Raw genomic sequence first — 47,853 nt, forward strand, 5'->3', positions numbered from 1 at the left:
CGTTCGGCGAAACTCGGTAGCAGTGGGGGGGCTTCCGTCGGGTGCTCCGGGTGCCGAGCCCGAGGGGGACGGGGTGGGCCTCTCGGCCTTGCTCCCCGCACCCGTCAGGGCTTCACGCCTTCGGGACAGGCCGCCGTGATGGCGTCGAGGACCGTGTCGATCCCGGCGTCCTTGTGCAGGACCGTGGCGGCCCCGGCGTCGAGCGCCGCCCGTTCCAGCCGGCCGCCGACCGCGGAGGTCAGCACCACGACCCGGGTTCCCGGACGGAGTGTCAGCAGCCGTCCGGTCGCCTCGGCGCCGTTCAGCACGGGCATGACCAGGTCCATGAGGACCACGTCCGGCAGCAGCCGCAGCGCCGCTTCGACCGCCTCCGCGCCGTCGCACGCCACTCCCACCACGTCCACGAGCGCGCTGCGGTCGAGCGCGGCGGACAGGGTGTCCCGCACGAGCGGGTGGTCGTCGACGACGAGCAGGCGAATCGGCATGGTCCAACGGTGCCCGTTTCCACGCGTATCAGCCATCCCCAAACCAGAGGGGTCGACCGTGCGTGCGGGCACATTTCCTTCACAACCAGCACTTTCCCTCGATCGCGCCCTGACTGCATGACAGTTGCTTTTCGGCCATGGCGACTCGCGGAGGCGGAGAGAACGCTCCGAAGCGGGAGGTTTCGTCGGCGGCGTGGGCGCTGATCAAGGACACAATTCCTTCACAAGCAGTGGTTTCCCCCGGCCGTGCCGTGGTTCCATGGCGTATGCGATCCGGCCACAGTGGCGGAGCGCCGAGGTAGGGGGAACATGCCGGAACAAGAAGGTTCGCCGACGACCCGGGTACTGATCGTCGACGACCATCGGACCTTCGCGGAACTGCTGGCGTTCGCGCTGGGATCCCAGCCGGACTTCGACTGCGCCGGCTGGGCGGGCACCGGCGCGACGGCCGTCGAACTGGCCGCCAGGGAGCGGCCGGACATGGTCGTGATGGACATCTCGCTCGGCGCGGAGAGCGGACTCGAGGTCACCCGGCGGATCCGGGAGGCGACGCCCGACGCGACCGTCGTGGTCGTCTCCGCGCACCGCGATCCCGACTGGGTGGTACGCGCCGCGCAGGCGGGCGCGAGCGCGTTCGTGCCGAAGACCGGTTCGCTGGAGGAGATGCTGAGCGTCCTGCGCTCCGTGCGGCAGGGATCGATGCTGGTGTCGGCGTCCATGTTCGGTGAACCGCCGCCCCGGCCGCGGGTCACGGACGACCCCGCGCCGGTCGACCTGACCGCCCGTGAGTCCGAGGTGCTCACGCTGATGGGCAAGGGGCTGGCCCCGGCGGAGATCGCCAGACTGCTGGGCATCAGCATCAACACCTGCCGCGGCTATGTGAAGTCGATCCACCTCAAGCTCGGGGTGCGCTCACAGCTGCAGGCCGTGGTGAAGGCACAACAGCTCGGTCTCGTCGAGGCGCACAGCGATGGCTGACCGCGAGGGCACGGTCCCGGCGCCGGAACAGGGCGGCAGCAGAACGGTCCGGCACGCGGTGATCGCGATGATCGTGATCGGGCTGGGCGCCTTCACGGTCGTCGGCGCCGGCACCGTGCTCGCCGCCGAGTCGATCGCCAAACGGACCGCGCTCGCGGAGGCCGCGCGGTCCGCGCAGCTGATGGGCAACGTGATCTTCAAGCCGGCCATGCCCGGGGTGATGCGCGGGGACAGCGTCGCACGGGCGCGGCTTGACGAGGCGGTTCGGGCCCGGGAGAGCGAGGGCGGCGTAGTGCGCGTGAAGGTGTGGAACCGGCAGGGCGAGGTGCTGTACTCCAACGAGCACCGTGCCATCGGGATGTCCTTCCCCCTCAACGACGACGTGCGCAAGACCATCGACCAGCAGGCCAGCTGGGCGGACCTCTCCGACCTGTCCGACGAGGAGAACATCACCGAACCCCACGGCGACAGCCGACTGGTTGAGGTCTACGTCCCCCTGGACCTAGCGTCCGGCGAACGGCTGGCCCTGGAGGTGTACTCCACCGACGACAGGGTGGCCACCGCGCGCAGCGAGCTGATGCGGACCCTCGTACCGTTCTCGGTCCTGGCCCTGCTGCTTCTGCTGGTCACCCAGCTCCCGGTCTCGGTGCAACTCCTGCGCCGGGTCAGCCAGGCCGACGCGGAGCGCAGCCGGCTGCTGCGCAACGCCCTCACCGCGTCCGAGCGCGAACGGCGCGCGATCGCCCGCGACCTGCACGACGGAGTCGTCCAGGACCTCGCCGGTGCCGGGTACGCGCTGGCGGCCGTCCGGGCCGACCTGCCGCCCGGCACCCCGGAACCGGCCGGCGGCATGCTCGACCGGGTCTCCGAGGTGCTGCGCGGAGCCGTCGGCTCGCTGCGCACGCTGATGGTGGACATCTACCCGCCGGACCTGACCGAGGACGGTCTGCCGCAGGCGGTCGAGCTGCTCACCGAGCGCCTGCGCCGGGAGGGCCTCGCCGTCACCACGACCGTCGACGTGCGGGCCGCGCTGGGGCCGGACCTGACGGCCGCCGCCTACCGCTGCACACGGGAGTGCGTGACCAACATCGTCAAGCACGCCGAGGCGGAGCACGCGTGGATCGACGTCACCGGAGGCCCGGACCGGCTGCTGGTCGTGGTGGCGGACGACGGCAAGGGACCGGGCACCGCCCTCGGTACGACCGGGCATCTCGGGCTCCAGCTCATCCGGGACACGGCGAGCGAACTGGGCGGCGAAGTCACCGTCGCCGAGCGCGCCGGCGGCGGCACCGAGGTGCGTGCCGTGCTGCCGGTACGGCCCTGACCCCCTCGTTTTGAGGGGGTCCCACCCCCCAAGGGCGAGGCTGCCGGTGACCGCGGCGGGGCGCCACCCTGGAGACACCGTCCGACCAGTGCACCCGGGGGAAACAGCGGATGCGCCGCATCGTCACCATGCTCTGCCTCGTACTCTGCGCCCTGTGCCTGCAGACCGTGGTCGCGGGCCCCGCCGCCGCGCACACCGGCCTGCTGTCGAGCGAGCCCGCGGCCGGGCAGGTCCTGCCGCACCTGCCCGCCCAGGTCGCGCTGACGTTCCGCCAGCCGGTGACCGCGGGCGTCGACGCGGTGCGCGTGTTCGACGACCACATGCGCCGGATGGACCTCGGCGGCCACCCCGACGACCGGCGGCACCGGACCCTGCGCACGGCCCTGCCCGGAAGCCTGCGTGCGGGCACCTACACCGTGGCCTGGCAGGTGACGTCGGCCGACGGGCACCCCGTGGCGGGTACCTACCGGTTCTCCATCGGTACGACCACACACGTCGTGGGCGTGGTACCCCCGCTCGCCGGTGCGAACGCCGCCTGGGCCGGACGGCTCCTCGGGGTGGCCCGGGGGATCGGCTACGCCGGACTCGCCCTGGGCCCCGGCGTGCTGCTGGTCGCGCTGTGGCTGTGGCCCGCCGGGCTGCGCCTGCGCAGGACCCGCGCCCTGGTGTGGGGCGGCCTCGGTCTGCTGGCGGCCGGCACGCTGGCGGTCCTGACCGTGCACACCGTCTGGGCCGACGGCCGGCCGCTGGCCGAGGCCTGGTCCGGCGCGCACGCCCATCAGCACGCGGCGACGGCCGACCTGGCCTACGCCGTGCGCTTCTACGCCCTGCTGGCGCTGGGCGCCGCGACCGCGGCGGCCACCGCGTCGGCCGGGCGCGACAGGCCCGCCAGGGCCTGTCCGGCGGATCAAGTCGCGGGTGTGCGTGCCAGACCCCGCGTCTGCGGCATGATCCGCCGGACAGGCCCTGGGCCGCTGGGCCTGGCGACGACGGCCGCGGTCGTCGTGCTCTGGGCCACCTGGCCGCTGACCGGGCACGCCGTCGACGGCAGCTACGCACCGCTCGCGATGGCCGCCGATCTCGTCCACCTGGCCGCCATGACGCTCTGGCTGGGCGGACTCGCACTGGTCACGGCCGTCCTGGCGCGCCCCGCCCACCTCGGCGACCTGGCCGTCGTACTGCCTCGGTTCTCGCGGCTGGCGTTCACGGCGGTCGTCGCCCTCGTCGTCACCGGGACGTGCCAGGCCTGGCGGGAGGTGGGATCCGCCGGGCATCTCCTCGACACCGGGTACGGCCGACTGCTGCTGGTGAAGTCGGCCGGGGTCGCGGCGCTCGTCGGGCTCGGCGGCGTGGCCCGCCGCTGGGTCCACCGTCACACCGGCCGCCCGGCACCCCTTCCGGCGCCGACGGCCCGGGCGGCGGGCACCACGCTCACCCTCACCGCACCGGCCCCGCCCGCGCCGCCGGACGCCGCTGTCGTACGCACCCTCAGGCGCGGTCTGCTGGCCGAACTGCTCGTCGCGGTCGCCGTGCTGGGCGTCACCGCCGCGCTGGTCACGGCCGCTCCGCCCGTGTGACCACCCGCCCCGCCAACCGCCCGCACCCGTCCCCCGCGGCTCCGAAGCCGTACCGGCCCGCCCCGCGCCCGTCCCGTACCCACCCCGGCCGGGACCTCCGAGAGGAAACGACCCATGAAGCTGCTTCACCCGGCCCGCACCGCCGCGGCCCTGGTCGCCACGGGACTGCTGCTGGCGACGGCGACCCCCGCCTGGGCCCATGTGCACGTGCACGCCGACCAGGCGGTGGCCCCGGGCGCGACCGACGTACGCATGACGTTCCACGTGCCCAACGAGAAGGCGTCCGCGCGGACCGTCGGCGTACGGATCGAGGCACCGGAGGGGGTGCGCGGGGTGCGCGCGGAGCAGGTGACGGGCTGGACCGCCGAGCCGGCCGCCGCTGGCGGCGCGGGCCGCACCGTCGGCTGGTCCGGCGGGGCGATCAGCGGTGAGGACGGAGTCGACTTCGTCGTCCACGTCGACCGCGTACCCACCGGGGTCTCGGAGCTGGCCTTCGTGGCGCGGCAGCAGTACGACGACGGCGAGGTCGTCACCTGGGACCAGAAGACGGTGGCGGGACAGCCCGAACCGGAGCACCCCGCGCCGGTGCTGAGCCTTGCCGGGGCTCCTGCCGCCGACGCCGCGGCCGACCCCTCGACCGGCCCGGACACCGCGTGGACGGCGGCCGTCGTCTGCGGCGTACTGCTGCTCCTGGCCGCCGTGGGGCTTCCGGTGGCGCGGTCCGCGGCACGGCGCCGCAGCGCCACGACAAGCTGAACCGCCCACGGATGCGCCGGGCCGGGGCCGTCACCGAGCGGGGCGGTCGCCGCCCTCCGGGAGGTCCAGCTGGGAGGCCAGGACCGCGGCCTGCACCCGGCGCTGGACACCGAGCTTGGCCAGCAGCCTGGAGATGTGGTTCTTGACCGTCTTCTCCGACAGATAGAGCCGCGTGCCGATCTCGCGGTTGGTCAGACCGTCCCCGATCAGGGCCAGGATGTCCCGCTCGCGGGGGGACAGACCGGCCAGTTCGGGTGCGACGGAGGGGGTCTCGGCGGGGTCGGCGCGCAGGGAACGCATCAGGCGGGCCGTGGTCGCCGGGTCCAGCATCGACTGGCCGGAGGCGACCGTGCGGACGGCGGAGACCAGGTCGGAGCCCCTGATCTGCTTCAGGACGTAGCCCGAGGCCCCGGCCATGATGGCGTCGAGCAGCGCGTCCTCGTCGTCGAACGACGTCAGCATCAGACAGGCCAGCTCCGGCATCCGGCTGCGCAGCTCCCGGCAGACCGTGATGCCGTCGCCGTCCGGGAGACGTATGTCGAGGACGGCGACGTGCGGGCGCAGTGCCGGGCCGCGGACCAGGGCCTGTTCGACGGTGTCCGCGTCACCGACCACCGAGATGTCCGGTTCGGCGCCGAGGAGGTCGCTGATGCCACGCCGGACGACCTCGTGGTCGTCGAGCAGGAAGACGCGGATCGGATCCTGCTCCGTGAAGGTGCGTGTCTCGGTCATGGCGACCCCCTCTTCCCTGTTCCCCGGTTGCGGACGGACCGCGGATGTCCGTGACGCCGATCATGCCCCGGCGGTTCCGGGTGCACCAGGGCCGACCGGCCCCACTCGGCCACGGGACGCTACCCCATCGGCCCCAGGTCACGGCCTCGGGGACCGTCCCGCCGGATGATCCGCACGGCCGGACGGGGGCCGGCGGACGGCGGTCAGTCGCCGCTGCCCGCGCCGGACGGGGCGTACAGGTCGAGCAGGCACGTCCGGGCCGAGCGCAGGCGGTGGGCGAGCACGTCCCCGACCCAGGGCGTGACGGTGTTGCCCAGGGCCGGATCGTCCTGACACATCGGACGTACGGCCGTGGCGTCGAACTCGTACGCCCGGACCGGAGTCGTCGCCACGGCGCCCAGATGCCAGACATGCGGGCTGAACAGCCAGGACCAGCCGACGAGTTCATTGTGCCGAAGGGTCTCGACGACGGCCGCGCGACGGCCGGGCACCCGCATGTCGAGCTCGACCGCGCCGCTGCGGACGATCCAGAACCGGTCGGCCCGGCTGCCCTCCTCGAACAGCCGCGCCCCCTGCGGGAACGACACCTCGCGGGCGACCCGCATGAGCCGCTGCCGGTGCTCGGCCGGCAGGGCGCGCAGCATGGTGGGCGCAGGGACGGTGATCACGGCGTGCCTCCCCGGTGGGTGGTGGGAACTGCCACGGCCAGTGTGGGTCCGGTGCTCCCGGGTGGGCCATGGGCCGATCGGCCCGTCGGCCGGGCCACCCGGGGCAGGAGGGCACCCTGCCGGGCCCCTGCCCGACAGCAGGACGCCGGCGGCCGGGCATGCACCCCAACAGCCTCTGGAAACAGGGCCGTTCAGCCCCATCCTGACGGACCTTCGGCATCCGGCGGTCACCCGCCCCGCGGGCCGAGAGTGGGGGTGTCAGACAGCGAAAGGACCCCACCGCCCCTCCCCGAAGGGACCAACACCATGGCCGTGCACGAGCACCCTCACCGGAGCCCGGGCTTCCACCTCCCCTTCCGAAGGATGCGGACCGCCTCCGAGACCGCCCCCTCCGAGACCGCCGCCTCCGAGACCGCCGTGCCGGCCCACGTCGGCACGCCCACCGCGCAGGCCTACGCCTTCGCCTCGCTGCGTCTGCTCACCGGGTTCGTCTTCCTGTGGGCCTTCCTCGACAAGACCTTCGGCCTCGGCTACGCCACCCCCTCCGACAGGAGCTGGCTCGACGGCGGCTCGCCCACCAAGGGCTTTCTCGGCTCGGTGGCCGCCGGGCCGATGCGGTCCACCTTCCACTCCTGGGCCGGGGCCGCCTGGGCCGACTGGCTGTTCATGCTCGGGCTGCTCGGCATCGGCGTCGCGCTCCTCGCCGGTGTGGCGCTGCGCCTGGCGGCCGCCGCGGGCACGCTGATGACGGCCCTGATGTGGATGGCCGAGTGGCCGCCCGCCAAGCACCTCGCGGACGGCTCGGCGAGCATGTCGACGAACCCCTTCGCCGACTACCACCTCGTCTACGCCGTCGCCCTGATCGCCCTGGCCGCCGCATCCGCAGGCGACGCCCTCGGACTCGGCAGGATCTGGGCCCGGCTCCCGCTCGTCCGCCGCAGCCGCTGGCTGCGGTGACCCGCACGAGACACGGCGGGGCCGCCGTCCCGAGGACGAGCCCCGCCGGTCGAACCACGAAGCCCGCAATGCGCAGAAGCCCGCAATGCGAAGACGAATCCCGTAGTCGGACGACGAACAGTGGACCGGAGCCCCGGTCCAGGAGGTGGAGATCATGACCCGTCCCGTCACCGTCGGTCTCGACGGTTCCCCCGAGAGCCGCGCGGCCGCCGAGTGGGCGGCCGGCGAGGCAGGGCGGCTCGGCCTGCCGCTGAAGCTCGTCCAGGTCTGGGAGCCGGTACCGGATCCCATGGTGCAGGCGCCGATGCTGGGCACCGAGGTCCACCAGCACTGGAGCGAGCGGATCCTGCGCGAGGTGGCCGAAGGTGTCCGGGAGCGCCACCCCGGGCTCGACGTGAGCACCGAGCAGCTGTCGGGCCGGCCCGCCGACGTCCTGGTGAGCGCGGCGGAGGACGCCGAACTGCTGGCCCTCGGCTCCCGCGGACCGAGCGGCATCCGCGGGTTCGTGATCGGCTCCGTCGGCCTGTCCGTCGTGGCGCACGCCGGGCGGCCGGTCGTCCTGGTCCGCGCCGGAGCACAGGCCGCCGACCACGGGACGGACCCGGCCGGTGTGCCGTCCACCGCGAAGGGGGCGCGGCCCGTCGTCCTCGGCCTCGACACCGACGGCCCGGACGACCGGCTCATCGAGTTCGCCTTCGCGGCGGCCGCCCGCCGGGGTACGTCCCTGCGGGTCGTGCACGGCTGGAACCCGCCGCCGTACTACGCATACGGTCTCGCCGTGGACCCCGCACTCCAGGCCGACCTGGCGCGTGGCGCGAGCGCCCGGCTGACCGAGATCCTGAACCCGTGGCGCACGAAGTTCCCGGAGGTCCGCGTCACCGAGGAGTCCCGGTACGGCAACCCCGGCACCCACCTCGTCGACGCCTCCGGCGAAGCGTGCCTGCTGGTCGTCGGCCGACGCGTCCGGCGCAGCCCGCTCGGCGCCCGCATCGGCTCGGTCGCCCATGCCGTCCTGCACCACTCCACCGCCCCCGTCGCCGTCGTACCGCACGACTGACCCGCCCCCGAGGGAGCAGAGACCATGCATGACCGGAACGGGACGGTGGGAACGACGGACCAGCCGGTCGTGGCCGGCGTCGACGGCTCCGCACCCAGTCTGCGGGCCGTCGACCGCGCGGCCGAGGAGGCCGCACTGCGCGGTCTGCCGCTGCGCCTGGTGTACGCCTCGCTCCGGGAGCAGTACGAGGGCGCCCGCCCCGCCGGGGACCCGGACCGGCCGTCCGAGGAGGTGCCGGCCGAGGACATCGTGACCCGTGCCGCCCGGCGCGCCCACGACCGCCGACCCGACGTGAAGGTCACCACCGCGGTACTGCCCGAGGAGCCCGAGTACGCGCTGCTGCGCGAGAGCCGGACCGCCTCCCTGCTGGTGCTGGGGAGCCGCGGCCGCGGCTCCCGCGCCGCGGCGCTGCTCGGCTCGGTGAGCCTGACCGTGGCCGGGCACACGCACTGTCCGCTGATCGTCGTGCGCGACACCCACGACGCCCCGGCCCCGGCCGGTACCCGCGGCCGCGTCGTCGTGGGTGTCGGCGAGGAGCCCGCGGGTTCGGCGGCGGTGCGCTTCGCCGTCGAGGAGGCGCGGCGACGAGGGGTGCCGGTCGAGGCCGTACGTGCCTGGCGCAGTCCCGCGCACGGGAGCACCGGTCATCCGCTGGTCGCCGGAGAGCCCGCCCACTTGCACCGGCAGCAGGCCGTGGAGGCGCTCGAAGCGGCGCTGCGCGACCTCCCGGCCGATGTGGAACTCCACGGCCGTACGGTCGAGGGTCACGCCGGGACCGTCCTGGTGGACGCCTCGCGCGACGCCGGCCTCCTGGTCGTCGGGGCCACGCCCCGGCACGGGCACCACGGGCTCCGGCTGGGCCGGGTGGCTCACGGTGTGCTGCACCACGCCACCTGCCCGGTCGCCGTCGTGCCCGAGCGCAGGTGACTGCGACGAGGACAGCGAACGCCACGGCCTCGGCCCCGGATCTCCGGGCGCCGAGGCCGTCGGGTCTCTCAGAGCTCGACCGGGTCTCCGTCCACGGTGAGCAGGACACCGGTGACCAGGTCGGGGTGGATACGGATCGCCTGGTCCATGGTCTGCTCCACCCACGGGTGCAACAGCGCGTGATAGCGGGCCAGTTCACCGGGATCGGTGACCAGACGGGCGTACCCCGTCACCACCACGCTCCAGCCCAGGTGCGTGTCGGGGTCGATGGCGTCGGCCTCGTAGGCGACGACCACACCGGGACCGTGGTTCTGGCGGGCGTACGAGGTCAGGGCGGCGGCCTCATGGGTGCGGATGACGACGGCGCCGTCGTCCAGCACGTGGTTGACCGGGCGGACGGTCGGCAGGGCGTGCCGGGTGAAGACGATCCTCCCCAGGGACACACTGCCCAGCAGGCGCAGCGCCTCGGCGCTGTCGAGTTCGACACGGCGGCGAGGTGCCGCGATGACGTGCCGGTGGCTGTCGTGAACCATGGCGGGCTTCCGTTGGTGTGTGTGCGGGATGGTGCCCGGGCGCGGTCGGCAGGGCCGGAGCGGAGCGGCACCGCGGGGGATCGGCGCCGCTCCTGATCCCACTGTCCCCGCGATCGCGACGCGTTCCTAGGGCCGATGGTCCCCGACGCGGGTCCGTACGGCTCACCCCGCCGCGGCACCCCTGCGCGCCGGCTTCCCGCGCGGCTGCGACGGGGCGGCCGCAGGGCCCGTGTCCGTACCGTGCGGTTCCCCGGCCCGGTACCGTGACCCCTGACTGGAGCGGCCGGTGTCAGCCCGCCCGAGGAGCCGGAGGAGACGCAGGTGGGAAGCCCCGAGGAGCCCCAGGCGGCTCGTGTGCGGTTGCCGCAGCTCAGGCTGGACGAGCTGCTGGAGGAGTTGCAGGCCCGGCTGGACGCGGCCCGCGGCACCCGGGACCGGGTGCACAGCCTGCTGGAGGCGGTTCTCTCGGTCGGCCGGGAACTGGACCTGGAGCAGGCGTTGCACAGCATCGTGGAAGCGGCGGCCGTCCTGGTCGACGCCGAGTACGCGGCGCTGGGCGTGATCGGACCGGACGGCACGCGGCTGTCGGCCTTCCACACCGTCGGGGTCACCCGGCAGGAGATCAGCCGGATCGGTCCCTTCCCGCAGGGCCACGGCATCCTCGGAGAGCTGATCCACCACCCCGAGCCGCTGCGCCTCGCGAAGATCTCCGCGCACCCGGCCTCGTACGGCCTCCCGCCCCACCACCCGCCGATGAACACCTTCCTGGGCGTGCCCATCCGGGTGCGCGACCAGGTCTTCGGGAACCTGTACCTCACCGAGAAGCGCGGCGGGGCGCAGTTCGACGAGGAGGACGAGTCGGTCCTGGCGACCCTGGCCGTGGCCGCAGGCGTCGCGATCGACAACGCCCGCCTGTACGAGGAGACCCGGCTGCGGGAACGCTGGCTGCGGGCGAACGCGGAGATCACCCACAGCCTCATGTCCGGCGGCGGGCGCACCGACGTACTCGCCCTGATCGCCGAGCGGGCCGGAGAGATCACCGGATCGGCGCTGGCCGCGGTCGCGCTGCCGATGGAGGACACCGGGTCGCTGGCCGTGGAGATAGCCGTCGGACTGGACGCGGAGGCGCACCAGGGGCTCGTCCTGCCCGTCGGAAGGACCTTGATGGGGCTGGCGTTCTCCACCGCGGCACCGGTCGTCAGCGCGGACGTCGCCCACGACGAGCGGGTCCCGCCGGGGCTGCAGCGCTTCGAGGGGCTGGGCACCGCGGTGGCCGTGCCCATCGGCACCGTCGAGGGCGGTGTCCGGGGTGTGCTCCTGCTGGCGCGCGAGAGCGGACGGCAGCCGTTCTCGGCGACGGAGACCGAGACCCTGCTCGCCTTCGCCGCGCAGGCCGCCGTCGCGATGGAGCTGGCGCAGCGGCGGCAGGACGCCGAGGAGGTCGCGGTGCTCAAGGACCGCGACCGCATCGCCCGCGACCTGCACGACCTGGCGATCCAGCGGCTGTTCGCCACGGGGATGACCTTGCAGAGCGCGGGGCGGTTCATCGAGCACCCGGAAGCCTCGGAGCGCGTCGCGCGGGCGGTGGACGACCTGGACGAGACCATCAAGATCATCAGGTCGACGATCTTCGGGCTGCGCGCGCGTGAGGGCGTCGAGGGGGCCGGTCTGCGAGCGCGCGCGGTGCGGATCGTGAGCGAGGCGACGCCGGTGCTGGGCTTCGCGCCCAGTATGCGGATGGAGGGGCTGGTGGACACCGGCGTGCCGCGCGAGATCGCCGACCACGTGGTGGCCGTACTCTCCGAGGCGCTCACCAACATCGCCCGGCACGCCCACGCCCGGCGCGCCGACATCGTCCTGGCGGCGGACTCCGGCCGGCTGCGCCTCACGGTCACGGACAACGGCGGTGGCATCGCGCCCGGCGGCCGTCGCAGCGGTCTGCGCAACATGGCCGAACGTGCCGAGCAGCTCGGCGGGAAAATGGAGTTGAACATCCCCGACGATGGCGGCACCGCTCTGGTCTGGTGGGTCCCGATACCGGCCGAGTAGAGCCGCACCGGCCACGGCGGGGATGCGTCCGCGTCCCGACGACGCCTTCAACCTCCTATATCGCCGTCAATGATGACGATTGTGTATGAACAGCGCATACGGGAACCCGAGGGGTGGACATCCCTACTTCCTGAGGAGTGTGCGGCTATGCCGACAGGAACACTTCTGGCGATCATCATCGCGATCGTGGTGGTGGTCGTCCTGGCTGCCATGACGGTCTCTCTCATGCAGCGCCGTCGTCACCTCCGTGAACAGTTCGGCCCCGAATACGACAGGACGGTCGAAGGATCCGACAGCCGGCGCGCGGCCGAGCACGAGCTCCAGGACCGCGAGAAGCGGCACGACTCGCTGGAGATCACGCCGCTCGCTCCCGGATCACGGGACCGCTACACGCGCGAGTGGAGCACGGTCCAGGGGGAGTTCGTGGACCGGCCGGTGGACGCGGTGCACGACGCGGACCGGCTGGTGACCTCCCTGATGCGTGAGCGCGGGTATCCGACCGAGGGGTTCGAGCAGCAGATGAAGGACCTCTCGGTGGAACACGGCCGCACACTGGACCACTATCGCGCCGCGCACGACGTGGAGAACCTCAGCAACGGGAGCCAGGCGACGACCGAGCAACTGAGGGGCGCCATGGTCCACTACCGCGCCCTGTTCGAGGAGTTGCTCTCCGACGGTGGCCGGGCGCAGTCCGTTCCGTCCTGACCTCACGACCACAACCCCACGATGCGCATGGAGGAAGCCATGCAAGGCAACGAGGAGACGAATCGCACGACCGGCGGGCTGACCACCGACGACCTGGCAAGACCGTCCCGCGCCGACACCACAGCGCCGCAGGGAACAGGGGAGACCGCCCCGACGGCCCCGATCTACCCGGGTGAGAGCACCGGGTCGGACGATGCGGGGCGGCCGGGTACCGAGGCCGCTCCCGGTTCTTCGGACGCCGCAGGCACGGGCGCGGATACACGTACGGGTCCGGGTACGGCGGGTACGGAGCGTGCCGCCGAGGGTGCCCCGGACACCGGGGCTGCTGTGGGCGAGAGCGCGGCGAGGGCTCCGGAGGACGAGGTGCCGCAGTTGCTGACGGAGGACGAGGAACGCGGCTACCGCGACCGCTGGCAGCGGATCCAGAGCAGGTTCGTGGACGACCCCCGCGACGCAGTACACGACGCCGACGCACCCGTGGCGGACGTCATGCAGACTCTGGCCGCCACCTTCGCACGGCACAAGAGGGACCTGGAAGGTCAGTGGGGCCAGGGTGAACGGGTGAGCACCGAGGAACTGCGCGGCGCGCTGCGTCGTTACCGCTCCTTCTTCAACCGGCTGCTCCTCGGTACGTGAGAGTGACTCGCCCGGGAGCCTCCCGATGCAGGTGACTCGGTTGCGCGGGGTTGGGCAGACAGCCCCAGAGCGGGGCTCCGGGCCGACAGACGGCGCGGGGCCCTTGCTCTGCGTCCGCATGCGCAGCCCGTGCTCTGTGTCCGCGTGAGTCTTCGTGAGTCGGTTTTCGTGAGCCCTGCCGCGCGTCTGCGCGGCCGGCCGTGGTTCCCCGCAACCACGGCCGGCCGCGCAGACGCGCGGTGGGTCACCAGTAGTGGCGACGGCCGGCGACGCTGTGGCCCACTGCCCCGAGGATCCAGAGGATCACGCCGACGACCAGCAGGATGATCCCGATGGTCCACAGGATGGCGATCCCGGTGAGGAAGCCGATGACGAGCAGAATGACGCCCAGGATGATCATGATCTCTCCCTAGGGAGCTGATGCGGGTTCGAGGGACTCGGTGATGTCGGTCGCCTCCTCACTGCGCGCGGAGCGGTCTCCGGTGGGCGATTCTGCGGGCGGACCCGGTGAATGCGGCAAGCCGGCGGCGATGCCTCCGGACGCGATCCGGACGCCAACCGGGTACCCCCGTCACGGCGTCACGCAACAGAGCCACGGCGAGCGGACGGCCGACCTCGCCGGACCGGGACGCCTTCCGTCACCGGGTGCCGCGGTCCCCGGCGCACAGGGCGTGGTCGACCAGGGCGCTGCCCGCGTTCTCCTGTTCCCGGATGTGCTCCAGGGTGTCGCCGCGGGCCTCGGACATGGAGACCACGACGCTTCGGCTGCCGTCCTCGGTGACGCCGTTGAGGGTGATGTACCCGCCGTCTCCTCCCTCGTGGCTCCAGTAGGATCCTCCGCAGCTCAGGGGACGTTCGACCAGGCCGAGTCCGTACCGGCCGCCGGGCCACAGCCGCTGGACCTCCGCGCTCACGGGGACGGTCCGCTTCATTTGCGTCAACTGCCGGGCCGGCAGCAGGCGGCCCGCGAGCAGAGCGCGCAGGAACTCGTTCTCGTCCCGCGTGGTCGTGACGAACGACAGGATCGTGTGGTCCACCGGTGTCTGGTCGGTGACGTCCACCCGGGAACCGGGACCGAAGAACTGATAGGCATGCGCGTGCGGCCGGGGCAGCGTGGGGGAGGTGCCCAGCCATCGGGTCCGGTCGAGGCCGAGCGGGCGCAGGACGCGGTCCTCGATCTCCTCGTGGGCGGCCCGGCCGGTGACCTTCTCGATGATCATGCCCAGTACGACGTAGCCGGTGTTGGAGTACCCCCAGCCCTTGCCGGGCGGGAAGTCCGGCGCGTGGGCCATGGCGCGGGCCACCAGTTGCCCGGGGCTGTAGACGTCGTGGCGCTGCCGGTAGTACTCCTCCGGCGTGGTGTATCCGGGTACGTCGTCGTGGATGCCGCTGGTGTGCTGGAGCAGCTGCCGGACGGTGATCCGCCTGCCGTCGTTGCCGTTGCCCCGGATCAGCCCGGGCAGCCAGTGGTCGGCCGAGTCGTTCAGTGAGAGCCTGCCCTCGGCCTCCAGTTGGAGCACCACGGTGGCGACCAGCGTCTTGGCCGTGCTGGCCATCCGGAAGTAGCCGTCGGCGGGGACCGGTCGGCCGGTGTCCAGGTCGGCGGTGCCGCTGGTGGCGGTCGACTGCCGACCGTCGGGCGCGATCACCCGGGCCTGCACACCGCTGATCCCGAGGGCGTGGATCGCCCGGGTGTCGTGGCGTAACTGGTCCAGCGGGGTCGGACCGGCGGGCCGGGCGACGGCGGTGGTCGTCTGGGCGGCGAGCAGCGTGGCGACACCGAGCGCCGTCATGGCGAGGTGCTTTCGCAGGGTTGAAGGCATGGCTGCACGCTAATTTCGCCCTTCGCCGGGCGCGATCCGGCGCACCCCCGGGGCGGAATGGGGATATCCCCCGAGCTCTAAGGGTGCTCGTAGAGCTGGAGGACGCCTGCGAGGGAGAAGCTCAGGGCACCGGTGAGGGTTCCCCAGTTGGCGATCCCGGCGTTCACCGGTGCGCCACCGGCGGGCCGGGTGAAGGCGGCGATCGCGGAGATCATGAACAGGACGGAGCCGAGCTGGTTCACCGCGACGATCCACCAGCCGAGGCTGCGCCGGCGGAGGCAGAACCGGCCGTGGCAGATCTCGACGAAGCCCAGATGCCCGGAGACCAGGAACAGTACGCAGCCGACCACGTCGGGCGCCCAGACCAGCCGGTTGACCTGTCGGACGGTCAGACCCCGCAGGAAGGAGTCCAGCAGGGAGACGGCGAAGACGAGGGTGCCCGTGAACAGGACGAAGGAGCAGAGCCAGTCCACCCGCATGGGCTCGTAGCTCCACCACCGCCAGCGTGGCGTGATCAGCCGCCCCTCGCCGCCGGTGTGACGGGGTGCGTTGATCACCTGCAGCAGCGAGACGTATCCGCCGGTGTTGAAGAACAGGCCGCCCACGAAGTAGATCGATGCGCACAGGGTGGCGTCACCTGAGCCGAACTGGGCGACGGCGGCCCCGGCGGCGAACAGCGCCCCGCCGACGACGAAGGCGACCGCGGAGACGATGTTGAGCCGGCGCAGCCTGCCGATGCCGACGTCGTCCGCACGGGTCGCCCGTCCGGCCTTCGCGCCGGGCGGCCGCACGGCGAGCGTGCCGCGTCGCCGCGCGATCCGCGACTCCCACACCGTGGTCGGGCCGCCGGGAACCTGCCAGGTGAGCCTGGTGGTGAAAGGTCCCGCGCCCTCGGCGCGCCGCTCCGGTTGCCCCACGGGCCGAGCGTAGACGGCGGACGCGGACGGGAAGCGTGCGAAACGCCCTCGCCCGCCGGGCCGCCGGGCCGCGGAGCCGCCGGGCCGCCGGGCCGCCGGGCCGCCGGGCCGCCGGGCCGCCGGGTCGCCGGGCCGGGCTGCTCAGGCGCCGGGCCGGACCGTCTCCTCGACGCCGTCCCCCTCGGTACCGCGCCGGACCGCTCCCGCGGCCCGCTCCACGTCGGGGTGCAGCCGGCGCTCGCGCAGGTCCGCGACCGCCAGCAGCAGCGCGATCAGGCTGAATCCGACGGCGGTGAGCAGCCCGAGCTGGATGGCCGTGACGGAGGGCCCATGGGCGGCCTCGTGCGCGAAGTACACCGCGCCCACCACGGCGATCCCGGCCGCCGAGCCGATGCGCTGTCCCGTCTGCAGCACCCCGCCGGCCGCCCCGGCGCGCTGCACGGGGACGCGGGTGAGGGTGAGCGTCGTATTGGGGGAGACCGTGAGCCCGGAGCCGATGCCGCCGACGACCATGGGCACGGCCGTGGCCCACCCGACCATCTCCAGGGGCACCAGCTGCACCGCCACGATCACCCCGAGCAGCCCCACCGCCACCCCCGTCAGGCCGAGGACGACCAGCTTGCGTCCGTGGCGGGTCACCAGCCGGCCTCCGACGGCGGCGCCGACCGCGGAAGCCGCCGCGAAGGGCAGCACCGAGACTCCGGCCGCCAGCGCGCTGTAGCCGACCGTGTTCTGAAGGAACAGGGAGTAGACGAAGAACACCGTGGTGAAGCCCGCGAAGTAGGTCAGACTGATCAGGGACCCGAAGGTGAAGGAGCGCAGGGAGAACAGCTCCAGATCGACCAGGGGAGCCCGCCCGCGCCGTCCCTGCCGTCGCTCCCACGTCCAGAACCAGGCCAGCAGCAGCGCGCCCACCGGCAGCAGCGCCCACTTCAGCCGTCCGGTCCACTGCTGCTCCTGCACCAGCGGCAGCATGAGCGCGAGCACGGCGGAACCGAGGAGCAGCACACCGAACAGGTCGAACTCCTTCCGCTTGCCCGTCGATGCAGGGAACCGGGGCAGCAGCCGCAGTCCCGCGCCCAACGCGGCCACCCCGATGGGCAGGTTGACGAAGAACACCCAGCGCCAGCCGTCGTCGGTGCCGACGGCGTCGATCAGCAGGCCGCCCGCCAGTGGGCCCGCCGCCGTGGAGATCCCGATGACGCTGCCGAGCAGACCGAAGGCCTTGGCCCGCTCGGCGCCCTGGAACATCTGCTGGATCAGCCCCGAGGTCTGCGGGGCGACCATGCCCGCCGCCGCGCCCTGGACCAGCCGGAACACCACCAGCCAGGAGGCGCTGGGAGCGAGCCCGCAGGCCGCCGAGGCCAGCGTGAACACGGCCAGCCCCGCCAGGAACGCCCGGCGCCGCCCGTGCATGTCGCCCAGTCGGCCCGCGGGCACGAGGACCAGCCCGAAGGCCAGCGCGTACCCGGAGACCACCCAGGACTGGGCGGCCTCCGAGGCGGCGAGCCCGTGTTCCATCGAGGGCAGCGCCACGTTCACGATCGAGGTGTCGAGCAGCGAGATGAAGCCCGCCGTCAGACAGACCGCGAGTGCCTTCCACCGTCGGTTGTCGGGGACGGGCCGGGCCTGGACTGTCGTCATGGGGCCACGCTAAGCAGCAACCCCACCCAACCTGTGGAAGAAGCCCTTCCGCGCGCGTCGTGGTCGTCGACCGCGGGCGATAGGTTCGGCCCGTGAACGTGGACGTGGACGCGGACGGGTGGGAGTCGGGGCACCGGGCGGCGTACGGCTGCGGATCGTGGGAGCGGGCCCGTGACCAGGGACGGCTTCTGGTCGCCTGGCACGAGGAGCAGGACCTCGGACTCGGGGTCCCGGCGCCGGGGCGCCTCGCCGCGGGTTCCGGTCCGCGGGTGAAGTGGCCGTGGGGGAGCGGCCCGCACACCGTGGGCCTGCTGTTGTGGCGAGCCGCCTACGATGCCAGGAGTCTGGTCGACCGGGTGCCGCTGGCCGACGCGCTGCGCCACTGCGACCCCGCGGCCGTCCCGTTGTCGGCCGGGCCCCTGCCCGAGGCCGCCCGCAGCGGCGGGATCGGAGTCGGCAGCGCCGCAGCGGTGGCCGGGGCCGGACCGGTACTGCGGGCCCACCTGGAGGCCGATGTCCCGCACTCCCGCCCTGACGGAGTGCGGCTGACGGTCGGTTATCGGGTACGCGAGGTGCGGGCGGCGCCCGAACGGGACAACGGTGACTGGCCGACGGCCATCGCCCTGTGCCGCGAGGCGATGCGGCGGGCGGACGGCCTGCGGGCGCGGCGGAGCTGGCAGCCGACCGCTCAGGAGCGGTCCCTGTGCGGGCGGATGGGACTGGACCGGGAACCGGCAGGCCGACTCGCCGTGCCGGGGGGCCGGACGCCGGAGTGGTTGGCACAGGCCTCGCATCTGGTCGATCTCGCCACCACCCTGTCGGCCGCCGCCGACGCGCTGCCCTGTGACGGCGGGGGGAACCAGGTTCCGCCGGCGCAGGTCCTCGGTGCCACGGCCCGCGCGTGCGCGCAGCTGCGGACCAGCACAGAGGAGGTCGGCAGCCTGTGGGCGGCCGAGCCACGGCAGCCGGCCGACCCGGCCGCCTGGGAGCTGACGCACGTACCTGGCGCGCTGCGGGTCCAGACGGAGGAGACGGCACACCTGGTGCGGGCGGTCGCCGTCTTCCTGTGGATGGTGGCGTGCGACTGACCGCGGGGCGGGTGCCGACGGGCCGCTCAGGTCCGTGGCCGCCGCGATGCACGGGTCGGGGCCGTGCCGACCATCCGCTCTCGCAGTTCTCTGCCGCCGCGGGCTCAGTAGAAGTCGTCGCGGCGCTGCGCGCGGTTGACGGCGTCGCGCCGCTGCTGGAGCAGCCGGGCCGCGTCGTTCGCGGATATCTCCCGCAGGTGCGCCTGGCTCTGGAGGGTCATCATCGACCCCAGCGCGTGGCGCTGGGTCATCGGGTTGTCCACGCAGGCCCGATACAGCGCGGCGGCGCTCTCGCTGTCCTGATAGAGAGTGCGGTAGAGCTCGGCGGCACGGTACTGGGCGTAGGGGTGGTTGCGTGCGGCGGCCGCCAGAAAGTGCTCCAGAGCGTGCTCCGCGGGGGTTCGGGTCAGGGGGAGCAGCCGCTCCAGGTACAGGTCGCCGAGGGCGAGCATCGCTTCGGGTTCGCCCAGTTCCGCAGCGATGCGGTACCAGTGGGCCGCTTCACCGAAGGACTGCGTGATCTGCGCCTCGGGACAGCCGAGGTGAGACAGCGAAGCGAGGTAGTAGGCCGCCCGCGGCGAACCGGTGCTCTGTCGCAGTCGCGGCACCGCACGCGCATAGTGCCCCTGCACGTAGTCGATGTGCCCCAGAAGCTCGACGGCGGCGCTGTGGCCGGTGGCCGCCGCGGCGTCGAGGAAGTAGCCGGACGCGCCGCGGTGCTGCACGCTGTTCCAGCAGTGCAGGCCGATGCGGTAGTAGTCCTCGGCACTGGTCGGTTCGCGACCGTCCACGGTGAAGTCTGTCCCCTGCCACTGCACCATGTCGCCGCCCCTCATACCCCTGGCCTGCCCCGGCGGGCGCTCGGGTGTCATTGTGCCGCAAGGCTCGTGCCCCGGTCCCCGGGGTGAAGCTCCGGGGACCGGGGCACGAGCCTTGCGCGGGTGCCGTGGTGACCGAAGAGGGCCGGACGGCGGCGGACGTCAGGCCGCGGGCAGGCCCCATTTCTGCGCCGCGGTCCCGTTGCAGGTGTAGATCTGGAGCCGGGTGCCCTCCGTGGTGGAGGAGTTCGGGTCGTCCAGGCACAGACCCGAATTCGTGTTCTTCAGGGAGCCGTCGGATCCGACGGTCCACTTCTGGGCGCCGGTGCCGTTGCAGGTGTAGAGCTGTACGAGGGTGCCGTTGGTCGTTCCGCTGCTGGTCACGTCGAGGCACTTGCCGAGGGTGCGCAGGGTGCCGTCGGCCGCGATGTTCCAGTCCTGGGCGTAGGTGCCGTTGCAGGTCCACAGCCGGATCGCGGTGGAGTCGGCGGTGCCGGAGTTCGCGTCGTCGATGCACTGGGTCGCGGTGACCCCGGAGGTGATGGCACCGACGCGGGGCTTGGCCGGGGCGGTCGTGTCACCGGGGTAGGAAGGGGGCGCGGCGGACGCGGAGGCCGCCCAGGCGGTGTTCGGCGCGGTGCCGAGCGTGAAGGAGAGGGTGCCGCCCGAGGTGATCGCGGACGTGGGGGCGTAGGCGTTGTTCCAGGCTGCCCCGTTGAACGTCGCGGACTGCACGTACGGTGCGTTGTCCGCGGCGCCGTTGCCGTTGACCGTCAGGGTCGCGCCGGACGGCAGCGTGATCACGGCCTGGGAGAAGACCGGCGAACCGAGCGCGAGGTCGGCGGTGCCCGGGGTCATGGGGAACATGCCCAGCGCGGACCACACGTACCAGGCACTCATGGCGCCCAGGTCGTCGTTCCCGTCGGCCAGACCGGCCGGGCTGTTCGACCAGATCTGCTGCTGGACGGAGCGCACGGTCGCCTGGGTCTTGTACGGGGCGCCGATGTAGTCGTACTCCCACGGCAGTTCGATGCTGGGCTCGTTGCCGACCCAGGCGTAGCCGTTGGCGCCGGTGTAGCTGCGCAGCACGGTGTCGAGGTAGTGGCTCATCGCCGTGTTGCCGCCCTTGGCGGTGGCGAGCCCGGCCACGTTGAAGGGCACCATGCCGGTGTAGATCCAGGAGTCCGCCTCGACCATGTCCGTGCCGCTGGTGGGGTCGAAGCCCGAGGTCCAGGAGCCGTTGGCATTGCGGGGCTGGACGAAGCCGGAGGCCGGGTTGAGTGTGTTGCGCCAGTCCTGCGCGCGATGGGCGTACTTCTGCCGGCTCGCGGTGTCGCCGAGGGCGCCGGCGAACGCGGAGAGCGCGAAGTCGGCGGTGTCGTACTCCAGGGTCGTGGCGACGGGGCCGTAGAAGTTGCAGCAGCCGTAGCTGCCGTCGTGGGGTTCGTATCCGGGGCTGTCGAGGTAGTTCAGGCCAGGTCGGTCGTTGTTGGCTGTGCTCGCCTGCTTCAGCAGACCGGCCAGCGCCGTGGCGGTGTCGAAGTCCCGGGCGCCGAAGGCGTGGTAGTCGGCGATGATCGCGGCTGCCGGGTCACCGACCATGACGTAGGACTCGCCGTTGTTCTCCGACCACTTGGGGAAGATCCCGGTCTGGGTGTAGTCGTCGGTCATCGACTGGGCGGTGTCCGAGGCGACCTGCGGGCTGACCAGCGCCTCCAGTTGGGCCTGGGAGCGGTAGATGTCCCATCCGGAGTAGTTGGCGTAGGCGGCGCGATGTCCGGCGTCCACGGTGTGCGTCTTGCCGTCGAACCCGTAGTACTGGCCGTTGGTGTCGCTGATGACGTTCGGGTGCAGCAGCGAGTGGTAGAGCGCCGTGTAGAAGATCCGCTGCTGGTCGTCGGTGCCGCCGGCGATCTGGATCTTGCCGAGCGCGGCGTCCCAGGCGGAGTGGGCGGCGCTGCGCACGCTGTCGAAGTTCCAGCCGGCGTTCTCGGCGGTGCGGTTGGCGACGGCGTTCGCGACGGACACGTAGGAGACGCCGACCTTGGCCTGGACGACCTGGTTCGTGCTGGTGTCGAACGTGACGTGCCCGTTGGACGCGGCCGCCTGAGCCTGGTCCGAGGCGTCCGGCGCCTTGGCGGCGGCGGATTTCGGCAGCGCGCCGTGCAGGGTCGGCCGGTTCGGCTGTTCGGGGGCGTTCTGCCCGGCCCGGGAGGCGGCGGGCGCGGCGGTCTTCGCCGACGGCGCGAGCGCGCTGCCGCTGGAGCCGAACGGCCGGTCGAAGACCATGTCGAAGTAGACCGTGTAGGTGTTCCCGGCCCCGCAGAACCTCCCGCTCGTGACCTGGCCGCTGACCTCGGTACTGGAGACCACGTTGAACTGGGCCGAGGTGCCGCCGTTCTGGCTGCCGGTCAGTTTGAAGAGCAGGTTGGCCTGGGTGGTCGCGGGGAAGGTGAAGCGCGCCATGCCGCTGCGGGTGGTGGTGGTGAGTTCCGTGGTCACCTTGTTGTCGAGGGAGACCTTGTAGGACCCGGCCGACGCGGACTCGTTGGCGTGGGAGAAGGAGTCCGAGGCGTTGTTGACGACGGCACCCACCGTGGGCAGCACGGGTAAGTCGCCGGCCGCACCGCACCCCGGGCCCGCGATGTGGGTGAGACTGAACCCGGTGATCGAGGAGTCCTTGTACTCGTAGCCGCCGCCCGGGGGCCGTGACGAGGTGTCGGGACTCCACTGCACCATCCCGAACGGGACGTCCGCGCCCGGGAAGTCGTTGGCGTCGTTGGACGTGCCGATGAACGGGTTGACCAGGTCGGCCGGCGCCGTCACGAGCTCGGCCCGCTGCGGTGGCGCCGCCCAGGCGGCGGGGGCGGGCAGGACGTACCCGCCCAGGAGCGCGGCGGCGAAGGCGGCGCCCATGGCCGGACCGAGCCTTCGGCCACGAGCGGGGCGTCTGCTGTCGGCGGGCCGGCGGACACCGGCCGGAGTGGGGGACATCGCGATCTGCCTCCTGAGGAGATGCGGCGGGGGAGCAGGGTGACAACGTTGTCTGTCGAGCTGCCGTCTCTCGTACGGGAGGCAGGCGGGAGGCGGGCCCCGGTCGCCCTGTCGCGACAACGTTGTCTTACTGCGCCTGGAAGGCTTACGGCCTGAAAGTCGGTGCAGGGGTTCGAACCTGTTGCCGCACCGGAGGGTCGTTGCTCGACCCGCTCCGGAGCACTTCGCAAAGTAGTCAGAGGTCGTGTGCACGTCAATAGAACGGGCGCGGTTCCGTGTTGCGGTACGCCGGCTGCCGTCGCCGTGCCGGGAGCGGCCCTGTTGGTTGCTGTGGGTTCCTGGGCGGTACGGCGGACGCGGGCTCGGAGGGCCGCGTCCGGGCCCGCGTGGCGACCGACCCGTCGCTGTCGGCGGCGGGCGCGGCGGCCTCGGTGTGGTGAGCGCTTTCTGGTGGTGCTGCCGCCTGCCCGGTATCCCCATCGCGGCAGGTCGGCGCGCCGAGTGTGCATGTCGCTGGGTGCGCGTGAGTGCCGGTGGAGCCGTGCGGCGATGTGCGGCCACGGGAACGAACATGTACCGACAGCCAGCAAAGTACGTACCAAAGCGATGCCACAAATATTGACGTCTTCAAACAGGCTGCGTAGGTTCCGACCCGGTCGACGCGCGGCCCGTCCGTGCCGGCGCGCGCGGCCCGTCCGTGCAGGCGTACGTCCGGTCAAGGCTCGTCCTCGGAGGAGATGTGTCATGCCTATAACAAGATTCTCTTGGGCTGGGGCAGCGTTACGCAGGGCTGCCGCCCCCGGTCGCCGAGCGGCGAGGGCGGTGGCGGTCGCGGTGTCGGCTCTCGGACTGGCCCTCGGCGCCCTGATCGGCTTCCCCGGCGCGTCGCAGGCGGCCGGTTCCCTTCCCTGCGACATCTACGGCGGCGCCGGCACGGCCTGCGTGGCCGCGCACAGCACGGTGCGCGCCCTGTACTCCTCGTACAACGGACCGCTCTACCAGGTCACCCGCGCCTCGGACGGCGCGAGGAGCGACATCGGTCTGCTGGCCGCGGGCGGTTACGCGAACGCGGCGCAGCAGGACACGTTCTGCGCGAACACGACCTGCCGCATCACGAAGGTCTACGACCAGAGTCCGCGGCACAACGACCTCACGCCGGGGCCCGCGGGCACCGCCGGGGGCGTCGACCGAGGGGCCGACGCGAGCGAGATCGCCGTGACCGCGGGCGGTCACAAGGCGTACGGCATCTGGGTCTCGCCCGGCGTCGGGTACCGCTACACGGGCGTGGCGTCGGGCGTCGCGGTCAACGGGCAGCCCGAGGGCGTCTACATGGTGGCCAGCGGCACGCACGTCGGCTCCGACTGCTGCTTCGACTACGGCAACGCCGAGAGCACCCCGGCCGACACCGGCAACGGGCACATGGACGCCGTCAGCATCGCGACCACGTGCTACTTCGCGCCGTGCACCGGCTCGGGGCCGTGGGTCGAGGCCGACCTGGAGAACGGCATGTTCCAGGGCGACAACGGCTCCAACACCGCCAACCGAGGCAACAACAGCGCGTTCGTCACGGCCGTGCTGAAGAACGACGGACAGACGAAATACGCCCTCAAAGGCGGCAACTCCCAGTCGGGGGCCCTGACGACGTGGTGGGACGGAGGTCTGCCCACCCGCGGCGGCTACCGGCCGATGCAGCAGGAGGGCGGCATCATCCTCGGCATCGGCGGGGACAACAGCAACCGCAACCGCGGCACGTTCTTCGAGGGCGTCATGGTGGCCGGCTACCCGACCGACGCCGCGGAGAACGCGGTCCAGGCGAACATCGTCTCCGTCGGGTACTCCGGCCGGACCGACGTGCCCAACGGCCCGCAGGGGACGATCACCGGCCCCGGCGGCAAGTGCGTCGACGTCGCCGCTGACGACACCGGCACCAACGGCGCGGCCGTCCAGCTGTGGGACTGCCAGACCTATGCCGAGGACCAGCACTGGTCCCACCAGGCGGACGGCTCGCTGTCGACGATCGGGCGGTGTCTGGACATCGTCGGCAACGGCACCGCGAACGGCGCCAAGGCCGAGCTGTGGGACTGCAACGGGGTGGGCGGCCAGAAGTGGGTGCAGCAGGCCGACGGCTCGCTGCTCAACCCGCAGTCGGGCCGGTGCCTCGACTCGCCCAGCGGCGCCACCGGGAACGGGACGGTGCTCCAGATCTGGGACTGCAACGGCTCCGCGGCCCAGAAGTTCGCCGTGAACGGCGGAGCCGCGGTCACCGGCCCCGGTGGCAAGTGCGTCGACGTCGCCGCTGACGACACCGGCACCAACGGTACGGCCGTCCAGCTGTGGGACTGCCAGGCCTGGGCGGTGGACCAGCACTGGGCGCGCCGCACGGACACCTCGCTGGCCACGCTCGGGCGGTGCCTGGACATCAACGGCAACGGCACCGCGAACGGCACCGAGGTCGAGCTGTGGGACTGCAACGGGGTGGGCGGCCAGAAGTGGGTGCAGCAGGCCGACGGCTCGCTGCTCAACCCGCAGTCGGGCCGTTGCCTCGACTCGCCCGACGGTGCGACGGCGAACGGCACCCGCCTGCGGATCTGGGACTGCAACGGCTCCGCGGCCCAGAAGTTCGCGCTGCACTGACGTTGCCGCGCGGTCCGTCCGGGCAGCGGCCGGGTGCCCGGACGGCTCCGCCCCGGCAGACGTGACGCAGGTCACCCGATGGTCGCCCGGATCTTGGAATGTGTGGGTTTCCGCCACTGTTGGCTTGAAGGGGGCCTAGGGCCTGTCTTTCGGATCAGCTCGGTCTGATCCGAAAGACAGGCCCTAGGCCTGTTCCGAGGGTGTGCTGCGCGAGGACGCTCAGTGCGACGGGTCACGGGAGCTGGAGACGATCCAGGCCTTTTTCCTGCCCCTCGTTCCTGGATCGCTGTCTTCGAAGGGTTTCTCTGCGCCATGCCACTTGCCTTGCTGGCCCTGGCTGTCGTCGCGTTCGGCATCGGAACGACCGAATTCGCCACGATGGGGCTGCTGCCCCAGATCGCCGACGGCATCGGCGTGTCCGTGCCCCACGCGGGCAACCTCGTGTCGGCCTACGCGCTCGGCGTGGTCGTCGGCGCCCCCCTGCTGACGGGCATCTGTGCGCGGGTTCCCCACAAGCGCTTGCTGCTGCTCCTGTCCGGCCTGTTCGTGATCGGCAACGTCGCGTCCGCGCTCGCGCCGGGCTTCGGCCTCCTGTTCGCCGCGCGTTTCCTGGCGGGGCTGCCGCACGGGGCGCTGTTCGGTGTGGGCGCTGTCGTGGCCTCCCGACTGGTCGCTCCCGAACGGGCCGCGCGCGCGGTGTCGAAGATGTTCCTGGGGCTCACCATCGCGAACATCGTCGGTGTCCCGGCCGGCACGGCCCTCGGGCAGCACTTCGGCTGGCGGGCCGCCTACGCCGCGGTCGGCGTCATCGGCGTCATCGCGCTCGTCGCGCTGGCGCTGTTCGTCCCCGACCAGCCGCGCGGTGCGCAGTCCGGCATCCGGCACGAACTGCGCGCCATGGGCAACAGGCAGGTGGTGATCGGCCTGGCGACCGCGGTCGTGGGCTTCGGCGGGTTCTTCGCCGTCTACAGCTACCTGGTGCCGATGCTGACGAACCTGACGGGCATATCCGACTCCTCGACCACCTTGGTCCTCGCGCTCTACGGCGTCGGGATGACCCTCGGCACGCTGGTCGCGGGCCCGCTCACGGACCGAGCCCTGCGTCCCACCCTGTACGCGGGGCTCGCGCTGCTCGCCGCGGCGCTCGTGACGTTCTACTTCACGGTCCACAGCACGGTGCCCGCCCTGCTGACGATCACCTTCATCGGCGCCATGGGCTCCCTGATCACCACGCCCGTCCAGATGCTGCTCATGGCCAAGGCGAAGGACGCCCCCACGATGGCGGCCGCGTCCAACCACTCCGCCTTCAACCTGGCCAACGCGGGCGGTGCCTGGCTGGGCGGCCTGGCCATCTCGGCGGGCTGGGGCTGGGGCTCGCCCAACCTGGTCGGCGCGGCACTCGCGGTGGCGGGCCTGGGCCTGGCCGTCGTCGGCGGGCTCGTCGACCGCGGCGACGCCGGCTCCGTCGTGGTCACCTCGTCCGGTACGGAAGCCGCGACGGCCGCCGGTCAGGTCACGGCAGCCCAGGGCCGCGACTGACCGCCCACTCCCTCTCGGCACTCGGCCCCCGGCGACCGCCGGGGGTCGAGGCGTATCAGGACCCCCCAGCCCTTAAGCGGAGTGGTCCGTCTTAATTGCAGCTTAAACGGGTCTTAAGCTGTGTTGGGTCAGGCCTGCCTCTTCAACTAACCGCAGGTCAGGGCGATTTGGGGATTCGCGTTCCGGTTGGCGGTGGTGGCGATCGTGCGTATCGTCTGGTCCACCGACGACGCGTGCCGCGTATGAGAGAGCGCTCTCAGCAGCTCGCCCGCCCGCGCGTCCGGTGTGCACCGACCGGTGTCCGATCCGGAAGTTCCCCACAGACAAGGTGTGTTCCGCCATGGCCGCTCACCGCGCCCGCCGATGGTCGTTGGGAGGGCTGGCGTGTCTCGCAGCCGCCGCCCTCACCACCGCCATCCTCTTCAACACGTCAGGTCCCGCCGCGAACCGTGCCGGCGCGGCCACGGTGCAGACCTGGTCCGACGACTTCGACGGCGCCGCGGGCAGCGCGCCCAACTCCTCGAAGTGGACCCTGGAGACGGGCGGCGGCGGCAACGGCAACCACGAGTTGCAGTACTACACGAACAGCACCAGCAACGCCGCGCTCGACGGCAACGGCAACCTGGTCATCACCGCCCGCAAGAACAGCGACACCGGACTCCAGTGCTGGTACGGCACCTGCCAGTACACGTCGGCGCGGCTGAACACGGCGAAGACGTTCACCCAGGCGTACGGCCACTTCGAGGCCCGTATCAAGGTCCCGCGCGGCCAGGGCGTCTGGCCGGCCTTCTGGATGCTGGGCGACAACCTCGGCAGCGCGGGATGGCCGAACAGCGGTGAGATCGACATCATGGAGAACATCGGCAAGGAGCCCGGGGCGGTGCACGGCACCATCCACGGCCCCGGCTACTCCGGCGCCGGTGGCATCGGCGCCGCGTACACCCTGCCCAACGGCAAGGCGTTCGCGGACGACTTCCACGTCTTCGCCGTCGGCTGGAGCCCCACCGCGATCACCTGGTCGGTGGACGGACAGAACTACGAGACCCGCACCCCGGCCGACGTGAACGGCAACAGGTGGGTCTACGACCACCCGTTCTTCATCATCCTGAACTTCGCGGTCGGCGGTGACTGGCCGGGCAGCCCCGACGCCGGCACCTCCTTCCCGCAGACCATGACCGTCGACTACGTCCACGTCACCGCCTCGGGCACCGGTTCCGGCTCCGGCTCCGGTGGCACGAGCCGCACCGGCGCCATCAAGGGCATCGGCGACATGTGCGTGGACGTCGCGGGCGCCTCCAGCGCCGACGAGACCCCGATCCAGCTGCACAACTGCAACGGTGCCGACGCCCAGAAGTGGACGCTGGGCAGCGACGGGACCGTACGGGCCCTGGGCAAGTGCCTCGACGTCAAGGCCGCTTCGCACGACGACGGTGCCGCCGTCCAGCTCTACACCTGCAACGGGACCAAGGCCCAGCAGTGGACGTACACCGCCGCCCGCGACCTGACCAACACCGGCGCGGACAAGTGCCTCGACGCCAAGGGCGGTTCCTCCGCCGACGGCACCCGACTGCAGATCTGGACGTGCTCCGGCAACGCCAACCAGAAGTGGACCGTCGGCTGAGCCGTCCGGCCCGGACCTCGCCTCCCCCCACCCTTTCCCCGAGCGCCCCGGCCTCGGCCGGGGCCGCCCCGTAAGGAGCTCCCCCCATGGCACCCCGTCACCAGCGCAACCTGACCCGCCGCAAGATGATGTTCGCCCTCGGCGGCGCCGCCGTGGGCATCCCGGCGATCGCCGCCATCGCCCCGTACGCGCTCGCCGACCAGTCCGGCGCAGGCACCACCGCGGCGACCGGCTCGCTCCCGATGACCATCTTCAACAGGAGCGGCTCGTTCGACAACGCCTCCGTGCATCTCTACGTCGTCGGCAACCTGGACGGAAAGCAGGTCCGGCTCACCCCGGACGGCACGGTCACCCCGATCGCCCTCTCCGACAACGGTGCCGACGGCTTCACCGACTACGCCATCCCGCTCGCGGGCAGCGGCGACACCAAGCTGTCCCTGCCGTTCATGTCCGGCCGCATCTACGTCGCACTCGGCCAGAAGCTCAAGTTCAAGGTGGTGACCGACGGCAACGGCAACGCGGCGCTCCAGTACCCGGCCGGATGGGTCACCTCGGACCCCAACTACGGGGTGCTGCACGACTGCGCCGAGTTCACGCACAACGCGGCCGGCATGTTCTGCAACACCACCATGGTCGACATGTTCAGCATCCCGATGGCCATCCGCCTCACCGGGGACAAGGACCAGACGACGGGCACCCTCCGCGACGGCGGACGCGCCGCCGCCTTCGCCGCCGTCAAGAAGGTCGAGGAGTTCGCGCCGCTCGTCGTGGACGACACCCGCATCATCGCCCCCGGCCACGGCCTGGACGCGGGCATCTTCAAGAAGGACTACTTCGCCCCGTACATCGACACGGTGTGGAGCACTTACACCGGCAAGGACCTCAAGGTCACCACCAACGCCGGCACGTTCACCGGCCGGGTGCGCGCCGACCGGTTCACCTTCGACGGACCGGCCTCCGTGTCCTTCGCCAAGCCGTCGACCCGGGACGTCCTCTTCTGCGACGGCAACCTCGCCGCGCCCAACGACGGCACCACCGGCCCCGTCGCCGCGGTCCTGGGCGCGGGCTTCAACCGTTCCACGCTGCTGGCCGACATCGCCCAGCCCGCCACCGACCCGGCCGCCTTCTACCAGGGCAGCCTGACCAACCACTACGCGAAGGCGATCCACGCGGCGACCGTGGACGGCAAGGCGTACGGATTCGCCTTCGACGACGTCGCGGACTTCGCCTCCTACGTCCAGGACACCAGCCCGACCGGCTTCACCCTCACGCTGTCGGCGTTCTGACGCCCGACACTGCGACACTGCGACGCTCGGCGGCTCGGCGGCTCGGCGGCCGTCGAGCGGTCAGCGTTTGCCGGCTGCCCGGTCGCTGGGCTCCTCCTCGTCCTCCCACTCCTCGTCGTCCTCCAACTCCTCTTCCCCGTCGGGCTCTTCCCCGTCCTCCGGCTCTTCCTCTTCCTCTTCGTCTTCCTCCGGCTCTTCCTCGTCCTCGGGCTCTTCTGCGTCCTCCTCGTATTCGTCCTCGGCGTATTCGTCCTCCTCGTCCTCGGGAGGCGTCTCTTCGCCTTCCTCCGACTCGTACGCGGCTTCCTCCTCCTCTTCCTCCATCGCCTCCTCGTGGGTGCGGACCACCTCGCCGTCGCGGATCTCCCCGCGCCAGCCTTCGGGCTCCTGGCTGGTGAGGCTCACGAACCGCTGGAAGTGCTTGGCGTCCAGCCGCAGCCGACGGCCCTGGGCACGCCAGATGTTGCCGGTCTTCTCGAACAGACCGGAGGGGTAGTACTCGACGACCAGAACGATGTGCGTGAGCGTGGGCGTCACTTCATGGAAGCTGACACAGCCCCGGGTGCTGCCCTTCGCACCCTCGGAGGTCCACACGATCCGTTCGTCCGGGATCTGCTCCTGGATCGTCGCCTTCCAGGAACGGGTGGAGGGCCCGACCTTCACCTTCCAGTCGCTGGTGGTGTCGTCGTTCCGGGACGCGCTGCGCACCCCCTTGGTGAAGTCGCTGAATTTCTCGAACTGGGTCCAGTGGTCGTAGGCGAAGCGCACCGGGACGCCGACGTCGAGGTGTTCGACGATGTTCATCACCTTGGTGGTGCCGGACTTGCGTCCCTTTCCCTTGCCGCCGAACAGGTTCTTGGCCTTCTCGGTCAGGTTGCTCTTGATGCTCTTGGCCTTCTCGCCGATCAGGGCCTTGACGGGTGAATCGCCCTGGAGAACGCGGGCACCGACCTTGGGAAGAATGCCGCCGTTCTCGGACACCTCCGTCAACTGGTCGGTGAGGCCACCCAGTTTGTCCCCCGCCTTCTCCGCCAGGTTCTCCACCTGGGCGCCCATGTATTCGACGAGTTCGTCACGCAGCTGGTCGAAGCCGGAAGTCTGGTGTTGCCCGGAGTCCTGTGCCGTCCTGGCCATGACCTACCTCCGCCGTGCCGAGGCCTTCTTGGCCGTCGTCTTCTTCTGGGCAGTCTTCCTGGTCGCGGCCTTTCGGGCCGGTGCCGCCGTCTTCTTGGCGGTCTTCTTCGCCGGTGGCGCCGCCTTCGCCGCCGTCTTCCTGGCGGTCTTCTTCGCGGGGGCGGCCCTCTTCCCGGCGGACTTCTTGGCCGGTGTCGCGGACTTCTTGGCGGTCTTCTTCGCCGGCGGCGCGGACTTCTTCGCCGTCCTCTTGGCTGTCTTCTTCGCCGGCGCCTGCCTGGTCGTGGGGGCGGTGCGGTGCCGATGCCTGGCCGCGGGCCCGGTCCGCTCCTCCTCGGGTTCCTCCTCCTCGTCCTCTTCTTCCTCCTCTCCCTCTTCGTCCTCCGGCTCCTCTTCGTCCTCCGGTTCGTATTCCTCCTCCTCTTCGGGTTCTTCGGCCTCCTCCGCCTCGTACTCCCCGTTCTCCTCCGGCTCTTCCTCTTCCTCCTCCGTGCCGATGCGGGCGGTGCGCTGGTGCAGCGCTTCCGCGAGGTCCGCGAACTTGCGGTCGGCCGCGGCCATGAGCGCCTTGCGTCCCGCGTCCTTGAGCTCGCCGCGCACCTGCTCGTTGAGTTCGGCGAACTGCGGCAGTTCCTGGACCCTGCGCAGCCCCTCGGTGAGCAACTGCTGTGGTTCCAGGCCGAATCGGCGCCCGGCGAGGTAGGTGGCCACTCCGAAGGCCATCCGCCCCTTCTTCGCGCGACCGAGGACGTAGCCGCCGGCGAGCGCGGCGGCAACAGCGATCTTGGTCGAATCGTTCATCAGTCGTTCCCTCCGGAGAGCTGCTGTCTCCCCGCTGGTGCGCCGCGGTCAGGGGCTCATCGCGGCCAACCTTTACGGGCGTATATGCTTAAATGGTACGTTTCCATGTCAGGGTGATGCCGCTCCAGTCACGGGACGAAGCACATGGCCGCGTCAGAGAAGGACGGCAGCGGGAGCAGGAAGCGCCCCTCCCGCGCGGAAGGTGCTGCAGCACGCTCGGGCAGCCGGGCGGCCGGGCGGTCGGGCAAACGCTCGGCGGCATGGGCCATGCGGTCGGCGGCCGGACAGCTGGCGGAACTCCTCGGACGGGCCCCCGAGTCGGTGTCGGCCGTCAAGCGCACCGACGACGGTTGGGAAGCCGACGTCGAGGTACTTGAGCTGGAGCGCATCCCCGAAACCACCAGCGTCATGGGGACCTATCACGTGACGCTGGACGAGGACGGCGACCTGCTGGCGTACGAGCGGACCCGCCGCTACACGCGGGGGCAGATCGACCGGCGCGGCTGACATTCCAGGGGCGGTGAAGGGAGACGCCATGACCATGGTGCCGCAGGGCGGAGGCGGCGTTGCCAGAGGAAGTACAGGGACGTTGTACGACGTCCTGGATCTGATCCTCGACCGCGGCCTCGTCATCGATGTCTTCGTCCGGGTCTCTCTCGTGGGCATCGAGATCCTCAAGATCGACGCCCGCATCGTCGTCGCCAGCGTGGACACCTACCTCCGCTTCGCCGAGGCCTGCAACCGCCTGGACCTCGAGTCCGGCAGCAAGCAGCCCACCCAGCTCACCGACCTCGTCGGCGAGATCACCGAGGGCGGGGCAAGAGGCAAGTCCAAGGGCGCGCTCAGCGGTGCGGTCGAGGCGGTCAAGGATGCCCTGCCCAGCGGTCGTGAGGACGAGGAGGACGAGGACGAGTACGAGGCGGACGGAGAAGGCGAGGAAGCGGAAGTCGAGTACGAGGAGGAGCCGAGGGCGGCCCGGCGGTCGGCCAGACGGGCTTCCCGGCGGGACAGGGAGTGACCATGACCGTCTACGTCTACTCCATCGTCTCGAAGGACCATCCGGTACGTCTGGACGACGTCCACGGCGTCGGCGAACCTCCCGGCTCGCTGCGCACGGTGACGGCCGGCGTGCTGTGCGCGGTCGTCAGTGACGCGCCCGAGGATCTGCGCCCCAGACGCCGCGACGTCCTTGCCCACCAGCAGGTCCAGGAGCACCTCATGGCCGACGGGGCGGTGCTGCCGCTGCGCTTCGGGCTGACGACCGACGACGACGACTCCGTCAGAAGGGCCCTGGAGGACCGGGCCGGGGAATACCAGGAACGGCTGGAGACCCTGGAAGGCTGCGTCGAATACCACCTGCGGGCCACCTGGGAGGAGGACGCGCTGCTGCGACGGATCCTGCTGGAGTCGCCGGAGGCCCGCGAACTCAACGCGCAGATCCGCGCCGGTGCGGGTACCCCCGACATGTCGATCGCGCTCGGCGAACTGGTCGCGCAGGAGGTCCAGGCCCGGCAGCAGGCGCTCGGCGCGGGCATCATCGAGGCGCTGCGCCCCTACGCGACGGAGGAGAGCGTCACCGCCGCCGGAAGCCAGGACTTCGTGAACGCCTCCTTCCTCGTCGACTCGTCCCAGGAGGAGATGTTCCTGGCCACCGAGATCAGCGTCGCCAACCAACTGGGCGAGGAGTGCGAGCTCCGGCTGCGCGGCCCCCTGCCTCCGTACAGCTTCGTCTGAGAGGTACTGCTCATGGGCCTGATCGGTCAGATCCTCACGCTTCCGCTGGCGCCCGTGCGGGGCGTGGGCTGGGTCGTGGACCGGGTGGTGGAGGCCGCCGAGCAGGAGTACTACGACCCCGAACCGGTGGAACGTGAACTCGCCGCGCTGGAGAAGGAACTGCTCGCGGGCCGCATCGACCAGGCGACCTTCGACGCACGCGAGGACGAACTGCTCGACCGGCTGGAAGAGATCGCCGCCTACCGTCGGGGCGACACCGCGAACTGAGCGGAAATCGAGGTGGCCGCGTGACCGATCGCCCTGTCGACCGGCTGAGTTCGTACCCTTCCCGGGCCGTGTCGCCGTACTCCCAGGGTCAGGGTTCCTCCGCGAACCTGGCCGACATTCTCGAACGCGTCCTCGACAAGGGGATCGTCATCGCCGGGGACATCCGGATCAACCTGCTGGACATCGAACTCCTCACCATCAAGCTCCGCTTGATCGTCGCCTCCGTCGACAAGGCCAAGGAGATGGGAATCGACTGGTGGGAGCACGACCCGTCGCTGTCCTCCCGAGCCCACGGCGAAAGCGCGCTGTCCATGGAGAACAGGCGCCTGCGTGCCGAGATCGAGGCACTGAAGGAGGAGCGGGAGCTGCCGCCCGGCGAGGAGGAGAAGGCCGTACGGCCGTCCGGCGAGAAGGAGAAGCCCGTACGGCCGTCCGGCGAGAAGGAGAAGCCCGTACGGCGGCGCAGCGCCCCGCGATCGTCCAAGAGCCGACGCAGCCGCGAGGCGCAGGATGAGTGACCGGGATGACTGACGCCGTCACCTACGCCTACGCCGTGGTCCGCCACGACGCCGCGGGCCTCGACGCGGCCCTGGCCGGTGTCGTCGGTGTGGCCGGGAAGCCGGTCCACCTCGTGCCGCAGGGCACCGGGAGCGATCTCGCGGCCGTCGTGAGCACGGTGCCCGCGCAGGACTTCCAGGAGAGCGCCCTGCGTCGGCATCTGGAGGACCTGGACTGGCTGGAGACGGTGGCCCGCGCCCACCACACCGTGATCGAGATCCTGTCCGCGCACACCACCGTGCTGCCGCTGCGACTGGCCACCGTGTACCTCGACGAGGACCGGGTGCGCGGGGCCCTCCGTGACGACGCGGAGATGTTCACGCGGGCGCTGGACCGGCTGGCCGGGCACATCGAGTGGGGGGTCAAGATCTATGTCGAACCGCGGGCGGAGACGGCCGGCCCCGCCGATCCCGCCGCGGACGACGGCCTCGGCGCCGGGCGGGCCTATCTGCGCGCCCGCCGGGCCCAGCGGCACTCGCGCGACGAGGCCCACCGCGCCGCGAGCCAGGCCGCCGAACGCGTCGAGGAGATAGGTGAGGCGGTGGCCGCCGGACGCGCCCGCCACCGCGTGCAACAGGGAGAACTCGCCTCCGGCGCCGGGGAGAACGTCGTCAACGACGCCTATCTCGTGGCACGGGAGCAGGCGGAGACCTTCCGCACCGAGATCCTGCGGGCCGCCGAGGGCCTGCCCGGCATCCGCGTCGACGTCACCGGGCCCTGGGCCCCGTACTCCTTCGCCGCCCAGCCCGGTACGGAGCCCCGTGCACCGGAGGCACCGGACAAGGCGCCATGAGCGCGGCCGACGGACCGTCGGGGAGCGAGCCCCTCGCACAGCGGCAGGTGGCCCTCATCGATCTGCTCGACCGGCTGCTCAGCGGCGGGGCCGTCCTGACCGGCGATGTCGTGCTGTCGATCGCGGACATCGACCTCGTGCGCATCTCCCTGCGAGCCTTGATCGTTTCAGTGAGCGCGCAGACCCCGTCGCCGTGGCAGAGGCCCACAGGGCCCGGGCCCGAGGACGCGCCGTGAGCGGCCCGGGCGACCGTCCGGCCGATCGCCTCGGCGAGATCGCCGACGCCGCCACGCGGGCGTTCCGGCTGCTGCCCGCCGTACCGGACGACATCACGCCCACGCGAGGCGGCTCCCCGCCGCGTCCCGCCCGCCGTATCACCACCGATCCCGACACCGTGGAACGCGATCTGGTCAGGCTCGTCCTCACCCTGGTGGAACTGCTGCGCCAGCTCATGGAGCGGCAGGCGCTGCACCGCGTCGACCAGGGCGACCTCACCGAGGAGGAGGAAGAGCGGCTGGGAATGACCTTGATGATCCTGCACGACCGCATGACCGAACTCTGCGCCCGCTACGGACTGACCATGGCGGATCTCAACCTCGACCTCGGCCCGCTGGGCACGCTGCTCCCACCCGACCCGTCCGGCTGAACCCACGAGGGTTTCGACTGCCCGCAGCACGGGCACGCGGCGACTGGAACTCGACGGACGTACCGGCGACTGGAACTCGACGGAGGTACTGAGATGGGTGCCGGCGAGAAGGCCAAGGCGAAGGCCGAGCAGGTCGTGGGAAAGGCCGTCCGAAAGGTGGCTCACGCGGTACACAACGACACCGTCGCGGCCAAGGGCGCCGCCCTCCAGACCAGGGGCGCGATGCGGGGCGCGAAGGAGAGGACCAAGGACTCCTTCAAGCACTGACCCGGCCCGCGGCAGGCGTCACCGAAGTGCGGCACCGACGGCCCGCTCCTAGGGTGGACCGCGGGCACGCCGTGCCGTGTCATCGCCGCACCTGCCGCGGTTGCGCACTGTCGGTCGCAATCACCTGCGGGTCGACTGCTGTTGATCCCCGACGAGACGTTCCGCCGATCCCCGACGGGACGATCCGCGCCGGCCCTCACTGCCGCTGGAGAGACCCGACATGCTCTCGAACACCGCCAGGCCCGTCGTCACCGCGACGCTTCCGGTCGTCGCCCAGCACATCGGGGACATCACCCAACGCTTCTACAAGCACATGTTCGCCGAGCACCCCGAACTGCTGGACGGCGTGTTCAACCGGGGCAATCAGGCCCACGGCTCCCAGCAGCAGGCGCTCGCCGGTTCGGTCGCGGCCTTCGCCGGCGGGCTGGTGAAGACACCGGAGCAGTCGCCGGACCACCTGCTCAACCGGATCGCGCACAAGCACGCGTCCCTCGGGATCCGTCCCGACCAGTACCGGATCGTCCACGACAACCTGATGTGGGCCATCGTCGACGTCCTCGGCGACGCGGTCACCCCGGAGGTCGCCGCGGCCTGGGACGAGGTCTACTGGCTGATGGCCAACGCCCTGATCAACCAGGAGCGCGGCCTCTACAGCGCGCGGGGCGTCACGCCGGAGACGGTGTGGCGGAAGTGGGAGGTCGAGAAGAAGATCAAGGAGACGGCCGATGTCGTCACCTTCGTGCTCAAGCGGGTCGACGACCGGCTGGTGACGACCTCGCTCCCGGGCCAGTACGTCACCGTGCTGATGACCATGCCCGACGGGGTGCGCCAGCCGCGCCAGTACAGCCTGACCCGGGCCGACGACGGTGAGCACCGCCAGTTCTCGGTCAAGCGCGTCCACGGCGGCGGCGAACCCGACGGCGAGATGTCCAATTTCCTGCACGACTCGGTCGAGGTGGGCGACGTCCTCACGGTGTCGCTTCCCTACGGCGACGTCGTGCTCGACGACTCGGGACGGCCGGTGGTGTTCGCCACGGCGGGCATCGGGATCAGCCCGATGGCAGGGATGCTCTCGCACCTCGTCCAGGCCGAGTCCCGGCTGCCGATCACCATGCTCCACGCCGACGCCGACGAAGCGTCCTTCGCGCTGCGCCGCCAGGTGGTCAGCGACGTCCTGGAGCTGCCCAGCGCGGAACTGTACGTGTGGTACGACAGCGGAGCGGTCACCAACGAGCCGGTGACCGGGGTGTTCCCGGGACTGATGGACATCGACCAGGTCGAACTCCCCGACGACGCGGTGTACTACATGTGCGGCCCGCTGGCCTTCATGCAGCCCCTGCGCAGCAGGCTCCTCGAACGCGGCGTCCCGCCCCAGGACATCCAGTACGAGGTGTTCGGCCCCGACCTGTGGCAGGCGGACGTCGACTGAGCGTCCGCCGCCGGACCGGCCCTACCAGTCGGTCAGGTCGACCAGGAGGTCGCAGTGCGGGTCGTCCGGTGCGGGCCGCCGGTACTGCTGCTCCCCGACGAGGCCGGCCATCGAGGAGATCAGCGCGGTGGCGGGAGCCTCGGCCAGACGGATGTCGACGCCGATCACGCCGGGCCGGTCCGGACGCTGCACGTACAGACGCAACGCGCCCTCGCCGTGCATCAGGAAACCGATCAGGAAGGGGTTTTCGTCGTCGCCGGGGCCCGACAGGGCGCGTACGACCGTGAGCGCCCTGCCCGCTTCGGGCTCCGGGTCCGGGACGATCTCCTGCGGGCGCAGCCGGATGAGGGTCATGCCCATGACCTCGCCGATGTCACTGCTGCTGTAGAGCTGGAGACCGCTCAGGACGGTACGTAGGAGTCCGGGGACGTAGTACGGGGTCACCGTGTCGTGGGGGATCTCGTACAGCAGGTCCATGCTGTGCCCCTCGTCCCCGGCGCGGACGGCGATGCGCACGGCGCCGGGTGCGGGCAGCACGCCACGCAGACGGCAGTGCTCGGCGACCGGCGCGTTGAGGTAGTCCAGCATCCGCCGGGTGATGTCCGCCTGCTGCTCACGGTCTTCAGGATCTGTCACGGCTGCATCCCTGTGGGGCACTTGTCGTTTGCGGGTCGGGTACATCGACCACTCTGCACGTCTTCGTGCCGGCCGTCGCCCGGTGTCCACGGGCTCGATCGGCCGAGCTCATTCTCGAGGGCGACCAACGGCAACCGTCGACGTCCCTGCTAGACCCAGGTGTCGAGCCACATCCTCGACCGCCAGAAGTCGATCGGGACGGTCTCGGCGGTGTACAGGGGCCAGAAGCAGATGAAGTTCCAGGTGATGAGCAGGACGAGGACGCCTGCGGCCACCATGCCCCGGGTGCGGCGTCTGCCGGTCGTTCCCGGCGGCCCCGGCAGGGCGGCGAGCATTGTCGTCACGGCCAGGCACAGGTACGGCACGAGGACGACGGCGTAGAAGGAGAAGATCGTCCGGTCCTGGTACAGGAACCAGGGGAGATAACCGGCACCCACCGCGCCCAGGACGGCGCCGCACCGCCAGTCGCGGCGCAGCGCCCACCGGTAGAGCAGGTACACGAGCGCGCAGCAGGCCGACCACCACAGCAGCGGTGTGCCCAGGGCAAGGATCGTCCGGGCACAGCCGGCCGTCGTCCGGCAGCCGGTCGTCCCGGGGCTCGGTGAGGTGTAGTGGAACAGCACCGGGCGGCCGAGGACCAGCCAACTCCAGGGATTCGACTCGTATCTGTGGGGGGTGTGCAGTCCCACGTTGAACCGGTAGACGGCGTACTCGTAGTGCCACAGGCTGCGCAGCGGGGCCGGGATCCACGACCAGGTGCCGCCGCGGCCGTCCGCCCAGTGGCGCCCGTATCCGTCGTCGGAAAGGAACCAGCCGCTCCAGGTCGCCAGATACGTCAGGACCGCGACCGGGACGAGAGAAAGCACCGACCGGCCGAGGTCCTTGCGCAGCATCGCGCGCCACGGCCGGCGCGCCCCCGCCACCCGGCGGGCGCCGACGTCCCACAGCAGGGTGAGGACCGCGAACCAGGCGAGGAAGTACAGCCCGTTCCATTTGGTCGAGGCCGCCAGTCCCAGGCAGACCCCGGCCGCGATCCGCCAGGGACGCGCTCCCGTCCCGGCCCGGTCACCGGTGGACGCGTCCGGGCGCACCCGGCCGTCCTCGTCGACCGGCAGTCGTGCCGCCAGCCGGAACCGCGCGTGGTCCCGGTCGACGAGCAGGCATCCGAACGCCGCCAGCGCGAAGAACATGACGACGAGGTCGAGCAGCGCGGCGCGGCTCATCACGAAGTGCAGACCGTCGACCGCCATCAGCGCTCCGGCCAGGCAGCCCAGCGCCGTCGAACGGAACAGACGGCGTCCGACGCGACACAGCATCAGCACCGACAGCGTGCCGAGAGCCGCCGTCATGAAGCGCCAGCCGAACGGGTTCAGGCCGAACAGCCACTCGCCGAGGGCGATCACCCACTTGCCCGTCGGCGGGTGCGCGACGAACGCCCCGGCGTCGGACAGCGGGATCACCTGGGGACGGGCCAGGATCTGCGGGTCGGAGACCGTGCGGTCCGGCCAGCTGCCCTCGTAGCCGAGCCGCAGCAGCGACCAGGCGTCCTTGGCGTAGTACGTCTCGTCGAACACGACCGCCCGCGGGTCGCCCAGACGCCAGAAGCGCAGCAGTCCGGCGAGCAGCGTCACCAGCAGTGGCCCGCCCCAGCCCGACCAGCGGGCCGCCCGGCTCGCCCCTTCCGGGGACAGCCCGAGCATGCGCCACGGACGTGTGCCGGGTTCGGGGAACGGCACCACCAGGCGATCGCGCACGGACGCGTACGGCCGCTCGACGTGCCCGAAGCGGCGCAGCCGCCGCTCCCAGGACTCCGGCCGGACGATCGGCGCCCGGTGCGGCTCGCCGACGCGCGCGGGCGCGTTCTCAGGGATCACGTGGGGAGCTCTCCGGCTGGTGGCGGGCGTGGGGCGAGGGCACCCCATGGGCAGCGGAGGCGGAGCGCGCCGCCGTCGGCATCGGGACCGACTCGGCCGAGGTGACAGGGCGGGGCTGCGGACCCCCGTCCCTGCCCTGGGCGAAGGCGCTCGCCAGGAACACCAGCCCGACGCCGAGCCCTGCCAGCGCCAGCGCGGATCCGGTGGCCAGCCAGGCCGCGCGGGCCCGCCGCCGGGCACGGACGGCACCGTGCAGGCGACGCCGGTGCCGGTCCTCGTAGGGCGTGTCCTCCCGGCTGTCCCGCATCAGGCGCGCCAGCTCCTGCTCGAAGTGATCCATGGCTCCTTCTTCACTTCACCGGCTCGACGGTCGCCTCGGCCAGCAGCCGCCGCAACCGTGCGACGCCGCGTGCCGTCAGCGAACGGGCGGTACCCACCGGGCAGTTCAGGACCTCCGCGACCTGCCGCTCGGGCAGGTCCTGGTAGTAGCGCAGCACCACCGCGGCCCGCTGCCGCGCCGGCAGCAACGCCAACATGGCCTCCAGTTGGGTCCGTTCGTCCACGGCGGCGACCTCGTCCGCCGCCTCGGGCGGGTCGGGCAGCCGGTCCACCGGGTGCTCGCCCCACCAGCGGCGGCGTGCCGACCGGGCCGCGGCACGGGCCAGGACCCTGCGCACATAGGCTTCCGGTGCCTGCCCGGCCACCCTCGGCCAGGCGAACCACAGCTTGACCAGAGCCTCTTGCAGCAGATCCTCCGCCCGGTGCCGGTCCCCGCCGGTGAGCAGCCGGGCCAGGTGCAGCAACGCCGACCACCGGGCCGTCACGAACCGGTCGAACTCCTCGGACCGCGACCGCTCCATCGGCGTCACCCCCTTGCCTTTCGGTCAGCGGCCACATCCGCCGCCGTACGTACTCACACCTTGAAGAAAGACATCGGCCCCCGCTCGGCTATGCACCTGCGTCATGTGGCGTGGCACACACCTGCCGTTCCTGCGGTGCACACGTCCCGACATGCCCTCCCGTTCCACCAGGATGGTTGAGTGGGATCGTGGACAACTCGGAGATCGACCACGACTTGGTGCGCTGCCTGGTGAGGGAACAGCATCCGGACCTCGCGCAGTTGGACCTGTACGCGGTCGACGGCGGCTGGGACAACCAACTGTGGCGTCTCGGAGACGAGTTGGCCGTACGGATGCCCCGCACGGAGCGCGCGCCCTCCCTCCTGCGCAAGGAGCACCGGTGGCTGCCCGCCCTGGCGCCGCGCCTTCCGCTGCCGGTCCCCACCCCCCTGCGGACCGGCGAACCGTCCGCACGCTTCCCACGGCCGTGGACCATCGCGGCCTGGGTTCCCGGCGAGCCCGCGGACCGCGCCCCCATCAGCCACAGCGGGGCGGCCGACACCCTCGCGGACTTCCTCGAGGCGCTGCACACGCCCGCGCCCGCCGACGCTCCGCGCAGTGCGGATCGCGGAGTCCCTCTGGCGACACTCACGGACGGCTTCGGGCGGATGCTCAAGGAGGTCGTATTCCAGGGTGACGCGGCGGACGTCCAGGACCACGTCCGGGACATCTGGGACGAGGCCCTCGCGGCCCCCGACTGGCAGGGCCCACCGGTGTGGCTGCACGGCGACCTGCACCCGGCGAACGTCGTCGTGTCGAACGGCACCCTCTCGGGCGTGCTCGACTTCGGCGACATGTGCGCAGGAGATCCGGCGGTCGATCTCGCGGCCGCGTGGGTGCTCCTTCCCGCGGGCGCGGCAGCACGGTTCTTCGACGCCTACGCACCCGTGGACGAGGCGATGATCCGGCGCGCGCGAGCCCTGGCGGCCGCGAAGAGCCTCTTCCTCGTCCTCATGGGCCAGGCCGGGGACCGGGGTCTGCCCGGCGGCAAGCCGGGCTGGGGTCCCGCGGGCCGGGCGGCGCTCGACCGCGTTCTGGCGTCCGCATAGGGGCGACCGGTCCAGGCCGGTCCCCGCGTCGGCTGTCAGTGGGTGACGGCCGACCGGTCGTCCTCCAGGCGGGTGAGGAAGAACTCCCGGACGTCCTCGGCGAGCAGCTCCGGCACTTCCATCGCGGCGAAGTGGCCGCCGCGCTCGAACTCCGACCAGTGCCTGATGTCGTACAGCCGCTCGGCCAGCGGCCGTACCGGCTGGGTGATGTCGTGGGCGAACACCGCCACGCCGACCGGCACCGGGCACGGCGCGGTGCCCCGTGGCGTGTCACGGTGCAGCCGGGCCGACGAAGCGGCCGTGGCGGTCAGCCAGTACAGCGAGACGTCGGTGAGGACGCGGTCGTCGCTGACCGGCGTGCGCGGGTCGGTCCACTGGGCGAAACGCTCGGCGATCCAGGCCAGTTGGCCGACGGGCGAGTCGGTGAGCGCATAGCCGAGGGTCTGCGGGGTGGTGGCCTGGAGGGCCTGGTAGGGCGGACGGTTCGCCATCAGCTGCCTGATCTTGTTCAGCCTGGCCTCGTCGTCCGCGGACAGTTCGATGCCGGCGTCCGGGTCGGGGCGGGTCGGCAGGTAGTTGACGTGGACTCCGACGACGTGCTCGGGTGCCACCGCGCCGAGCGCCGTGGAGATGCCCGAGCCGAAGTCGCCGCCCTGCGCGCCGTACCGCTCGTAGCCGAGGCGGTGCATGAGCTCGGCCCAGGCCCGTGCGACGTGGCCCACGTCCCAGCCGCGCTCGTGGGTGGGACCCGAGAAGCCGTAGCCCGGGATGGACGGGATCACCAGGTGGAAGTCGCGCGCCAGCGGCTCGATCACATCGAGGAACTCCAGGAACGAGCCGGGCCAGCCGTGCGTGAGGATCAGCGCGAGCGCGTCCGGCTTCGCGGACCGGACGTGGACGAAGTGGATGTTCTGCCCGTCGATCTCGGTGGTGAAGTGCGGGAGCTTGTTGAGCTCGGCCTCGTGCGCCCGCCAGTCGTAACCAGTGCGCCAGTACTCGGCGAGCTCCTTCAACCGCGTCAGCGGGAAGCCGTAGTCCCAGCCGGCGTCGGCGACCTCGTTGGGCCAGCGGGTGCGGGCGAGGCGGTCGTCGAGGTCGTCGAGGTCGGTCTGGGGGACGTCGATGCGGAACGGCTCGATCATGATGGTCACTCCTGAGGATTCGTTTGGAGCCCTAACGTTCGTGACACTAACGAATGTAGAATGTTAGTGACACTAACGCAAGAGGGTGGAGGATCCCCAGTGAGCGCGACACCAGAACCCGCCCCGGCCCGGCTGCGCGCCATCCCCAGTCGCCTGATCGCCGGGGTCGCGGCCGTCGCGGACCGGCTCGTCAACGAGCGTCTGGCCGCCGTGGACGCCCGTAAGTGGCACTTCGCCGTGCTGACCGCGCTCGCCGAGGACGGCGCCGCGAGCCAGGCGGAGCTCAGTCGCCGTACCGGCATCTACCGCAGCGACATGGTCGCCGTCCTCAACGAGCTCGGGGACGCCGCGTACATCCGCCGCGCACCGGACGCGGCGGACCGCCGCCGCAATGTGATCACCCTGACCGCCGAGGGCCGACGCCGCCGGGAGCACCTCGACGCGCTCGTCACGGACGCCCAGCGCGAACTCCTCGCCCCGCTCGACCCCGACCAGCAGGGCGAACTCACCCGTCTGCTCACCGTCCTGACCGAGCATCACCGGCCCGGTCACCCCGACCCCCACGACGCGAAGTGACCCGCTCCCTGCGCGAGCGGTCCGAGCGCTCCGGCCGCTGTCAGAGGCGTGCGCCATGATGAAGGCCGGGGAGTCCGGGCCGGTCCGGCGGGAGGGGGTTGTGGGTGGACATCGACCTGGTACGGGACCTGGCGGTGCCCGAGCGGCGGGACGCGGCGGCGGACGCTTTGGTCGCGCTCGGCGCCGACGGGGTGGCGCGGCTGGTCCGCGAGGTGACGGACGAGGCGTCCCCGGTGGACTGGCGGCAGCTGTCCGCCGTACTGGGACGGCTCGGGCGGCCCGGCTTCGACGGCCTGCTCCAGGGGCTGGTCTCCGCGCCCACCGAGCAGGCCCGCAGACGGCTCGGCTTCGTGTTCACGGCCCTCGGCGAGGCCGCCCTGGCCTGGTACACGGCGGCACTCTCGCATCCCCTGCCGTTCGTACGCGGTGCCGCCGTCCGCGGGATCCAGCGCTGCGGCGAGGGCGCCCGGTCCGCCGCCACCGCGCTGCTGCCGCTGCTCGGCGATCCGGACGACGAGGTGGGCCGGCAGGCGGCGCACGCCCTGGTGCTCCAGGGCGGGCAGATCATCCCGCTGCTCCGGCGCGTCCGGGAGCAGGGTCCGGGGCGGCAGCGGGCGCGGGCGCTGACGGTGCTGGCCGAACTGGGCGGCGAGGCGGCGCTGTCCGACGCCGACCGGGCCGCGATCGAACGGCTGATCCGCGTCAAGCTCCCGGACGACCGGCCCGAGCCGCTGTGGGCCTGCTGGAACCACTGGATCGCCGTGCCGAGCGGGGACCAGGCCGGGATACTGCGGACCCTGGGCCTGACCGAGCCCAGACCCGTGACCTTCGCGCTCGGCAACGACATCGTCGACGCCGACGGCCACGGATGCGACACGGCGGAGTACGACGGCAACGAGCGGGTCTTCGTCACCCCGGAGCTCGACGGCTGGACCTTCGTCCTCGGCGCCTGGTGCGATCCGTGCGGCGAGGAGCGCAGCGAGGACGTCCTGCGCCTGTGCACCCGGCTCAGCGCCCGCTACGGACAGGCCCAGGCCTACTACTACGGCGGACAGGGAGACGGCTCCGCCTGGCTCGTCGCCGAGCGGGGAACGGTGCTTCGGCGCTACTGCGAGACCGGCGAGGGGGACGACGAACTGCTGACCCTCGGTGAGCCACTGCCGTTGGAGCGGGCCCGCCGCGTCGAACTGGGCCTGAGCCCCGAGTGGGACGCCGCGCGGGAGAGACAGGAGGACGAGGACGAATGGCGCTGGGCCGCCCATGACCTGGCACCGGACATCGCCCGTGCGATCGGGGTCAGTCCGCTGGACATCGGCGCCGACACCCCCTCGCGGGGTACCGGTGTCGTCGCGCTGACTCCGTACGGCGCCGCCCGCGGCGTACCGACGGGCGCGTACCGCATCTAGGGCCTGTCGTTCGGATCGGTCCGGCGTCGCCCGGGCAGTCAGGTCGGTCATGGCCGGCCTGATCCAGACGAAAGGCCCAAGACCGCAGCGTCGTTGCCGCCGCAGTCCGTCCCGACGGGCGACGGGCGTCGGGCGACGGGCTACGGACGCCGGGGCCGGGGAGGGCGGGGCGCGTGCGCGGCTCCCGTTCCTCCCCAACCCCGGTACGAGGCGCCGTGCCGGGTCAGGTCAGCGGCACCGTCACCTTACCGGTCCCGGTGGCGCTCGCGCCGCCCGCGATCCGGACGGTGAACGGCCTGTCGCTGCCCTCCGCGGTGACGCTCAGCGTGTCGCCGTCACGCCGGACGCGGAAGGTGGCGGCGGTGGTGCCGTCCAGGTCCGGGACGGTCACGGTGCGCGCGTAGCCGGGCTCGGCGGTCGGGTGGACGAGCAGGGTGACGCCCTCCAGCCAGTCGCCGTCGGGGCGCCGGTCGTCGGCGGACAGCGGCAGGACGGCGCCCTCACGGACGTACAGCGGAAGGCTGTCGTAGCCGTGGCGCTCGGTGCGCCAGACCGGGCCGGTGACGCGCTCGCCGGTGAGCAGGTGCGTCCAGGTGCCCTCGGGCAGATACACCTCGACCTCCCCGTCCTCGGCGAAGACGGGGGCGACCAGCAGGTCGGCGCCGAGCAGATACTGGCGGTCCAGCGGGCGGCAGGCCGGGTCGCCGGGGAACTCCAGCAGCATCGGGCGCATCGAGGGCACGCCGGTGCGGTGGGCCTCGACGCCGACGCCGTACAGGTACGGCATCAGCCGGTGCTTGAGCACGGTGAAGCGGCGGGCGACGTCGACGGCCTCCTCGCCGAACTCCCACGGCACCCGGTAGGAGGAGGAGCCGTGCAGCCGGCTGTGGGAGGAGAGCAGGCCGAAGGCCAGCCAGCGCTTGAACACCGAGGCGTCGGGGGTGCCCTCGAAGCCGCCGATGTCGTGGCTCCAGAAGCCGAAGCCGCTCAGGGAGAGCGACAGCCCGCCGCGCAGGGACTCGGCCATCGCCTCGAAGGAGGACCAGCAGTCGCCGCCCCAGTGCACGGGGTACTGCTGGCCGCCCGCGGTCGCGGAGCGGGCGAACAGCACGGCCTCGCCCTGTCCGCGCTCCTTCTCCAGCAGCTCGAAGACGGTCCTGTTGTACAGCTCCGTGTAGTAGTTGTGCATCCGCTCGGGGTCCGAGCCGTCGTGCCAGACGACATCGGTGGGGATGCGCTCGCCGAAGTCGGTCTTGAAGCAGTCGACGCCCTGGTCCAGCAGCGGCTTGAGCTTCGACTGGAACCAGGCGCAGGCCTCGGGGCTGGTGAAGTCGACCAGGCCCATGCCCGCCTGCCACAGGTCCCACTGCCATACGTCGCCGTTCGCGCGGCGCACCAGGTGGCCCAGCTCGGCGGCCTCGTCGAACAGCGGGGACTTCTGGGCGATGTAGGGGTTGATCCAGGCGCTGATCCGCAGGCCCTTGGCCTTGAGCCGGGCCAGCATCCCCGCGGGGTCGGGGAAGACGTCCGGGTCCCATTCGAAGTCGCACCACTGGTACTCGCGCATCCAGAAGCAGTCGAAGTGGAACACCGACAGGGGGATGCCGCGCTCGGACATGCCGTCGACGAACGACATCACGGTCGCCTCGTCGTAGGAGGTGGTGAAGGAGGTCGTCAGCCACAGGCCGAAGGACCAGGCCGGCGGCAGGGCGGGGCGGCCGGTGAGGCCGGTGTAGCGGGCGAGCACGTCCTTCGGGGTGGGACCCGCGACGACGTAGTACTCCAGGATCTGGTCCTCGACGCTGAACTGGACCTGGCCGACGGACTCCGAGCCGACCTCGAAGGAGACCTTGCCGGGGTGGTTGACGAACACGCCGTAGCCGCGCGAGGAGAGGTAGAACGGGATGTTCTTGTAGGCCTGCTCGCTGCTGGTGCCGCCGTCGGCCTGCCACATGTCGACGACCTGGCCGTTCTTGACGAACGGGGTGAAGCGTTCGCCGAGGCCGTAGACCTGCTCGCCGACGCCGAGGGAGAGCTTGCCCACCATGTGGTGCCCGCCCTGGTCGGTGGTGGCGAAGGCGGCGCCCTTGGTGCCCGCCTGGGTCAGTTCGCGGCCGTCGGCGTCGCGGAAGCTCAGCGTGAAGGGGGAGCTGCGGTCCAGGCGCAGGGTGAGGGGACCGCTGGTCAGCTCGGTGACGCCGTCGACGGTGCGCACCTCGCCCGCGCCGCCCTCGACGCCGGCGACGGTGAACTCGGGGCCGTTGCGGCGTTTGCCGGAGTGGTGGGTGAGCCGGACGCCGATGACGCCCTCGGCGGGGGAGAAGCACTCGGCCGAGATGAGCGGTGCGTTGAGGGTGTCGCCCCTGCGTGTCACCCGTTGCACGGCCGCATGGGTGGTGAAGCGCTTCGCTTCGGTTCGCACGTCGCGTACTTCGGTGGCGTAGGCGATCTGTACGCCATCGCGAATACGCCAGAAGCCATTGGTGAACTTCATGATCTTCCTCAGGGGAGCGGAGGCTGTCGGACCGGGGCACGGGCAACGTCACGACGAATTTGATCGTACACAAAACAAATCCGGCCCACGAGCCTGTCGTGGCGATGCAATGGCTCTGATCAGGCTCGATTACACGAACAAGCGTGGTCTTCACTTCGAGCCATGGAGAGAGACGCGCCACGTGGGGCTAGCGCGAGAGCACGCTCTTGGCGTATTAGTCATCACATCAAACAAACTCGTCCGGCAGCGTTGCCGGACTGCGCGACAGCAAGGGCCGCCACATGTCGAAGCGCTTCAACGCCACTCCCGAGGACAGGTTCACCTTCGGCCTGTGGACCGTCGGCTGGCAGGGACGGGACCCGTTCGGTGACGCGACCCGGCGGGCCCTGGACCCGGTCGA

The 47,853-nt window shown here is 71.6% G+C and carries 46 protein-coding genes and 1 pseudogene; 29 read left to right on the forward strand and 18 right to left on the reverse strand.

Features of this window, described 5'->3' with window-relative positions; all coding sequences use genetic code 11:
• Nucleotides 1–104: 104 nt before the first annotated feature.
• Entirely contained in the window at nt 105–485 is a 381-nt protein-coding gene (locus ACZ7OY_RS36860; RefSeq protein ID WP_351610775.1) for a response regulator, read from the reverse strand.
• A gap of 309 nt (nt 486–794) precedes the next feature.
• On the opposite strand from ACZ7OY_RS36860, the gene ACZ7OY_RS36865 reads away from it, so the two are divergent.
• The 4 genes from ACZ7OY_RS36865 (at nt 795) to ACZ7OY_RS36880 (ending at nt 5,120) form a co-directional block, all read left to right on the forward strand.
• Nucleotides 795–1,463 (forward strand): response regulator transcription factor, encoded by a 669-nt coding sequence (locus tag ACZ7OY_RS36865; protein WP_351610777.1) that lies wholly within the window; start codon nt 795–797, stop codon nt 1,461–1,463.
• Complete coding sequence (locus ACZ7OY_RS36870; protein WP_472249934.1) at nt 1,456–2,787, forward strand: sensor histidine kinase; 1,332 nt, start codon at nt 1,456–1,458, stop codon at nt 2,785–2,787. Before ACZ7OY_RS36865 ends, ACZ7OY_RS36870 begins: the two co-directional genes overlap by 8 nt.
• A 110-nt stretch (nt 2,788–2,897) precedes the next feature.
• A complete protein-coding gene (locus ACZ7OY_RS36875) occupies nt 2,898–4,364 on the forward strand; it encodes a copper resistance CopC/CopD family protein (RefSeq protein ID WP_472249935.1) in 1,467 nt (488 codons plus the stop codon).
• A gap of 114 nt (nt 4,365–4,478) precedes the next feature.
• Entirely contained in the window at nt 4,479–5,120 is a 642-nt protein-coding gene (locus ACZ7OY_RS36880) for a DUF1775 domain-containing protein (protein ID WP_472249936.1), read from the forward strand.
• Between the two features lie 30 nt (nt 5,121–5,150).
• On the opposite strand, the gene ACZ7OY_RS36885 is transcribed toward ACZ7OY_RS36880, so the two are convergent.
• Together ACZ7OY_RS36885 and ACZ7OY_RS36890 are read right to left on the reverse strand one after the other, a co-directional pair.
• Entirely contained in the window at nt 5,151–5,852 is a 702-nt protein-coding gene (locus ACZ7OY_RS36885; RefSeq protein ID WP_472249937.1) for a response regulator, read from the reverse strand.
• A gap of 203 nt (nt 5,853–6,055) precedes the next feature.
• A complete protein-coding gene (locus ACZ7OY_RS36890) occupies nt 6,056–6,520 on the reverse strand; it encodes a cyclic nucleotide-binding domain-containing protein (RefSeq protein ID WP_472249938.1) in 465 nt (154 codons plus the stop codon).
• 306 nt (nt 6,521–6,826) lie between these two features.
• On the opposite strand from ACZ7OY_RS36890, the gene ACZ7OY_RS36895 reads away from it, so the two are divergent.
• The 3 genes from ACZ7OY_RS36895 to ACZ7OY_RS36905 all read left to right on the forward strand — a co-directional run bounded on the left by ACZ7OY_RS36895 (nt 6,827) and on the right by ACZ7OY_RS36905 (nt 9,461).
• Complete coding sequence (locus tag ACZ7OY_RS36895; protein ID WP_472249939.1) at nt 6,827–7,477, forward strand: hypothetical protein; 651 nt, start codon at nt 6,827–6,829, stop codon at nt 7,475–7,477.
• A 154-nt stretch (nt 7,478–7,631) separates the two neighbouring features.
• Nucleotides 7,632–8,534, forward strand: coding sequence for a universal stress protein (locus tag ACZ7OY_RS36900; protein ID WP_472249940.1), 903 nt, complete (start codon nt 7,632–7,634; stop codon nt 8,532–8,534).
• Between the two features lie 24 nt (nt 8,535–8,558).
• Entirely contained in the window at nt 8,559–9,461 is a 903-nt protein-coding gene (locus ACZ7OY_RS36905; protein ID WP_472249941.1) for a universal stress protein, read from the forward strand.
• A 68-nt stretch (nt 9,462–9,529) separates the two neighbouring features.
• On the opposite strand, the gene ACZ7OY_RS36910 is transcribed toward ACZ7OY_RS36905, so the two are convergent.
• Nucleotides 9,530–9,994 carry a pyridoxamine 5'-phosphate oxidase family protein gene (locus ACZ7OY_RS36910; RefSeq protein WP_472249942.1) on the reverse strand — a complete coding sequence of 155 codons (465 nt, stop codon included), beginning with the start codon at nt 9,992–9,994 and terminating at the stop codon, nt 9,530–9,532.
• Between the two features lie 321 nt (nt 9,995–10,315).
• Between ACZ7OY_RS36910 and ACZ7OY_RS36915 the strand changes: the two genes are divergently transcribed.
• The 3 genes from ACZ7OY_RS36915 (at nt 10,316) to ACZ7OY_RS36925 (ending at nt 13,384) form a co-directional block, all read left to right on the forward strand.
• Nucleotides 10,316–12,043, forward strand: coding sequence for a GAF domain-containing sensor histidine kinase (locus tag ACZ7OY_RS36915; protein WP_472249943.1), 1,728 nt, complete (start codon nt 10,316–10,318; stop codon nt 12,041–12,043).
• 147 nt (nt 12,044–12,190) lie between these two features.
• Nucleotides 12,191–12,748: a hypothetical protein gene (locus ACZ7OY_RS36920; RefSeq protein WP_472249944.1), complete on the forward strand. Its 558-nt coding sequence runs from the start codon at nt 12,191–12,193 to the stop codon at nt 12,746–12,748.
• Nucleotides 12,749–12,787: 39 nt separating this feature from the next.
• Nucleotides 12,788–13,384 carry a hypothetical protein gene (locus ACZ7OY_RS36925; protein WP_472249945.1) on the forward strand — a complete coding sequence of 199 codons (597 nt, stop codon included), beginning with the start codon at nt 12,788–12,790 and terminating at the stop codon, nt 13,382–13,384.
• A gap of 244 nt (nt 13,385–13,628) precedes the next feature.
• On the opposite strand, the gene ACZ7OY_RS36930 is transcribed toward ACZ7OY_RS36925, so the two are convergent.
• From ACZ7OY_RS36930 to ACZ7OY_RS36945, 4 genes are all read right to left on the reverse strand, one after another.
• Nucleotides 13,629–13,784, reverse strand: a complete 156-nt coding sequence (locus tag ACZ7OY_RS36930) for a DUF6131 family protein (RefSeq protein WP_472249946.1) — start codon at nt 13,782–13,784, stop codon at nt 13,629–13,631.
• Nucleotides 13,785–14,022: 238 nt separating this feature from the next.
• On the reverse strand, nt 14,023–15,207 hold the full coding sequence (locus tag ACZ7OY_RS36935) for a serine hydrolase domain-containing protein (protein WP_472249947.1): 1,185 nt from the start codon (nt 15,205–15,207) through the stop codon (nt 14,023–14,025).
• 77 nt (nt 15,208–15,284) lie between these two features.
• A complete protein-coding gene (locus ACZ7OY_RS36940; RefSeq protein ID WP_472249948.1) occupies nt 15,285–16,124 on the reverse strand; it encodes a hypothetical protein in 840 nt (279 codons plus the stop codon).
• Between the two features lie 141 nt (nt 16,125–16,265).
• A complete protein-coding gene (locus ACZ7OY_RS36945) occupies nt 16,266–17,768 on the reverse strand; it encodes an MFS transporter (RefSeq protein ID WP_472249949.1) in 1,503 nt (500 codons plus the stop codon).
• 92 nt (nt 17,769–17,860) lie between these two features.
• Here ACZ7OY_RS36945 and ACZ7OY_RS36950 point away from each other — a divergent pair, with 92 nt between their 5' ends.
• Entirely contained in the window at nt 17,861–18,856 is a 996-nt protein-coding gene (locus ACZ7OY_RS36950; RefSeq protein ID WP_472249950.1) for a hypothetical protein, read from the forward strand.
• A 104-nt stretch (nt 18,857–18,960) separates the two neighbouring features.
• Here the strand turns inward: ACZ7OY_RS36950 and ACZ7OY_RS36955 are convergent, their stop codons facing one another.
• Together ACZ7OY_RS36955 and ACZ7OY_RS36960 are read right to left on the reverse strand one after the other, a co-directional pair.
• Nucleotides 18,961–19,677, reverse strand: a complete 717-nt coding sequence (locus ACZ7OY_RS36955; RefSeq protein WP_472249951.1) for a tetratricopeptide repeat protein — start codon at nt 19,675–19,677, stop codon at nt 18,961–18,963.
• Nucleotides 19,678–19,836: 159 nt separating this feature from the next.
• Nucleotides 19,837–23,241 (reverse strand): lectin, encoded by a 3,405-nt coding sequence (locus ACZ7OY_RS36960; protein WP_472249952.1) that lies wholly within the window; start codon nt 23,239–23,241, stop codon nt 19,837–19,839.
• A 171-nt stretch (nt 23,242–23,412) separates the two neighbouring features.
• Between ACZ7OY_RS36960 and ACZ7OY_RS36965 the strand changes: the two genes are divergently transcribed.
• The 4 genes from ACZ7OY_RS36965 (at nt 23,413) to ACZ7OY_RS36980 (ending at nt 29,748) form a co-directional block, all read left to right on the forward strand.
• Entirely contained in the window at nt 23,413–25,302 is a 1,890-nt protein-coding gene (locus tag ACZ7OY_RS36965; RefSeq protein ID WP_472249953.1) for an arabinofuranosidase catalytic domain-containing protein, read from the forward strand.
• Nucleotides 25,303–25,614: 312 nt separating this feature from the next.
• Nucleotides 25,615–26,841 (forward strand): MFS transporter, encoded by a 1,227-nt coding sequence (locus tag ACZ7OY_RS36970; RefSeq protein ID WP_472249954.1) that lies wholly within the window; start codon nt 25,615–25,617, stop codon nt 26,839–26,841.
• Nucleotides 26,842–27,181: 340 nt separating this feature from the next.
• Nucleotides 27,182–28,462 carry a ricin-type beta-trefoil lectin domain protein gene (locus ACZ7OY_RS36975; protein WP_472249955.1) on the forward strand — a complete coding sequence of 427 codons (1,281 nt, stop codon included), beginning with the start codon at nt 27,182–27,184 and terminating at the stop codon, nt 28,460–28,462.
• Between the two features lie 86 nt (nt 28,463–28,548).
• On the forward strand, nt 28,549–29,748 hold the full coding sequence (locus ACZ7OY_RS36980) for a beta-1,3-glucanase family protein (RefSeq protein WP_472249956.1): 1,200 nt from the start codon (nt 28,549–28,551) through the stop codon (nt 29,746–29,748).
• A 60-nt stretch (nt 29,749–29,808) separates the two neighbouring features.
• Here the strand turns inward: ACZ7OY_RS36980 and ACZ7OY_RS36985 are convergent, their stop codons facing one another.
• Together ACZ7OY_RS36985 and ACZ7OY_RS36990 are read right to left on the reverse strand one after the other, a co-directional pair.
• On the reverse strand, nt 29,809–30,882 hold the full coding sequence (locus ACZ7OY_RS36985; RefSeq protein ID WP_472249957.1) for an SRPBCC family protein: 1,074 nt from the start codon (nt 30,880–30,882) through the stop codon (nt 29,809–29,811).
• A 3-nt stretch (nt 30,883–30,885) separates the two neighbouring features.
• The gene (locus ACZ7OY_RS36990; RefSeq protein ID WP_472249958.1) at nt 30,886–31,683 is read right to left on the reverse strand and encodes a histone protein; all 798 of its coding nucleotides are present in this window, start codon (nt 31,681–31,683) and stop codon (nt 30,886–30,888) included.
• A 144-nt stretch (nt 31,684–31,827) separates the two neighbouring features.
• Here ACZ7OY_RS36990 and ACZ7OY_RS36995 point away from each other — a divergent pair, with 144 nt between their 5' ends.
• The 10 genes from ACZ7OY_RS36995 (at nt 31,828) to ACZ7OY_RS37040 (ending at nt 37,377) form a co-directional block, all read left to right on the forward strand.
• The gene (locus tag ACZ7OY_RS36995) at nt 31,828–32,190 is read left to right on the forward strand and encodes a gas vesicle protein GvpO (protein WP_351609230.1); all 363 of its coding nucleotides are present in this window, start codon (nt 31,828–31,830) and stop codon (nt 32,188–32,190) included.
• A 28-nt stretch (nt 32,191–32,218) separates the two neighbouring features.
• Complete coding sequence (locus tag ACZ7OY_RS37000; protein WP_472249959.1) at nt 32,219–32,701, forward strand: gas vesicle structural protein GvpA; 483 nt, start codon at nt 32,219–32,221, stop codon at nt 32,699–32,701.
• A gap of 2 nt (nt 32,702–32,703) precedes the next feature.
• Nucleotides 32,704–33,417: a GvpL/GvpF family gas vesicle protein gene (locus tag ACZ7OY_RS37005; RefSeq protein ID WP_472249960.1), complete on the forward strand. Its 714-nt coding sequence runs from the start codon at nt 32,704–32,706 to the stop codon at nt 33,415–33,417.
• A 12-nt stretch (nt 33,418–33,429) separates the two neighbouring features.
• Complete coding sequence (locus ACZ7OY_RS37010) at nt 33,430–33,684, forward strand: gas vesicle protein GvpG (RefSeq protein ID WP_351609222.1); 255 nt, start codon at nt 33,430–33,432, stop codon at nt 33,682–33,684.
• A 20-nt stretch (nt 33,685–33,704) separates the two neighbouring features.
• Nucleotides 33,705–34,202: a gas vesicle protein gene (locus tag ACZ7OY_RS37015; protein WP_472249961.1), complete on the forward strand. Its 498-nt coding sequence runs from the start codon at nt 33,705–33,707 to the stop codon at nt 34,200–34,202.
• 5 nt (nt 34,203–34,207) lie between these two features.
• Nucleotides 34,208–35,035, forward strand: coding sequence for a GvpL/GvpF family gas vesicle protein (locus tag ACZ7OY_RS37020; protein WP_472249962.1), 828 nt, complete (start codon nt 34,208–34,210; stop codon nt 35,033–35,035).
• The gene (locus ACZ7OY_RS37025; protein ID WP_472249963.1) at nt 35,032–35,271 is read left to right on the forward strand and encodes a gas vesicle protein; all 240 of its coding nucleotides are present in this window, start codon (nt 35,032–35,034) and stop codon (nt 35,269–35,271) included. Before ACZ7OY_RS37020 ends, ACZ7OY_RS37025 begins: the two co-directional genes overlap by 4 nt.
• Nucleotides 35,268–35,681 (forward strand): gas vesicle protein K, encoded by a 414-nt coding sequence (locus ACZ7OY_RS37030; RefSeq protein WP_472249964.1) that lies wholly within the window; start codon nt 35,268–35,270, stop codon nt 35,679–35,681. Before ACZ7OY_RS37025 ends, ACZ7OY_RS37030 begins: the two co-directional genes overlap by 4 nt.
• A gap of 93 nt (nt 35,682–35,774) precedes the next feature.
• On the forward strand, nt 35,775–35,948 hold the full coding sequence (locus ACZ7OY_RS37035; RefSeq protein WP_472249965.1) for a hypothetical protein: 174 nt from the start codon (nt 35,775–35,777) through the stop codon (nt 35,946–35,948).
• A 220-nt stretch (nt 35,949–36,168) separates the two neighbouring features.
• Nucleotides 36,169–37,377 (forward strand): globin domain-containing protein, encoded by a 1,209-nt coding sequence (locus tag ACZ7OY_RS37040; protein WP_472249966.1) that lies wholly within the window; start codon nt 36,169–36,171, stop codon nt 37,375–37,377.
• A gap of 21 nt (nt 37,378–37,398) precedes the next feature.
• Here ACZ7OY_RS37040 and ACZ7OY_RS37045 read toward each other — a convergent pair whose 3' ends face one another.
• The 4 genes from ACZ7OY_RS37045 to ACZ7OY_RS37060 form a co-directional block, all read right to left on the reverse strand.
• Complete coding sequence (locus ACZ7OY_RS37045) at nt 37,399–38,013, reverse strand: hypothetical protein (protein ID WP_472249967.1); 615 nt, start codon at nt 38,011–38,013, stop codon at nt 37,399–37,401.
• 149 nt (nt 38,014–38,162) lie between these two features.
• A complete protein-coding gene (locus tag ACZ7OY_RS37050; protein ID WP_472249968.1) occupies nt 38,163–39,935 on the reverse strand; it encodes a dolichyl-phosphate-mannose--protein mannosyltransferase in 1,773 nt (590 codons plus the stop codon).
• Nucleotides 39,877–40,227, reverse strand: coding sequence for a hypothetical protein (locus ACZ7OY_RS37055; protein ID WP_472249969.1), 351 nt, complete (start codon nt 40,225–40,227; stop codon nt 39,877–39,879). The genes ACZ7OY_RS37050 and ACZ7OY_RS37055 overlap by 59 nt, the downstream gene beginning before the upstream one ends.
• Nucleotides 40,228–40,237: 10 nt before the next feature.
• Nucleotides 40,238–40,747, reverse strand: coding sequence for a SigE family RNA polymerase sigma factor (locus tag ACZ7OY_RS37060; RefSeq protein WP_472249970.1), 510 nt, complete (start codon nt 40,745–40,747; stop codon nt 40,238–40,240).
• 188 nt (nt 40,748–40,935) lie between these two features.
• Here ACZ7OY_RS37060 and ACZ7OY_RS37065 point away from each other — a divergent pair, with 188 nt between their 5' ends.
• Nucleotides 40,936–41,835, forward strand: a complete 900-nt coding sequence (locus tag ACZ7OY_RS37065) for an aminoglycoside phosphotransferase family protein (RefSeq protein ID WP_472249971.1) — start codon at nt 40,936–40,938, stop codon at nt 41,833–41,835.
• Between the two features lie 35 nt (nt 41,836–41,870).
• Here ACZ7OY_RS37065 and ACZ7OY_RS37070 read toward each other — a convergent pair whose 3' ends face one another.
• A complete protein-coding gene (locus tag ACZ7OY_RS37070; RefSeq protein ID WP_472249972.1) occupies nt 41,871–42,977 on the reverse strand; it encodes an epoxide hydrolase family protein in 1,107 nt (368 codons plus the stop codon).
• Between the two features lie 99 nt (nt 42,978–43,076).
• Here ACZ7OY_RS37070 and ACZ7OY_RS37075 point away from each other — a divergent pair, with 99 nt between their 5' ends.
• Both ACZ7OY_RS37075 and ACZ7OY_RS37080 read left to right on the forward strand, forming a co-directional pair.
• Nucleotides 43,077–43,553, forward strand: coding sequence for a MarR family winged helix-turn-helix transcriptional regulator (locus ACZ7OY_RS37075; protein ID WP_472249973.1), 477 nt, complete (start codon nt 43,077–43,079; stop codon nt 43,551–43,553).
• A 104-nt stretch (nt 43,554–43,657) separates the two neighbouring features.
• Complete coding sequence (locus ACZ7OY_RS37080) at nt 43,658–44,959, forward strand: HEAT repeat domain-containing protein (RefSeq protein WP_472249974.1); 1,302 nt, start codon at nt 43,658–43,660, stop codon at nt 44,957–44,959.
• A 223-nt stretch (nt 44,960–45,182) separates the two neighbouring features.
• Here the strand turns inward: ACZ7OY_RS37080 and yicI are convergent, their stop codons facing one another.
• Nucleotides 45,183–47,453: an alpha-xylosidase gene (yicI, locus tag ACZ7OY_RS37085; RefSeq protein ID WP_472249975.1), complete on the reverse strand. Its 2,271-nt coding sequence runs from the start codon at nt 47,451–47,453 to the stop codon at nt 45,183–45,185.
• Nucleotides 47,454–47,734: 281 nt separating this feature from the next.
• Between yicI and ACZ7OY_RS37090 the strand changes: the two are divergent.
• Nucleotides 47,735–47,853: pseudogene (locus tag ACZ7OY_RS37090) on the forward strand (xylose isomerase); the annotation flags it as partial.

The sequence above is a fragment of the Streptomyces sp. NPDC107559 genome, assembly GCF_055657365.1.

Bases quoted from the DNA above. Each gene is read 5' to 3' on its own strand.
- ACZ7OY_RS36860 (WP_351610775.1), bottom strand. From the start codon at position 485: ATGCCGATTCGCCTGCTCGTCGTCGACGACCACCCGCTCGTGCGGGAC.
- ACZ7OY_RS36865 (WP_351610777.1), top strand. From the start codon at position 795: ATGCCGGAACAAGAAGGTTCGCCGACGACCCGGGTACTGATCGTCGAC.
- ACZ7OY_RS36870 (WP_472249934.1), top strand. From the start codon at position 1,456: ATGGCTGACCGCGAGGGCACGGTCCCGGCGCCGGAACAGGGCGGCAGC.
- ACZ7OY_RS36875 (WP_472249935.1), top strand. From the start codon at position 2,898: ATGCGCCGCATCGTCACCATGCTCTGCCTCGTACTCTGCGCCCTGTGC.
- ACZ7OY_RS36880 (WP_472249936.1), top strand. From the start codon at position 4,479: ATGAAGCTGCTTCACCCGGCCCGCACCGCCGCGGCCCTGGTCGCCACG.
- ACZ7OY_RS36885 (WP_472249937.1), bottom strand. From the start codon at position 5,852: ATGACCGAGACACGCACCTTCACGGAGCAGGATCCGATCCGCGTCTTC.
- ACZ7OY_RS36895 (WP_472249939.1), top strand. From the start codon at position 6,827: ATGGCCGTGCACGAGCACCCTCACCGGAGCCCGGGCTTCCACCTCCCC.
- ACZ7OY_RS36900 (WP_472249940.1), top strand. From the start codon at position 7,632: ATGACCCGTCCCGTCACCGTCGGTCTCGACGGTTCCCCCGAGAGCCGC.
- ACZ7OY_RS36905 (WP_472249941.1), top strand. From the start codon at position 8,559: ATGCATGACCGGAACGGGACGGTGGGAACGACGGACCAGCCGGTCGTG.
- ACZ7OY_RS36910 (WP_472249942.1), bottom strand. From the start codon at position 9,994: ATGGTTCACGACAGCCACCGGCACGTCATCGCGGCACCTCGCCGCCGT.
- ACZ7OY_RS36920 (WP_472249944.1), top strand. From the start codon at position 12,191: ATGCCGACAGGAACACTTCTGGCGATCATCATCGCGATCGTGGTGGTG.
- ACZ7OY_RS36925 (WP_472249945.1), top strand. From the start codon at position 12,788: ATGCAAGGCAACGAGGAGACGAATCGCACGACCGGCGGGCTGACCACC.
- ACZ7OY_RS36930 (WP_472249946.1), bottom strand. From the start codon at position 13,784: ATGATCATCCTGGGCGTCATTCTGCTCGTCATCGGCTTCCTCACCGGG.
- ACZ7OY_RS36935 (WP_472249947.1), bottom strand. From the start codon at position 15,207: ATGCCTTCAACCCTGCGAAAGCACCTCGCCATGACGGCGCTCGGTGTC.
- ACZ7OY_RS36945 (WP_472249949.1), bottom strand. From the start codon at position 17,768: ATGACGACAGTCCAGGCCCGGCCCGTCCCCGACAACCGACGGTGGAAG.
- ACZ7OY_RS36955 (WP_472249951.1), bottom strand. From the start codon at position 19,677: ATGGTGCAGTGGCAGGGGACAGACTTCACCGTGGACGGTCGCGAACCG.
- ACZ7OY_RS36960 (WP_472249952.1), bottom strand. From the start codon at position 23,241: ATGTTCGTTCCCGTGGCCGCACATCGCCGCACGGCTCCACCGGCACTC.
- ACZ7OY_RS36965 (WP_472249953.1), top strand. From the start codon at position 23,413: ATGCCTATAACAAGATTCTCTTGGGCTGGGGCAGCGTTACGCAGGGCT.
- ACZ7OY_RS36970 (WP_472249954.1), top strand. From the start codon at position 25,615: ATGCCACTTGCCTTGCTGGCCCTGGCTGTCGTCGCGTTCGGCATCGGA.
- ACZ7OY_RS36975 (WP_472249955.1), top strand. From the start codon at position 27,182: ATGGCCGCTCACCGCGCCCGCCGATGGTCGTTGGGAGGGCTGGCGTGT.
- ACZ7OY_RS36980 (WP_472249956.1), top strand. From the start codon at position 28,549: ATGGCACCCCGTCACCAGCGCAACCTGACCCGCCGCAAGATGATGTTC.
- ACZ7OY_RS36985 (WP_472249957.1), bottom strand. From the start codon at position 30,882: ATGGCCAGGACGGCACAGGACTCCGGGCAACACCAGACTTCCGGCTTC.
- ACZ7OY_RS36990 (WP_472249958.1), bottom strand. From the start codon at position 31,683: ATGAACGATTCGACCAAGATCGCTGTTGCCGCCGCGCTCGCCGGCGGC.
- ACZ7OY_RS36995 (WP_351609230.1), top strand. From the start codon at position 31,828: ATGGCCGCGTCAGAGAAGGACGGCAGCGGGAGCAGGAAGCGCCCCTCC.
- ACZ7OY_RS37000 (WP_472249959.1), top strand. From the start codon at position 32,219: ATGACCATGGTGCCGCAGGGCGGAGGCGGCGTTGCCAGAGGAAGTACA.
- ACZ7OY_RS37005 (WP_472249960.1), top strand. From the start codon at position 32,704: ATGACCGTCTACGTCTACTCCATCGTCTCGAAGGACCATCCGGTACGT.
- ACZ7OY_RS37010 (WP_351609222.1), top strand. From the start codon at position 33,430: ATGGGCCTGATCGGTCAGATCCTCACGCTTCCGCTGGCGCCCGTGCGG.
- ACZ7OY_RS37020 (WP_472249962.1), top strand. From the start codon at position 34,208: ATGACTGACGCCGTCACCTACGCCTACGCCGTGGTCCGCCACGACGCC.
- ACZ7OY_RS37025 (WP_472249963.1), top strand. From the start codon at position 35,032: ATGAGCGCGGCCGACGGACCGTCGGGGAGCGAGCCCCTCGCACAGCGG.
- ACZ7OY_RS37035 (WP_472249965.1), top strand. From the start codon at position 35,775: ATGGGTGCCGGCGAGAAGGCCAAGGCGAAGGCCGAGCAGGTCGTGGGA.
- ACZ7OY_RS37040 (WP_472249966.1), top strand. From the start codon at position 36,169: ATGCTCTCGAACACCGCCAGGCCCGTCGTCACCGCGACGCTTCCGGTC.
- ACZ7OY_RS37050 (WP_472249968.1), bottom strand. From the start codon at position 39,935: ATGGGGTGCCCTCGCCCCACGCCCGCCACCAGCCGGAGAGCTCCCCAC.
- ACZ7OY_RS37055 (WP_472249969.1), bottom strand. From the start codon at position 40,227: ATGGATCACTTCGAGCAGGAGCTGGCGCGCCTGATGCGGGACAGCCGG.
- ACZ7OY_RS37060 (WP_472249970.1), bottom strand. From the start codon at position 40,747: ATGGAGCGGTCGCGGTCCGAGGAGTTCGACCGGTTCGTGACGGCCCGG.
- ACZ7OY_RS37070 (WP_472249972.1), bottom strand. From the start codon at position 42,977: ATGATCGAGCCGTTCCGCATCGACGTCCCCCAGACCGACCTCGACGAC.
- yicI (WP_472249975.1), bottom strand. From the start codon at position 47,453: ATGAAGTTCACCAATGGCTTCTGGCGTATTCGCGATGGCGTACAGATC.